Below are 55,727 nucleotides of genomic sequence, written 5' to 3'. Positions count from 1 at the left end.
CCCGAGCGGCTGGCCGAACTCAACACCCTTTCTTCCGACGCGCCATGAACACCACCGTGCCTGCCTCCGTCTATGCCCAGCGCCGCGCGCACCTGGCTGCCCAGCTGGGCCCCGGGGGCATTGCCATCATCCCCACGGCGCTGGAGCGTCCGCGCAACCGGGACAGCGACTTTCTGTTCCGCCACGACAGCTACTTCTATTACCTGACCGGTTTCACCGAGCCCGGCGCCTGCCTGGTACTGGCCCACGATGGTCGCAGCACGCTGTTCTGCCAGCCCAAGGACCTGGAGCGCGAAATCTGGGACGGCTACCGCCTGGGCCCGGCCGCTGCGCCCGCAGCCTTGGGCGTGGAGGCTGCACATTCGATGGCGGAGCTGGACAGCAAGCTGCCGCGCCTACTCGAAAACACGGCCTGCGTCTGGTACCCGTTTGCTACGCACAGCGGTCTGGCTGCACGCGTGGAGGGCTGGCTCAACGTGGTACGCGGACGGGTGCGCTACGGCGCCATCTGCCCTGCCGAGCAGAACGACCTGTGCACCTTGCTCGACGAGATGCGCCTGTTCAAGGACGCGCATGAGCAGGACATCATGCGCCGCGCCAGCGCCATCAGCGCGCAGGCCCACATCCGCGCCATGCAGCGCTCGGCCCGCATGTTGCGCGCCGGGCAGGATGTGCGCGAATACCACCTGGATGCCGAGCTGCTGCATGCGTTCCGCGACGCGGGCTCGCAGTATCCGGCCTACAGCTCCATCGTGGCCGCGGGGGCCAACGCCTGCGTGCTGCACTACCGCGCCGATGCAGCGCCTGTGCGCGACGGCGAGCTGGTGCTGATCGACGCAGGCTGCGAGCTGGACAGCTACGCCAGCGACATCACCCGCACCTTCCCGGCCAACGGCAAGTTCACCGGACCGCAGCGCGCGCTGTACGACCTGGTGCTGGCCAGCCAGGATGCGGCCGTGGCAGCGACCAAGGCGGGCGCGCGTTTCAACGACCCGCACGACGCCACAGTGGCCGTGCTGGCCCAGGGCATGCTGGACCTGGGCCTGCTCGACAAGAACAAGGTGGGCACCGCACAGGACGTGATCGACCAACGTGCCTACTTCCAGTTCTACATGCACCGCACCAGCCACTGGCTGGGCATGGACGTGCACGACTGCGGCAGCTACGTGGAGCCCGGCGAGGTGGGCCAGACCAGCGAACGCAAGGACCCGCTGTCGGGCGAAACCATCACCAACCGCCCCAGCCGCATCCTGCGGCCCGGCATGGTGCTGACCATCGAGCCCGGCATCTACGTGCGCCCCGCCGAAGGGGTGCCCGAGCAGTTCCACAACATCGGCATCCGTATCGAAGACGACGCCATCGTCACCGAGACGAGTTGTGAGCTGATCACGCGCGGCGTGCCGGTGAAGGCCGACGAGATCGAAGCGCTGATGCGCGCCTGAGCGTGGGCAAAACCATGGCCGTGGACACCGCTGCCGGAGCCGATGCGGCGCATGCTCCGGCTCAGCCCGGCAAGTGGCGGCTGGGCGGCGCGCTGTGGCTGCTGGGCATGCCCGGCGTGGTGGCGGTGGTCTGGACGCTGCTGCCCACCTTGAAGGCCAACGAAGCCCTGCTGCCGCTGCCGCCAGAGGCCGTGCTGTTGCTCAGCGGGTTGCAAACGGCGGCGCTCCTGGCGCTGGCCGTGGCGCTGGGGGTGTGGCTGGCGCCCCGCGTGGGTTTGCAGGCGCCTGCAGTGTCTGCCTGGCTGGCCGGTCGACCCGCAGGGCCTGCACTGCGGGCCCAACTCCTGCCTGGCATCGTGGGCGGTGTGGCTGGCGCAGCGTGGGTGTGGGTGCTGTCCCGGCTGGCGCCCACGGCGCTCCAGCCCTCCGATCCTGCCAGTGCCATGCCGTTGGTGGTCAAGCTGCTCTACGGCGGCATTACCGAAGAGCTGATGGTGCGCTGGGGTGTGATGACCCTGCTGCTGTGGCTGGGCTGGCGCCTGTTGCAGCGCGGGCAGGGGCGGCCGGGCAAGGGATTGGTGGCTGCGGCGGTGCTGCTCAGTGCCGTGTTGTTTGCCGTGGGGCATCTGCCTGCCGCGCAGGCGCTGGCCGGCGTGTTGACCGTGCCGGTGGTGGCGTTCGTCTTGGTGGGCAACACGGTTTTTGGCCTGGTCGCGGGCTGGCTGTTTGCGCGCTACGGCCTGGAGGCCGCGATCATTGCGCATGTGCTGGCGCATTGGTTGTCGTCCCCGCTGCTCTGACGCGCTGAGCCCTGTTGCTGCGGAACGGGTAACTCGCATGTAACCGCTTCGTGTGAGAATTGAAACTCGATTACATCCCCAACGACCGAGAGAAAAGAGACATGTCCATGCCTACCCGCCGCGCCACCAAGATTGTTGCCACCCTGGGTCCTGCGTCGAGCGACCCGGCGCTGCTGGAGGCGATGATCCGAGCGGGGGTGAACGTGGTGCGGCTGAACTTCAGCCACGGCAAGGCGCAGGACCACATCGACCGTGCCGCCACCGTGCGCGCTGCCGCCCAGCGTGCGGGCCGCGAGGTGGCCATCATGGCCGACCTGCAGGGCCCCAAGATCCGCGTGGGCAAGTTTGCCGAGGGCAAGGTGCAGCTGGAGCCGGGCGCCAAGTTCGTGCTGGATGCCTCGCGCACCGAGCTGGGCGACATCGATGGCGTGGGGCTGGACTACAAGGAGCTGCCGCGAGATGTGAAGGCGGGCGACCTGTTGCTGCTCAACGATGGCCTGATCGTGCTCACCGTGGATGCGGTGCGCGGCGAAGAAGTGCACACCACCGTCAAGGTGGGTGGCGAGCTGTCCAACAACAAGGGCATCAACAAGAAGGGCGGCGGCCTCACGGCGCCAGCCCTTACGGCCAAGGACATGGAAGACATCCGCACGGCGATGAGCTTCCAGGCCGACTATGTGGCCGTGAGCTTTCCCAAGAACGCGACCGACATGGAAATGGCCCGCCAGCTGTGCAACGTGGCAGCCTCCGAGTTCCGCCACAAGCCCGGCCTGATCGCCAAGATCGAACGCGCCGAGGCCATCCCGCACCTGGAGGCCATCCTACGCGTGAGCGACGGCATCATGGTGGCGCGTGGCGATCTGGCGGTGGAAGTGGGCAACGCGGCCGTGCCCGCACTGCAAAAGAAGATGATCCGCATGGCGCGAGACCTGGACAAGGTCGTCATCACCGCCACGCAGATGATGGAGAGCATGATCACCAACCCCGTGCCCACGCGCGCCGAGGTGAGTGACGTGGCCAACGCCGTGCTGGACGGCACCGACGCCGTGATGCTGAGCGCCGAAACGGCCGCTGGCCGCTACCCGCTCGAAACCGTGGAAGAGATGGCCACCATCTGCGCTGCCGCCGAGGCAGCGGAAGACCACCAGCTCGATGCCGACTTCACCGGCCAGACCTTTGGCCGCATCGACCAGTCCATCGCCATGGGCGCGCTGTTCACAGCCCACCACCTGGGCGCCAAGGCCATCGTGGCCATGACCGACAGCGGCGCTACGGCCCTGTGGATGAGCCGCCACAGCATCCGCATCCCTATCTACGCGCTCACCCCCAAGGTGGCCACGCAACGCAAGATGGCCATGTACCGCAACGTGCGCCCCTTGCTCATGGACACCAGTGCCGACCGTGACACCGCGCTGGACCAGGCCGAGCGCCACCTCAAGAGCCGCAACATCGTGCAAAAGGGCGACGTGTACGCCATCACCTGCGGCGAGCCCATGGGGGCACCCGGCGGCACGAACATGCTGAAGATCTGCGTGGCCAGCTGATTGGCAGAGGGGCGCTCCCTCACCGCTCCTGCGCTACGCCCTCGAGGCGATTACGCCGGACGGCGGTCAGTGTGCGTTGCCTTGTGGCGACTTGTGCAGCAGCGCTGCCTGCCAGCGGTGCGCCCGCGCGGCCAGGGCATGAATGGCCGCTGCGGCCAGCCCCCCGGTGAGCAGGCCCGCCAGCACATCGGACGGAAAGTGCACGCCCAGGCAGACGCGGCTCCACACCATCGCAGCCGTGACCGCAGCGGCCAGCCAGGTCAGCCCGCGGACCGGCAGCAGTGCGAGGCTGGCCGCCAGTGCGGCGGCGCCTGCCACATGCATGCTGGGAAAGCCTGCGCGCGCCGCGTGCTCGATCCACTGCACGCCAATGCCCAGTTGCGCAGGTCGCGGCGCCGGTACGGCCAGCCGCAGCAATTGCACTCCCAGCCAGGCGAGGGCCATCGACGCGAGCGCCAGGGCCAGGGCGCGCCGCTGCGCCGCGTTGCCCAGCACCAAGCTGCCGAGCAGCAGGCCGCCCATGGCGGTGGGCAGTTGCTGCGACACCCACCGTGCCACCGCTACCACGGCAGGCAAGGTGGCGGCGTCGGCATTGAGGGCCTGAAACAGGACCAGATCGATTTCAAGCATGGGAGCCGTCCGCTGGCGTGGTGGTGTTGGCGAAATGCGGAAAGCGGGGCCTCAATGCGGTGGCGGCCAGGTCGCAGAGCCAGCCGGTGGTCCAGCACAGCCAGCCTGTCCACAGCGTATGGCTCATGAAATGGGCGCCGCGCACCTGCTGGGCGGCACCCAATACAAACCCGGCCAGCAATGCGCCAGCCAGCCACCAGCGCGCGGCCGTCGGCGCCTTGTGGCGCAGCGCGAAGTAGCCGCCCAGAAAGGCGAATCCCGCCGATGCATGGCCCGCCGGAAAGCAGCGGCCGCTGCCGCCATCGAGCACGCCCAGCGCCCAGTGCGACACATGGCGCGCCACGCCGCCAAACTGCGCCAAGTCCCAGGGGCAACTGGTGGCGCTGAGGTTCTTGGTGATGCTGACCACAGCCAGCGAGAGCAGGGCGCTCACGGCCATTTGCAGGCGCTCGCTGGCGTCCAACTTGCGCAAAAAACCTCGCGGCCACCACACGCTCAACGCCAGCAGCAGCACCAGCAGCCATCCCAGGCGGCGGGCACCTTCATGCAGCACCTGCACAAAAAACCACTGGTCCCGCATCGGAAACCCGTTGGAGGACCCGAACACCTGCGCAAAGGCCAGGTCTTGGCCCGCCGCATCCCAGGCCACGACACAGGCCAGTGCCCCCAGGGTCCAGAAAAGCAGTGTGTGGCGGTGTAAGGGGACCTGGGGCGCGGTGGACGGCGGGACGGACGAAGGCTGCATGCGCCGGAAGATAGGCTGCCGTACTTAACGCCGTCTTAAAGTTGGCATCGCCACTGTCACTCCCCTGTCTGATGGGCTGCGACAATGCCCGCATGCGAATACTCGTGGTCGAAGACGATGCGGGCATAGCCAGTGGCCTGCGCAGTAACCTGCAGCAGCGCGGCTATGCGGTGGATGTCAGTGATGGCGTCGCCAGCGCCTGGAGCGCCCTGCGCGCCGAGCGTTTTGACGCGGTTCTGCTGGACCTGGGGCTGGTGGACGGTGACGGCAGCGAACTGCTCAGGCGCCTGCGCCTGAGCCCTCCCGCCACCGGCGCCGCATCAGCAACCTTGCCGGACCCCGCCACGCCCGTCCTCATCGTCACCGCGCGCGACCAGGTGCACCAGCGCATTGCGGGGCTGGACCAGGGGGCTGACGACTATCTGACCAAGCCGTTTGATGTGGATGAGCTGGACGCGCGCCTGCGCGCCCTGTTGCGGCGCGCGGCGGGGCGGGCGTCGCCCACCATCCGCCTGGGCGACATCGAGCTGGACCCTGCGACCCGCACGGTGCGCCAGCAAGGCAAGCCGGTGGAAATGTCTCCGCGCGAGTTTTCGGTGCTGCTGGTGCTGCTGGAGGCGCGCGGCCGGGTCCTGTCGCGCCAGCAGATCGAGGAGCGCCTATACAGCTGGGATGCTGCCGTGGAGAGCAATGCCGTTGAGGTGCACATCCACCACCTGCGCCGCAAGCTGGGCAGTGCCTCGATCCAGACCATGCGCGGAGTGGGCTATTTCATGCCGCAGGAAAAGCCTGCATGAACGCGCCCCCTGTTTCTCGTCCCGCATCGGGGCGCCGCCCCTCGCTCACCCGGCAGCTGTTGCTGTGGTCCCTGGGGGCGCTGGCCATTGTCTGGGGTAGCTTCGTCTTCATTGGCTACCAGACCGGTGTGCATGAGGCCGACGAGCTGACCGACGGGCACCTGGCCAGCGTGGCCGCGCTGCTGCTTAACCTGCGGGCCACCGAGGCCATGGAGGGCCCGCAACGGACCGAGCGCACCCCCACGCCCTGGCTCAAGTCGCACGACTACCAGCAGACCATCAGCGTGGTGCAGTGGGATGCGCAGGGGCGGGTGCTGTCCATCACAGGCTCGGTGCCCGAGCCACCTTTCAGCGATGCCGAGGGGTTTGCCGACCTCACGCTGGGCCCCGACAATGTGGCCTGGCGCAGCTTTTCGCAATGGGATGCGGGGCGCACCCGCAAGATCATGGTGATGCTGGAGCTGCGCGAGCGGGACGAGCTGGCGGATGACATCGCGGGGCAGCTCATCGAGCCCGGTCTGTGGTTGCTGCCTGTGGTGTCTTTGGCCCTGGGGCTCGCGCTGTGGCGGGGCTTGCGGCCCTTGTACGCGCTGTCGGCCGATGTGGCGGCGTTGGACCCGGCTAGCGCACAGCGCCTGGCATCGCGCCATGCCTGGAGCGAGTTCGAGTCGGTGGTGGCGTCGATCAACACTTTGCTGGACCGCCAGCAGGTCGCCATGGTGCGCGAGCGCCGGCTGGCCAACGAGGTGGCGCACGAGCTGCGCACGCCGCTGTCCTCCATCGCCCTGCAGGCCAGTGCCCTGGCGGGGGAGCTGACGGAAGAGGCCCGGGCCCAGGCGCTGGCGCGCATCGGCCAGGATGCCCTGCGCGCAGGGCATGTGCTCAACCAGCTGCTGGCCCTGGCCCGCGCCAGCCGGGCAGAGCTGCACGAAGCCAAGGCGCCCGTGGACCTGAGCGCCCTGGCGCGGTCGGTGTGCGCCGACTATGCCCAGGCGGCGTGGAAGCGGGGCGACGACCTCGGCCTGTCGGCGCCGACCGCACTGATCGTGCCGGGCCATGCGGTGCTGCTGGACATTGCGGTGCGCAATCTGGTGGAAAACGCGCTCAAGCACACGCCCGAGGGCACCCAGATCGCCGTCCAGCTGGGCATGGCGGACGCTGGTGGCGCGTGGTTGCAGGTGTGTGACGACGGGGCGCGCCCGCAGGCCGGCGGTGCACCGGGCAGCGCGGCGGCGGTGCCGGTGGACAGCTTGCATCTGGGGCATGAAATCCTGCGCCGCGTGGCGGACATTCACGGGGGGCGCTTTGGCGCAGCCCCTGCGCCCGCGCCCTTTACCACCTGCTACCGGTTGGATTTGCCATCGCCCTCCGTACCGGCCCCCGGTTAAAATTGCGAGTTACCAAGCGGTTACCACCGCATTGCCGGGTGCTACAGCGCCTCGCCCCCTCCTTCATCAACCCACCACGGACCCCACGACCATGCCCCTCGTTTCGATGCGCGAACTGCTCGACCATGCCGCTGCCAACAGCTATGGCATCCCTGCCTTCAACGTCAACAACCTGGAGCAGGTGCAGGCCGTGATGGCGGCTGCGGACGAAGTGGGCGCTCCCGTCATCCTGCAGGCCAGCGCTGGCGCACGCAAGTACGCGGGCGAGCCCTTCATCAAGCACCTGATCCAGGCGGCGGTCGAGGCCTTCCCTCACATCCCGCTGGTCATGCACCAGGACCACGGCACTTCGCCCAAGGTGTGCCAGGGCGCCATCGACCTGGGCTTCGGCTCGGTGATGATGGACGGCTCGCTGATGGAAGACGGCAAGACCCCGTCGTCCTTCGACTACAACGTCGAAGTGACGCGCAAGGTGGTGGACATGGCGCACAAGGTGGGCGTGACGGTCGAAGGTGAACTGGGCTGTCTGGGCAACCTCGAAACCGGGGATGCGGGCGAAGAAGACGGCATTGGTGCCGTCGGCAAGCTCGACCACAGCCAGATGCTGACCGACCCCGAAGAAGCCGCCACCTTCGTGAAGGCCACCCAGCTGGACGCCCTGGCCATTGCCATCGGCACTAGCCACGGCGCCTACAAGTTCAGCCGCAAGCCCACGGGCGATATCCTGGCGATCAGCCGCGTGAAGGAAATCCACAAGCGCATTCCCAACACCCACCTGGTGATGCACGGCTCGTCGTCGGTGCCTGCCGAACTGCTGGCCATCATCAACCAGTACGGCGGCAAGATGAAGGAAACCTACGGCGTGCCCGTCGAGGAAATCCAGGAAGCCATCAAGCACGGCGTGCGCAAGATCAACATCGACACCGACATTCGCCTGGCCATGACGGGCGCGGTGCGCAAGTTCCTGTTTGAGAACCCCGACAAGTTCGACGCCCGCGAATGGCTCAAGCCCGCCCGCGAAGCGGCCAAGCAGGTTTGCAAGCAGCGCTACCTGGAGTTCGGCTGCGAAGGTCAGGGCAGCAAGATCAAGGGCCTGAGCCTGCAGGCCGTGGCGGCCCAGTACGCCTCGGGTGCGCTGGCGCAAGTGGTGAACTGATCGTTGGCACCAGGCCCTCAGGGGCCGCTGCCCAGCCTGGCTGCGTTGTGCTGCCAGGCTTTTTTTTGCCTGTGTGCGGGTGGAGACTGGGGAGTTCTCTCTACAGCAGACAAAGGCGACAGCGCAAAGATTTTCTTCATGTAAGCTCGCGGTCAGCTTGCCCACCGGCAGCGCCGCAAGAAGTGTCCGATACCAGGGCGCTTTCAACACATTTTTCACCAGCGACACCGAGCTGGTTGTTGCATGGCAGGAGCCGTCGAAAGACGGACTCGGGTGCCGTGGGATGATTGAAGGCGAATTCGTATGAACCTTTCTCTATGACTCTGACCATTTCAAAGTTCCGGCGGCTGCTGCCTCTCTTGCCCGTGTTGGCTGTGACGGTGTTCACGGCGGCCTGCGCGCCCCTCACTGTTCCTCCCCAATCCGAATATCCCGTGGGCCGCGCCCGCCTGGTGTTGCCACCGGGGGCGTGGCAGGATCTGGGCACCTCCGAGGAAGCCATTGCAGGCTCCGGGGGACGTATTGCGCTCCAGACCCGCGATGTGGGCTTGCGGAATGCCCAGGGAGACTGGCTGGCCGTATTGCGCGTGCAGACCAACCGCGCCGGAGACCTGAGTGGTTCTCCGCAAGGCATCGGTTATTGCCCCACCCAGCAGGACGTCACCGTGGAGGATGGCGCTGCAAGCAGTCCTGTACGCGCAGACTGTCTGCGGCTCAAGCGATGGGGAAGCAGTTCCCAGTGGCTGGACAAGAACCGGCCAGACCTTGTCGAGTGGCTCCGCACCAGCAAGATCACTCTGACCCAGCCTTACACCTATCTGAGCTATCGCTATGTCACGGAGGCGGGTGCCTGGGTGAAGGTCGATGCGCTGGTGGACCAGCGACTGTTGCGTCCGACCACGCGCAACAACGAGGAATTCCTGGTGGCCGGACGACCCGCACTCCAGTGGGGGCGTGACCTGGCCCAGGCCGTGCGCCTGAGCACCGGTATGGTGGACGGTCATCTGGCCATCCCGCCCTTCCCCTTCCCAACACCCACCTCCAGGCCTTAGCGCTCAAGACCTCCCTGTCTGGCGGCCTGGCATAACGATTACGAAACTTGAGGAGACCTCTGATGCAGACAAGCCCCGTCCCGCAGCCGCAGCGTATCGGCGTGCCCAGGGAAACCTTCCCTGGCGAAAAGCGCGTGGCCACCGTGCCCGATGTGGTGGAGAAGCTGATCAAGCTGGGCTTTGCCGTCACGGTCGAGTCCGGGGCTGGGGATGCCGCCAACTTCAGTGACGATGCCTACCGCGCTGCAGGCGCCGAGATCGTCAGCGACGCTGCGGCACTGTGGGCGGCATCCGACATCGTCTTCAAGGTGCGCCCGCCCAGCAGCGATGAAGTGGCGCGGATGCGCGAGGGCACCACCCTCATCGACTTCATCTGGCCCGCCCAGAACCCCGATCTGATGCAGCAGCTGGCCGCCAAGAAGGCCACGGTGCTGGCTATCGACTGCCTGCCCCGCACCCTGTCACGCGCCCAGAAGATGGACGCGCTCACCTCCACCGCCGGGGTCAGCGGCTACCGTGCCGTGATCGAAGCCGCCAACGCTTTCGGCCGCTTCTTCAACGGCCAGATCACGGCCGCAGGCAAAGTGCCGCCCGCCAAGGTGTTCATTGCAGGCGCTGGCGTGGCGGGTCTTGCCGCCATCGGCACCGCTGCCAACCTGGGCGCCATCGTGCGCGCCAACGACACGCGTGCCGAGGTGGCCGACCAGGTCAAGTCGCTGGGCGGCGAGTTCGTCAAGGTGGACTACGAAGAAGAAGGCTCGGGTGGCGGCGGCTATGCGAAGGTCATGAGCGAAGGCTTCCAGGCCGCGCAGCGCAAGATGTACGCCGAGCAGGCCAAGGACGCCGACATCATCATCACCACAGCACTGATCCCCGGCAAGCCCGCGCCCAAGCTCATCACCGCCGAGATGGTGCAGAGTATGAAGCCCGGCAGCGTGATCGTGGACATGGCCGCCGAGCAAGGCGGCAACTGCGAGCTGACCGTGCCCGGCGAGGCCGTGGTGCGCCATGGCGTGACCATCGTCGGCTATACCGACCTGGCCTCGCGCCTGGCCAAGCAGTCGTCCACGCTGTATGCCACCAACTTGCTGCGCCTGACCGAAGAGCTGTGCAAGGCCAAGGACGGCGTGGCGGTGGTCAACATGGAAGACGACGCGATCCGGGGCCTCACCGTGGTCAAGGACGGCGCCATCACCTGGCCCGCCCCCCCGCTCAAGCAGGCACCGGCACCCGCGCCCAAGGCAGCGGCCCCGGTGGTCGAAAAGAAATCGGGCCATGGCCACGGCACGGGTGCACCCATGTCCGCCAAGACGCTGACCATCGTTTTTGCCGTGATGGCCGTGCTGTTCTGGGCCGTCGGCGCCTACGCGCCCGTGGCCTTCCTGGGGCACTTCACGGTGTTCGTGCTGGCCTGCTTCATCGGCTACATGGTGGTGTGGAACGTGACGCCCGCGCTGCACACGCCGCTGATGAGCGTGACCAACGCCATCTCCAGCATCATCGCCATCGGCGCGCTGGTGCAGATCGCGCCGCCCGGTGCGGGCGTGAACGGGCGGCCTGACGGGCTCATCCTGTGGCTGGCGTTTGCGGCCCTGGTGCTCACGGCCGTCAACATGTTTGGCGGCTTCGCGGTCACGCGCCGCATGCTGGCGATGTTCCGCAAGTAATCCGATAACGACAAGAACAACGAGGAGCACCCAACATGTCCCAAAGTCTCGCTACCGTCGCCTATCTGGGCGCGGCCATTCTGTTCATCCTGAGCCTGGGTGGGCTGTCCAATCCTGAAACCTCGCGCCGGGGCAACCTGTTCGGCATGGTCGGCATGGCGCTGGCCGTGCTGGCCACCGTGTTTGGCCCCCGTGTCAGCCCGGCGGGCGTGGCCTGGATCATCGGTGCGCTGGTCATCGGAGGCGGCATTGGCCTCTATGCGGCCAAGGTCGTCAAGATGACGCAGATGCCCGAGCTGGTTGCGCTCATGCACAGCCTGGTGGGCCTGGCCGCCTGCCTGGTGGGGTTTGCCAGCTATGTCGATACCTCCATCCAGCTGCAGGGCGCGGAAAAGATCATCCACGAGGTGGAGATCTACGTCGGCATCCTGATCGGCGCGGTCACCTTCAGTGGCTCGCTGATCGCCTTTGGCAAGCTCAACGGCAAGATCGGCGGCAAGCCGCTGTTGCTGCCCGGCCGCCACTGGCTCAACCTCGTGGCGCTGCTGGTGGTGATCTGGTTCGGCCGCGAGTTCCTGCGCGCCGAGACCGTCGAGCAAGGCATGGTGCCTCTGATGGTGATGACGGTGATTGCGCTGCTGTTCGGCATCCACATGGTCATGGCCATTGGCGGGGCCGACATGCCGGTGGTGGTGTCCATGCTCAACAGCTACTCGGGCTGGGCGGCGGCGGCCACGGGCTTCATGCTCAGCAATGACCTGCTGATCGTGACCGGCGCGCTCGTGGGCTCCTCGGGCGCCATCCTGTCCTACATCATGTGCAACGCGATGAACCGCAACTTCATCAGCGTGATCGCCGGGGGTTTTGGCTCCGGTGCTGGTGCGCCCGCCAAGAAGGGCCAGACTGGTGAAAGCGCCGAGCCGCAGGGCGAAGTGGTGCCCGTGGCCGCCGCCGAGACGGCCGAGCTGCTGCGCGATGCCAAGAGCGTGATCATCGTGCCCGGCTACGGCATGGCGGTGGCCCAGGCGCAGCACACGGTCAACGACATCGTGAAGACCCTGCGCGACAAGGGCGTGCAGGTGCGCTTTGCCATCCACCCGGTGGCGGGCCGCATGCCGGGCCACATGAACGTGCTGCTGGCCGAAGCCAAGGTGCCCTACGACATCGTGATGGAGATGGACGAGATCAACGAGGACTTCCCGGACACCGACGTGGCCATCGTCATCGGCGCCAACGACATCGTGAACCCCGCCGCGCAGGATGACCCCACCAGCCCCATCGCTGGCATGCCGGTGCTGGAGGTGTGGAAGGCCAAGACCTCCATCGTGATGAAGCGCTCGATGGCCTCGGGCTATGCCGGGGTGGACAACCCCTTGTTCTACAAGGACAACAACCGCATGCTGTTCGGCGATGCCAAGAAAATGCTGGACGAGGTACTGGCCGCGCTCAAGAGCTGACGGGCATAATTCCTCCACAATAAAAGCACGACCGTGCTGAAAAAATCGGCGTGCTTGCAGGACCCCCATAAAACCTACCAGGAGACAATCACAATGACCGACCGCCCGTGGCTGGCCGCCTATCCACAAGGTGTTCCCGCAGACATCGACACCACGCAGTACAGCTCCCTTGTGGCGCTGATGGACGAGGCGTTCAAGAAGTACGCCAACCGCGTGGCCTACAGCTTCATGGGCAAGGACGTGACCTACGCCCAGACCGACTCGCTCTCCAGCGCGTTTGCGGCCTATCTGCAGGGCCTGGGGCTGGTCAAGGGCGACCGCGTGGCCATCATGATGCCCAACGTGCCCCAGTACCCGGTGACCGTGGCGGCCGTGCTGCGCGCGGGCTTTGTGGTCGTCAACGTGAACCCCCTGTACACGCCGCGCGAGCTGGAGCACCAGCTCAAGGACTCGGGCGCCAAGGCCATCGTCATCATCGAGAACTTCGCCACCACGCTGGAGCAGTGCATTGCGCACACGCCCGTCAAGCACGTGGTGCTTTGCGCCATGGGCGACCAGCTCGGCCTGCTCAAAGGGACCCTGGTCAACTACGTGGTGCGCAACGTCAAGAAGATGGTGCCCGCCTACAACCTGCCGGGTGCGGTGCGCTTCAATGACGCCGTGGCCCAGGGCACGCGCGGGACGCTCAAGAAGCCTGACATCAAGCCCGACGACATCGCGCTGCTGCAGTACACCGGCGGCACTACGGGCGTGAGCAAGGGCGCGGTGCTGCTGCACCGTAACGTGATTGCCAACGTGCTGCAGTCCGAGGCCTGGAACGAGCCCGTGATGAAGAAGGTGCCAGCGGGCGAGCAGCCCACCAGCATCTGTGCGCTGCCGCTGTATCACATCTTCGCGTTCACCGTGAACATGATGCTGAGCATGCGCACGGGCGGCAAGACCATCCTCATCCCCAACCCGCGCGACCTGCCTGCGGTGCTCAAGGAGCTGTCCAAGCACACCTTCCACAGCTTCCCGGCGGTCAACACGCTGTTCAACGGCCTGGCCAACCACCCGGACTTCAACACCGTCAACTGGAAGAATCTCAAGGTTTCAGTGGGCGGCGGCATGGCGGTGCAGGGCGCCGTGGCCAAGCTCTGGCTCGAAAAGACAGGCTGCCCCATCTGCGAAGGCTATGGCCTGTCGGAGACCAGCCCTTCGGCCAGCTGCAACCCCACCACCAGCACCGAGTACACCGGCACCATCGGCGTGCCGCTGCCCAGCACCTCCATGAAGCTGCTGGACGATGAGGGCTGCGAGGTCACCACGCTGGGCGAACCGGGCGAAATCGCTATCAAGGGCCCGCAGGTGATGGCCGGCTACTGGCAGCGCCCCGATGAAACTGCCAAGGTCATGACCGAGGACGGCTACTTCAAGTCCGGCGACATCGGCGTGATGGATGCGCGCGGCTTCTTCAAGATCGTGGACCGCAAGAAGGACATGGTGCTGGTCAGCGGCTTCAACGTGTACCCCAACGAGGTCGAAGAAGTGGTGGCCAACTGCCCGGGCGTGCTCGAATGCGCCGTGGTGGGCGTGCCTGATGAGAAGACCGGCGAGGCCGTGAAGCTCGTGATCGTGAAGAAGGACCCGGCGCTCACCGAAGCGCAGGTCAAGGAGTTCTGCCGCCACGAGCTCACGGGTTACAAGCAGCCCAAGGTGATCGAGTTCCGCACCGAGCTGCCCAAGACCCCCGTGGGCAAGATCCTGCGCCGCGAACTGCGCGACAAGAAGTGACGCGGCCTGCCGGCACGTCACAATCCCCAGGCGGCCTCGGCCGCCTTTTTTGCGACCGCGCGGCCCCGGGTGGCGCGGGTGTTTTGTGGCCCCATGACATGACCCCAAGGACCTTTGCATGAGCACTGCCATCCTGAGTGCACTGCCCGAAGAACAAAGCTCGCTGGTGCAACACCTGGCGCACCCGCAGCGGCTGATGCACGCAGGCCGCGCGTTTTGGCGCGGAGAGCTGCACGACCGCCCGGTGGTGCTGGCGCTGTCGGGCATCGGCAAGGTGGCTGCTGCCACCACGGCCACGGCCTTGATCGAACACTTTGGCGTGGCGCGCATCGTCTTCACGGGCGTCGCGGGCGGGGTCGGCGATGGGGTGCACCGGGGGGATGTGGTGGTGGCCCAAGACTATGTGCAGCACGACATGGATGCCTCGCCGCTGTTCCCTCGGTGGGAGCTGCCGGGCTACGCGCGCACCCGGCTGGCGTGTGACCCGGTGCTGACTGCTATGCTTTTAGAAGCTGCCAGCCTATGCGTCACTAGCGCAAGCAGCCTCTGGGGCTTGAAAAACATCCATGGTGGTGCCCACAGGGCACACCACGGCCTGGTGGCCAGCGGCGACCGTTTTGTCTCCACCGCCCAAGAGTCCGAGCGCCTGCGCTCCGCCTTGCGCGCGGCCGGGCACGACGTGCTGGCGGTGGAAATGGAGGGCGCTGCCGTCGCCCAGGTGTGCCATGACTACGGCCTGCCCTTTGCCGCCGTGCGCACCATCTCCGACCGCGCCGACGATGCCGCCCATGGCGACTTTGCCCAGTTCGTGCAGACCGTGGCCAGCCGGTACGCCGAGCACATGGTGCTGTCGTTTCTACAAAAACTATGAAATTGATAGCAGCCAGAGCATATTGCACTAGCGCTTGCGGCAGATTTTTCCTCTAAAGAGGACTTCGCCGCATCCCATTTGCTGTTCGCCGCGCCACGCCACGCTGCGCTGCAACCGGCGCTATGTATCCACCAGCGCCACCGCGGAACCGGCTTTGCCGGGCCGCTGGAGGCGTCCCCCGTCGGGGGGAAGGCGCGCAGCGCCACAGGGGGGGCTACTTCAACCAGCCCCGCTTGCGGAAGTACCACATGGGCCCGAGCGCGCTCGCCAGCATCAGGCCCAGCGCATACGGGTAGCCCAGCGACCAGTCCAGTTCGGGCATGAACTTGAAGTTCATGCCGTACACGCTGGCGATCAGCGTGGGCGGCAGCAAGGCGACGCTGGCCACCGAGAAGATCTTGATGATCTTGTTCTGGTTGATGTTGATGAAACCGACCGTGGCGTCCATCAAGAAGTTGATCTTGTCGAACAGGAACGCCGTGTGGTTGTCCAGCGACTCGATGTCGCGCAGGATCTGGCGGGCTTCCTCGAACTGCTCGGAGTTGAGCATCTTGGAGCGCATCATGAAGCTCACGGCGCGGCGCGTGTCCATCACGTTGCGGCGGATGCGGCCGTTCAAGTCTTCCTGGCGCGCGATGGCGGCCAGCACCTCGCCGGCGCGGGTGTCGGTCACATCGCCCGCCAGCACCTGCTTGCTCACGGCCTCCAGCTCGTCATAGATGTTCTCCAGCGTGTCGGCCGAGTATTCGGCGTCGGCGTCGAACAGCTTGAGCAGCACTTCCTTGGCATCTTCGATGAGCCCGGGCGCGCGGCGCGCGCGCATGCGCAGCAGGCGGAACACGGGCACGTCTTCATCGTGGATGGAGAACAGCACGCCCCTGCTTTTCAGGTTGGTGTTGTGCTGGTTCAGGATGAAGGCCACGCGCACCGAACGAGGGTCTTCGTCGTCATCGATCAAGAAGTCGCTGCGGATGTGCAGCTCGCCGTTGTCTTCCTCGTAGAAGCGGGCGGATTCCTCGATGTCCTCGTCCATCGCATCCTCGGGGATGGACAGGCCGTAGTGCTGCTTGATCCAGCGCTTTTCTTCGAGCGTGGGGGCTTCCAGGTCCACCCAGATCGGCTGGAACTTGGTCAGCTCTTCCAGGGACTCGATTTCTTCCTGGAACAGCCGGCCATTGGCGAGCGTAAAGATGTTGAGCATGGGCTCACTCCCTTGTTTTTTGGCGTCTGCGGTGTGGGGGTAGGGGTGCTTTCAACCCCACAGCAGTCAAATGCGCCGGGAGCTGAAAGCTACCAACTCGGGTAGGTTTCCAAGGAGCTGTCTCCGTAAAAATTAGGCAAGCGGCGGATTATGGCACCGGGCGACGGTCTCGCCGGTCCGGCGGGGGGCATGGAAGGGGCTCGGACCCTGCCAACAGGCTCTCAGCCCTCGGCCTCGGCACTGCGCACCATGGCCAGCGCCCGGCACAGGTCGGCCCAGGCGGCGGCCTTGTTGTCTTGCGAGCGCAGCAAAAAGGCGGGGTCGTAGGTCACCACCGCCGGGCAACCGGCCAGCTCATGCGGGCCCGCGCGCAGGCGGCCCAGGGGCTCGGTGCGGCCCAGCGCCGCGCGTGCCGCCACATGGCCCAGCACCAGCACCATGGCGGGCTGCAGCTGGGCCACAGCGTCGGCCAGGGTGGCCGGGATGTCGGCGCTGGCTTCCGTGCCGGGCGCAGACCGTTCCAGTGCCGCCAGGAACACGCGCGGGTGCCGGTGCAATTGCATGGCCCGCAGCATGTTGTCGAGCAGGCGGCCCGCATCGCCACCCAGGGGCTCGGCGGGCGTCATGCTTTCGGCCACGATCAGCCAGCCCCGGCCCAATACCGCAGGTGTCTGCGCCGGGTCGGCGGCGGGGTAGAGCGCCTGCGCCGGGTGCAGGCGCAGGGCGGGCGCGGCGGGGCCTGTGGTGGCAGGTGCAGGAGCGGGCGGTGCGCTGCGGCTGGTGGTGTGGGCCAGGGGCGCTGGGGGGCGCTCGGCAGGCGCAGGAGACGGCGCGGGAGAGGGCGCCTGGGGTTGTGCGCGCGGCGGCGCAACGGCAGATGCCGCCACGGCCGCAAGGGCTGAGGGAGCGCTTGCCGCGGGCTGCGCCGTGGTCTCCTGGGTGGGGGAGGGGCCCCACACGGTGACACCCATTTCTTGCAGCATGGCGCGCTGTCGCGCATCGAGGTGGAGGCTCATACAGAAAGAAAACAGGCCATCGGTGGTTCAGCAGGGTCGGGTCAGAGCGCCAGGCTCATGACCACAGCGTCTTCGCGTTGGCCGTGCGCGGCGGGGTAGTAGCGCTTACGGTCGCCCACGCGGCGGAATCCGTGGGTCTGGTAGATCTGCTGGGCGCGCAGGTTGCTCGCCCGCACCTCCAGCCACAGCCATTGTGCCCCTCGCCCGCGTGACCACAGGGCCAGGGCGTCTAGCAGCACGCGGGCCCAGCCCTGGCGCTGGTATTCGGGGGTGACGGTGATGTTGAGCAGGTGCACTTCATCCACCCCCATCATGGCCACAAAGTAGCCCAGCAGGTGGTCGTCCGCCATCAGCAGCTGCGCCTCGTAGCCAGATGCCAGCGCGTCGGTGAAGTTGCCACGGGTCCAGGGGTGCGAATAGGCGCGCTGTTCCACCGCCAGCACGGCATCCAGCCGGGCCAAGGTCAGCGTCTCGAAGCGCGCCTCGGGGCGGGCGGTGCTGGCGCCGGGCGGCAATGCAGAAGAAGTAGGCAGTGCGCTCATGGGGGATTCATTCACCACATCTCAGGGAGTGGCCGCCGCCTGGGCGGCGCGCAGCGCGGCCCGTTCGGCGGTGGTTTGCGCCACTTTATCGCGGATGTAGCGCGGCAGGGCATCGCCCGCGGCCACGGCTTGGCCCGCAGCGATCAGGGCGGGGGCCAGGCGCAGCAGGGCCGTGGCGGTGGGCAAGGCCGTGACGTGTGAGGCGGCTGGCGCCAACCGGTCGCCATAGGGCGCGCGGGCATTGCCTGCCACCGTCCAGCCTGTTGGGGGCTGCACCGACTCGGGGGCGCCCAGGCCGAAGTCCTCGTCCGCCTGCCAGCGGGCTTCTCCCGGCAACCATTCGCAGCGCGCGTGGTAGACCTCGTCCATGCGTGCATCCAGCACCGCCACCACCTGGGTGCAGCCGTTTTGCAGGCGGGCCTCCTCGGCAACGGCCAGCAGGGTGTCCACCGGCAGCACGGGCACTCCCTGCCCGCCCTTGGCGCCAAAGGCCAGGCCCTGGGCCACGGCGCAGGCGGTGCGCAGCCCGGTGAACGAGCCCGGGCCGCGCCCGAACACCACCGCATCCAAGGTGTCGAACGTCAGGCCCGCCTGCGCCATCAGCGCGCGCACCGCAGGGATCAGCGCCGCCGAGGCCTGCGCGCCCCCGGGCCCCTGGTGTTGCCAGACCCCATCGCCATGCTGCACAGCGATGGAGAGGGTGTCGGTACTGGTGTCAAAGGCAAGCAGATTCATGGGCAGGGTCGGGAGGTATGGGGTGGCGCGGCGGGGACAAAGGCGCTCAGGACGCCGCTTTGGCAGCGGCTGCGGGTGCCTGGCTTTTGCGCAGCACCCCCACGAGGATACCGGCGGTGACCAGCAGCAGGCCGGCCACCAGGTTCCAGTGCATCGGCTCATCCAGAAAAACAACTGCGCCTACGGCCGACAGGCCGGGCACCAAGGCCGTGATCATGGTGGAGCGCACGGGGCCATAGTGCTGGATCATGCGCGTGAAGCCAATGCCCGAGACCACCACGGAGCCCCCGCCCTGGAACAGCATCTGGAACGCGATCTCGCTCCACGGCGCCTGGGCCAGATGGCTGGTGACTGCCCCCAACCAGACCAGCATTGCATAGCTGGGCAGGTACACCATGCAGGCAAACGCGGTGATGGCGATGGTGGCCTGCACCGCATCGACCGCGTGGCGCCGCGCCAGCACGCTGTAGGTGGCCCAGGACGAAGCGGCCAGCATGAACAGCAGGTCGCCCTTCCACACGTCCCCGCCTGAAAACGCCGCCAGCAGGCTGCGTCCGCCCACCAGCAGGTCGCCCGCCACGATCAGCGCCAGGCCGGCGGCGCGCAACGGGGTGATGTGGTCGCGCAGCAACCAGGCGGCCAGCAGCGCCGTCCACAGTGGCAGGCTGCCCGGCATGAGCACCGCCGCGTGGGTGGCCGGTGCATGGAAGAACCCTGAATAGGCCAGCAGCGCGTACAGCAGCCCGCCAAAGCTGCCCAGAAGCGCCGCGGTGCGCAAGGGCAGGGGCGAGATGCCCGCCAGGCTGGACGCCGGTGCCGAGGCCCCCAGTGCCGCCTGGCGCCGTCGCACCATCCACCAGCCCCAGGGCAGCAACACCAGGCTGGCGCCCACGATGCGCAGCAGCGCGATGTCGAACGGGGTGAGCGTGCGCTGGGCTGAGGCGCGGGCGATGATGATGAAGCCCGTCCAGATGGTGACGGTGACCACGGCCGCCAGCAGGCCGATGGTGCGGGGAGAAAAACGCATCGGGCGATTATCGGCGCCCGCCGCAGGCCGTGCTGGCGCTGGGGGCAGAGCGGCGCTTGATGCAGGTGCGCGGGCGATAGACTCCCCGCCATGTTGTCTGTTTCTGCTTTTTGGCGCCGCCGTGTGCTGCGTGGTGTGGTGGGTTGGGGTGCTGCGTGGCTGGTGGTTGCGGGCGGGGTGGGCTCGGCCGGGGCGCTGACGGCGGCGCCCGCCGCAGGCACTCTGCCGCCCGAGGTGGAGGCCGTCCTGGCACGCACCAAATTGCCGCGCGAGTCGCTGTCGGTGATGGTGGTGGACGCGCAAGCTGCCGGCAAGGCCAGCCCGCGCCTTGCGCACCGTGCCCAGGTGCCGGTGAACCCCGCGTCGGTGATGAAGCTGGTGACCACCTATGCAGCGCTGGAACAGCTGGGCCCCGCCTATGTCTGGAACACGCCGGTGTATGTGCAAGGTACGGTGCAGGACGGCAGCCTGCGCGGCAATGTGTACATCCAGGGCCAAGGCGATCCCAAGCTGGTCATGGAGCGGCTGTGGCTGCTCATGCGGCGGCTGCAGGGCCAGGGCATCCAGGTCATCGTGGGCGACATCGTGCTGGACCGCACGGCGTTCGATGTGCCCGACCAGGACCCGGCGCGGTTTGATGGCGAGCCGCTGCGGCCCTATAACGCATCCCCCGAGGCCCTGCTGCTGAATTACAAGTCGTCGGTGATGACCTTTGTGCCCGATGCGGCTGCTGGCTTGGCGCGCATCCAGTACGACCCGCCACTGGCCGGAGTGCAGCGCCAGCCCACCGTGGCGCTGGCGGCGCCGGGTGCGGATTGTGGGGACTGGCGTACCGCCCTGCGTGCTGAGTTGTCGGACCCCTCGAAGGTGTCGTTCCAGGGCGTGTACCCCGCTGCCTGTGGCGAACGCGTGTGGCCGGTGGCGGCGGCCGACCCGCGCGGCTTTGCGGCGCGGGCGGTGGAGGGCATGTGGCGCGATCTGGGCGGCAAGCTCACGGGCAGCGTGCGCGACGGTAAGGCGCCCCCGGGCCTCAAGCCCGCGTTTGTGGTCACATCCCCCGCACTGGCCGAGGTGGTGCGCGACGTGAACAAGTACAGCAACAACGTGATGGCGCAGCAGGTCTTTCTGACCCTGGCGCTGCAAAAAAACGGCGTGGCCACGTTCGACGGCGCCCGCGAGGTGCTGCGCCAGTGGTGGCAGGCCCGCGTGGGCGATGCGGACTTGCCGCAAGTAGACAACGGCGCCGGGCTTAGCCGCGACGCGCGCCTGACTGCGCAGGCCCTGGCCCGCATGCTCCAGGTGGCCTGGGTATCGCCCGTGATGCCGGAACTGGTGGCGTCGCTGCCGATCACGGGGGTGGATGGCACGCTGCGCCGCAGCCAGAGCCGGGCGGGCACCGCCCACCTCAAGACGGGCAGCCTGCGCGACGTGATGGCTGTGGCAGGCTATGTGCATGCCGCCAGCGGGCGCCGCTATGTGCTGGTGGCCGTCGTCAATCACCCCAATGCGGGGGCCGCGCGGCCCGTGCTCGACAGCCTCATCGACTGGACGGCACGCGAGCAGTGAATAATCGCTGCTGCCCCGCGTTTTCCCCACCATGCAACTCCATGAACTGATCGGCTATCTGGCCGCCTGCCTGACCACCTGCAGCTTTGTGCCGCAGGCCCTGCACACCTTTCGCACGCGGGACGTGAGCGGTATCTCGCTGGGCATGTACAGCGTTTTCACGGTGGGGGTGGCACTGTGGCTGGCCTACGGCCTGGCGCTGGCGGCCTGGCCCATCGTGGTGGCCAATGCCATCACCCTGGCCCTGGCCGGCACCATCCTGGGTATGAAGCTGGTGTACAGCGCACGCCGTCCTGACTGACCCGGCGGGGCTACCCTGGCGCGCTGTCGCCTAGGTGTCTGGCGATGCATAGCCTCCCGCGTTATCCCCTATGGATGCTGCAGCGCAGGTGCGCGCACGATGCGTCGTTCTTCACTGACCGAGGTATCCATCCATGACCTATTTCCGCCTTACCTGTGTGGCCGCTGCGGCGGTCCTGCTTGTCGCCTGCGGTGGCTCTGACGACCCGGCGCGCGGCGCACTGATCGACCCCCCTGCCACGCTCACCACGCTCACCGTGGCGCAGATTGACGCGGCCACGGCCAGCAGCGGCCTGCAGGCGATCAGCGGCAAGGCCAAGTGCGATGTGAAGGTGGTGTCGCTGAACTATGCGACCGTGGGTGCCAAGAGCGGCGAAAACACCAATGCCTCGGGCGTGATGCTCGTGCCAGCCGGCAGCTGCACCACCGCAGCTCCGCTGGTGGCCTATGCCAAGGGCACCGATGTGCAAAAGCCCCGCACCCTGGCCAACCCGCAGGACAGCGAAACCTTCCTGCTGGCCGCCATGTATGCCGCGCAGGGCTATGCCGTGGTGGCCACCGACTACCTGGGCTTTGCCAAGTCGGGCTACAGCTACCACCCCTACCTGCATGCGGACTCAGAAGCCACATCGGTCATCGACTCGGTGCGCGCAGCACGCAATGCGGCAGGCACGGTGGGGGCTACGCTGTCGGGCAAGGTGATGTTCACCGGTTACTCGCAGGGCGGCCACTCGTCCATGGCGGCGCAGCGCGCGGCCGAGCGGGACTACGGCAACGAATTCAACGTGGTCGCGGGCGCCCACCTGGCGGGCCCCTACAACCTGTCGGGTTCGCTGCGCATTCCCGACGCGATCGCGGGCGTGCAGTTCTTCGTGCCCTACCTCGTCACCGCCTGGCAGAAGGTCTATGGCAACGTCTATACCGACGTGAAGGACGTGTTCAAGGCGCCGTACTCCGGCTACATCGAGAACCTGCTGCCCAACCCCACGCTCAACTACACCACCCTGGTGACCACGGGCACGCTGCCCTCGGGCACACCCAACCAGGCGCGTGACGCGCTGTTCCAGTCGGCGTTCATCACCGGCTCGCAGACCAGCACCACCCACCCGCTGTACCTGGCCGCCAAAAAGAACGACTTGCTGGGCTGGACCCCCAAGGCGCGTGTGATGCTGTGCGGCGGCGCGGGCGACCCCACGGTGCCCCCAGCGGTCCACATGGCCGTCATGAAAGCCGACTTTGACAGCCGGGGCGTGACGAACGTCAGCACAGTCGATGTGGACGCCGCCATCCAGGCCACCTACGGCCCCGGCGGCAAGGCGCCCACCGACCCCACCTCGGCAGCATTTGCCACCTACTACGGCAGCTACCACGGCACCTACGAGCCACCTTTCTGCCACGCGCAGGCCAAGGCGGTGTTCGACACCGTCAAGTGACGGCTGTGATGCCCGTGTGAAGCCCCCAAAGGGTTCGCAGGCTTTTAGAACCCCACCCCTAAGCCCCACCGGTGTTTACCCGGTGGGGCTTTTTTGCGTTGGCGAATATGATTCTTGAGGAATAGCACGGTCGTTCTATTTTTACGATAACAGGAGTGATACCGATGGTTTTTCAGCGCAAGGCTTTGTGGGTTTCTCTGGCGGCAGCGTCGCTGCTGGTGGCGTGCGGGGGCGGCGGTGCCGACACCTCGCCGGTGGCGCCCATCAAGACCGTCAAGGTCATGGGCGACAGCATCGCCGACAGCGGCACGTTCGGCTTCAAGTTCACGGTGCAAGGCAGCGCCCCCACAGGCCCGGCGTCCACGCCCATCTGGCCCGAACTGGTGGCCAGCAACTACGGCAGCACGCTCTGCCCACGTTATGTGTCCACCGGCAGCGCGTTCAACAACGCGGCGGGATGCACCAACTACGCCATTGGTGGCGGTCGCATCAACAACTTCACGGCGCCTGCATCGCCTGTCTCCATCGTCAAGCAGCTGACCGACGCAGGGGCTGACGGCTTCAGCGCGGGGGACCTGTTGCTGATCGATGGCGGCGGTAACGATGCTGCGGACCTCATCGGTGCCTACCTGTCGGCCTCCAAGGATGGCGGCAAGGCTTTCGGCGCGCTGCTCTCCACCCTGCTGCCTGCGGCCACGGTGAACGCCGGCCTTGCGGGCGGTGCCACGGGCCAAGCCCAGGCGGGTGGCGCCTACATGGTGGCGCTGGCCGACAAGTTCCACGACGCGATCGAAGCCAATGCCTTGAACAAGGGCGCGCAGCGTGTGGCGGTGCTCAACATGCCCGCCATCGACAAGACGCCGCGTCTGCAACAGGTGCTCGGTGGCATCACGGCGTCGGCCGGCGCCGCCGCCAGCGCGCAAGTGCAGGGGCTGCTCAAGGCCTGGCTTGAAGCCTTCAACGCCCAACTGGCCAAACGTTTTGCGGGCAACAGCAAGGTGGTGGTGGTGGACTTCTACACCTCGTTCAACGACCAGGTGGCCAACCCCGCGCAGTTCGGGCTGACCAATGCCAAGAACACCGCGTGCCCCATCACCGGCCAAGGTGCTGACGGCCTGCCCACCTATACCTTCCCCACGTGCACAGCGGCAGCTTTGTCGGCACAGACGCCGCCCGCAGGCGCCACGGGCGGCGCGGACTGGTGGAAGACCTATGCGTTCTCCGACAGTTTCCACCCCACGCCGTATGGCCACCAGCTGGTCAGCCAGTTGGTCTCGCGTTCGCTGGCCCGTGCGGGTTGGCTGTAATCGGCTGTTGAAGGGTTCAAACACCATGCAAAACAAAACCATCACCCCTTCCCTGGCTGGCGCTGTGGCTGCACTGGCGCTCACCTTGTCCGGCGGCGCGCAGGCCCAGACCGCTGGCAGCTGGCTGGTGCGCGCGGGCGCCACGCAAATCGCGCCCCAAGTCACCAGTGGCGACCTGTCCGCGCCCAGCTTCACGGGCACCAAGGTGGACGTGCATGCCGACACGCAGCTGGCTGGCGGTATCACCTACATGCTCACCGACCACTGGGCGGTGGACGTGCCCCTGGCACTGCCGTTCAAGCACAACATCATGGGCGCCGGAGCCATCGGCGGCGTGGGCAAGATCGGCGAGGTCAAGGTGCTGCCCATGACCGTGTTCGCGCAGTACCGCTTTCTGGAGGCCAATGCGCGGGTGCGCCCCTACGTGGGCCTGGGCGTGACCTACGCCAAGTTCTTCAAGGAGCGCGGCACCGCAGCGCTGACGGGGCTCACCGGCGGCAACCCCTCGCGTCCTACCACGCTGAGCGCTGAATCCCGGTTTGGCCTCACGCCGCAGGTGGGTGTGAGCATTGCGCTCAACGACCAATGGTCGCTGGACGTGGCGTATTACAAGACCTTTGTGAAGACCCGCAACACCCTGTCCACGGGCCAGACCATCGACGTCAAGCTCAACCCCAACGTGGTGGCGCTGGGCGTGGTCTATCGGTTCTGACCTTCATTCGGGGTAGATCGATGGCCCACAAAAAAAGCCGCCCAGTGGGCGGCTTTTTGCTGGGCGGAGCGCGCCGGCTTACCAGCGTGCGCGCAGGCGGTCGTAGGCGTAGGTGCCAAACTGGCGCTGGGCCGATGGCGTGAGGTACACGCTGTCGGCAAACACGAACGAGGTGGCATTGGCACCCGACAGCAGCGTGGACGACGTGCACAGGGCCGAATTGACCTGGCCCGCGCCGATGCCGATACCGTTGTTCGCGTCCACCGACGTGCACACTGCAGCCGTGGAGTTGTTGAAGCCATAGTTGCCCGGCACGCTGGTATACAGGTTCACGTAGTAGGCCGAGTCCACGTACAGCACGTTGGCGCCCAGGTCCACGATGCCAACCAGCAGGCCTTCGTTGAAACGGCTGCTGGCGTTGCTCAGCAGGGCTTCGCGGCCGATGGTCTTGGCCCAGGGGGTCTTGCTCAGGTCGTAGGTGCCGGTCACCACCACGTACTTGGCGCCCGCCGTCACCAGGCGGCGCACCTGGGCCGCGAGGTCCTCACCGGCCTTGCGGGCGGCGGCCACCATGGCGTCCTGGGTCAGGGTGCCTGCGTTCACAGCGGCCATGCCAGCGATCACGTCGCTGACACCGCCGCTCACCATCACCACATCAGTGGCTGCAAAGCTACCGCTGGCCAGGAAGGCGTCGATCTGTTCGGTGACTGTGCGGGTGCTGGCGTTGCCGGCCGCATCGGGCTTGGCGCTGACGCGGGCATTGCCGGTGGCGTAGCTCAGGCCGCCTGCAGAGACCGGGGTGAGCGACTTGCCGTAGTTGGCCACCACCTGCAGGGTCCAGTTGTTGACGCTGCCGTCATTGACGGTGTAGCGCGAGCCGTTTTGCCCCACATCGTTCATGGCGTCGCCGAACGCAATGAAGCGCTGGGGCGTGATGGCCGATTCGGTGGTGCTGGAACCGCAGGCCGCGAGCAACGCGGCCGACGCACATGCGGCGACCATGAGGGTGCGGCGCATCCAATTTGCTGCCATGTATTTCTCCAGAAAAGTGGGGGGTAGTTTAACGACGCAAAGTCAACGGATGTAAAGCGGCGCCATCGCGCAGGCTCAGGCGGCGGATGCGCGCTGCAGGCGGTCGCGCACGCCTTCCCAATCGGGGCTGGCGGGCGGGGTCTCGATCCAGATCAGCTTCACGCCTTCGTCGTCAAAACTGCGCAGCACGGCGAAGAGCTGCTGCGCCGTAGCGGCTGCGTCATCGGGCATGCGCCGCATGACCAGTTTGGACGACTGGGTGCGCAAGGCGGTGCGGGCGTAGACCGCGATGTGAGCGGCATCTGCGCCCAGCACATCCAGGCTGGTCTGCAGCGCCTTGGCGTCCATCAGCCTCACTTTGGCGCTGGGCGCGTAGTGGGCTTCCAGCGTGCCCGAGGCGCGGGGCGTGGCTGTGGGAAGGTCTTCCTTGGACAGGGGGGCGATGCCGCAGGCTGCTGCAATCTGCGCCCGGGTGATCGCGCCCGGCCGCAGCAGCACTGGCACACCACGCGTGCAGTCCACGATGGTGCTTTCAATGCCCACGCCGCAGGGCCCGCCGTCCAGCACCAGCAGGTCGTTGCCCAGCTCGTCCTGCACATGCTGGGCGGTGGTGGGGCTCACGCGGCCAAAACGGTTGGCGCTGGGGGCCGCCACGCCCCAGACGGGCGGACCACCGGCTTCGTCGCCATCGCTGGGGGCCGCGCAGGCCAGCAGCAGGGCGTGGGCTACGGGGTGTGCGGGGCAGCGCAGCCCCACGCTGTCCTGCCCGCCGGTGGCGGCGGTGGCCACGCCGGGCAGGCGCGGCAGGATGAGCGTGAGCGGGCCGGGCCAGAAGGCATCGACCAGCTTTTGTGCAAAGTCGGGCACTCGGCTGGCGAAGTGCGCAATGCCCTCGGCATTGGCCACATGCACGATCAGCGGGTGGTCGCTGGGCCGCCCCTTGGCAGCAAAGATCTGCGCCACGGCGGCATCACTGCTGGCATCGGCCGCGAGGCCATACACCGTTTCGGTGGGTAGGCCCAGCAAGGCGCCGCTGCGCACCGCGCGTGCCGCAGCGGCGATGGCCTGGGGGGCGTTGCCGTCAAGGATCATGGAAACAGCCTGGCTCAGAAGGGCTCGATGCCCAGCAGCGCTGCGGCCTGCAGGGCCGTGGCGCGCGCCGCCTCAGGGGAGGCGGCGGTGATGTTCAGGTGTCCCATCTTGCGGCCGCGCTTGGCGTCGCGCTTGCCGTACAGGTGCAGGTGGGTGCCGGGCAGGGCCAATACCTGGGCCCAGGGCGGGGTCTGCGCCGCCTCGCCGTGGGCAAACCACAAGTCGCCCAGCAGGTTCAGCATGACGGCGGCGCTGTGCTGGCGCGGCTGCGTCAGCGGCAGGCGGGCCATGGTGCGCACCTGCAACTCGAACTGCGACACGTCGCAGGCGTTCTGGCTGTAGTGGCCGCTGTTGTGCGGGCGCGGGGCGATCTCGTTGACCACGAGGCTGCCGTCTTGCAGCACGAAGAACTCCACGCACAGCACGCCCACGTACTGTAGGCCTTCTGCTACAGATTTCGCAGCATTCACCGCTTGATCCACTAGCGCTTGCGGCAGATTTCCTTCATAAACCTCGGTCACGGCCAGGATCCCGTCGCGGTGCAGGTTGCGCTGCACGGGCAGGTGCACCATCGCCCCATCGGCACCGCGCGCCACGATCACGGAGCATTCCAGCTGCAGCGGCAGCATCTTCTCCAGCACGCAAGGCACTTTGCCGACAGACTCCCACGCGGCGGCCATTTCGGCGGGCGCCTTCACGCGCACCTGGCCCTTGCCGTCGTAGCCCATGCGGGCCGTTTTCAGAATGCCCGGCAGCAGGTCGGGCGACACAGCCGCCAGTTGCTCTGCCGTTTCGATCACCGCATACGGCGCGCAAGGCACGCCGCAGGCCACAAAGTGCGCCTTCTCGCGCGCACGGTCTTGCGCCACCGACACGGCGCCGGCGGCGGGCGACACGGGGCGTTGCGTGGCCAGGGTGGCCAATGCAGCGGCTGGGACGTTCTCGAACTCGGTGGTCACCGCATCGGACAGACGGGCCAGCTCGGCCAGGCCCTGCGGGTCTTCGTAGCCCGTCTGGATGTGGTGGTGGCTCACCAGCCCGGCGGGGCTGGTCGGGTCGGCATCGAGCACGGCGGTGAAGTAGCCCATGGCCTGGGCCTGGTGCACGAACATGCGGCCCAGCTGGCCGCCGCCCAGCACGCCCAAGGTCGCACCGGGGAGCAAAGGCTTCAGGTCACTGGCGGTCATGCGGCGGGCGGCAGGGTCATGTTGCGGGCCACTTCCGTCTGCTCGGCGCGGAAGGCTTCCAGGCGCTGGCGCAGCTCGGGGCTTTCGTTGGCCAGCAGGGCCACGGCAAACAGGGCCGCGTTGGCCGCACCAGCGGTGCCGATGGCAAACGTCGCCACCGGGATGCCCTTGGGCATTTGCACAATGCTGTGCAGCGAGTCCACACCCTGCAGGTGGCGGCTGGCCACGGGCACGCCCAGCACGGGCACAGGGGTCTTGGCGGCAATCATGCCGGGCAGGTGGGCGGCGCCGCCGGCCCCCGCGATGATGGCTTTCAGCCCCCGGCTGGCGGCGGCCTCGGCGTAGGCAAACATGTCATCGGGCATGCGGTGTGCCGACACCACGCGGGCCTCGTGCGCGATGCCGAACTGTTCAAGGATTTGCACTGCATGCTGCATGGTGTCCCAGTCGCTGCTGGAACCCATGACCACGCCGATCTGGATGGGTTTCATGGTGTGGAAGGTGCTGGCGGGCAGGCTTTGTCTGCCCAGCCGCTGTAGGTGGAACCCGCGATTTTACTTTTTGCGCCCCCCTGGCGGGTGTGGGGCTGTTTCGATGGGCCAAAATAGCGCGCAAACCGCTCCACTCTAAGCCCCACACATCATGATTGACGTCACCGTAGAGAACTTTGAAGCCGAGGTGGTTGCCGCCTCGATGAATGTGCCCGTGCTGGTGGACTTCTGGGCGCCCTGGTGCGGCCCCTGCAAGTCCCTGGGGCCGGTGCTGGAGAAGCTGGAGACGGAATACGCGGGCCGCTTCAAGCTCGCCAAGATCGACTCCGACCAGGAGCAGCAGCTGGCGGGCATGTTCGGCATCCGCAGCATCCCCACCTGCGTGCTGCTGATGAACGGCCAGCCTGTGGACGGCTTCATGGGCGCCTTGCCCGAAGGCCAGGTGCGTGCCTTCCTCGACAAGCACGTGCCCACCGCCGAAGAAATGGTGGCCGAGGCCGAGGAAGAAGAGGCGCAGGAAGCCCTGGCAGAAGGTGACACCGACACTGCGCTGGAGAAGCTGCAGCATGCCGTTGTGACCGACCCCGCCAACGATGACGCGCGCTTTGACTACGTCAAGCTGCTGCTGCAGCTGGGGCGCGAGGACGATGCCAAGGTGGCGTTTGCGCCCGTGATCGCCAAGGCCTCGATGTCGCGCAAGCTGGGCGCCCTCAAGGTCTGGATGGATGCTCTGGATTTTGTAGCGTCTGGCGCATACGACGCCTCCGCTGAGGCTGGATTCGAAGCAAAAATCGCGGCCAACAAACGGGATTTCGACACCCGCTATGCCCGCGCCCGCTGGCTCATCACCCAGCAGCGCTGGACCGACGCCATGGACGAGTTGCTCGAAATCCTCATGCGCGACAAGGCTTGGAGCGAAGAGATCGCCCGCAAGACTTATGTTGCCATCCTCGAACTGATCGAGGCCCCCAAGCCCAAGGTCGCCGAGGGCCAGATCCCGCCCGAAGACCCGGTGGTGGCCACGTACCGCCGACGGTTGTCGAGTGTGGTGCTGAGCTGAGGGCTGCCAAGGGTTGAAGTGGTGAACTGCGAGACGCAGGCGCCCTCCATTCGACTACCGCCCCGGCGCAATGGGCCCCGTTTCGGCCACATGCGCTGCGGGCTCTACTGCGGCGTCATGGTTGGGATACTGAGTGTGGCTGGCTGCGTGACGCGCCCCCCTGAACCAGATGCCGTGGTCACGGGTGTGGCGTTGTCGAGAGAGCGCGTGATGCTGCCGCCGGAGGCTGTTTTTGAGGCCACTTTGCTGGATGTGACCCAGCCAGATCAGCCACCCATCGTTTTGGGGCGCCAGCGTCGCCAACCGGCGGGTCAGCCCCCTTACGCGCTGTGGATCCCTTACCCCTCTGCGCGGTTTGCGCCCAAGGGGCGCTATGAGGTGCGAACCAAAGTCACCTTGGAGGGGCGGTTGCTGCTGGCCAGCGACAAACGCTATCCCGTGCCGCAGGACGCAGCCTACCGCCATGTTGACGTTCAAATGCAGCGGTTGCTGCCGCTGGCCGCCACCGTAGAAGCGTCCGTGCCGCTGCTGCTGACCCATTGGCGGCTCGTCGAAATGGCGGGGGAGGCTCTGTCCCGCACTGCCGATGGTGCGGCGGTGCCCCATCTCGTCTTCCAGGCGGAAGAGGCTCGGGTGACAGGCTCGGGCGGCTGCAACCGCTTTCTCGCTGACTACGACTGGCAACCGCAGAGCGGACGCCTGCGCACGGCGCAGCTCGTTTCCAATATCAGCTTGTGCCTGCAAAGCAGCGGATTGGAGGCCCAGTATTTTGAGTCGCTGCTGGCGGTACGGGGCTTTCGCCAGGTCGGCACGCAGCTCTTGCTGCAGGGGGCCGAAGGCGAGCCCTTGCTGCGTTTCGAAGCCATTGAGACGCCGCTGAGCTAGGCATCCGGCGGGCTTTTGGCGGGAGGGCTCTCCAGTCCGCAGGGCTTTATGCGGATGTCAGCCGCTCCAGCGCTTCGCGGTACTTGGCGGCTGTCTTCTCGATCACTGCCTGGGGCAGGCGGGGCGAGGGCGCTGTCTTGTCCCAGGGCTTGCCGTTGACCTGGGCCTGCTCCAGCCAATCCCGCACAAACTGCTTGTCGTAGCTAGGGGGGTTCTCGCCCTTGGCCAGGGCTTCGGCATAGCCTTCCACCGGCCAGTAGCGGGAGCTGTCGGGCGTAAGCACTTCGTCCATCAGCACCAGCATGCCGTCAGGGGCCAGGCCGAATTCAAATTTGGTGTCGGCAATGATCATGCCCTTGGCCAGGGCGATCTCGGCAGCCGCCTTGTAGATGGCAATGCTCAGGTCGCGGATGCGCGTGGCCAAGTCCAGGCCAATCATCTCCACCGTGCGCTCGAACGTGATGTTCTCGTCGTGCTCGCCCATGGCCGCCTTGGCGGCGGGCGTGTAGATGGGCTCGGGCAGCTTGGCGGCGTTGGTCAGGCCTTCGGGGAGGGGCACGCCGCAGACCGAGCGAGACTCCTGGTATTCCTTCCAGCCGCTGCCGGCCAGGTAGCCGCGCACCACGGCTTCGACCGGGATGGGCTGCAAGCGCTTCACCAGCATCGAGCGGCCACGGATCTGAGGGGCTTCTTCGGGGCTCACCACGCTCTCGGGGGCGTCGCCAGTGAGGTGGTTGGGGCAGATGTGGCCGAGCTTGTCGAACCAGAACAGGGCCATCTGGGTGAGCAGTTCGCCCTTGCCAGGAATGGGTTCGCCCATGATCACGTCGAAGGCCGACAGGCGGTCGCTGGCCACCATCAGGATGCGGTCGTCGCCCACGGCGTAGTTGTCACGCACCTTGCCGCGTGCCAGCAGGGGCAGCGAAGTCAGGGCCGAAGTGTGCAGGGCGGTGGAGCTGGGCTGGGTCATGGTGTCGGTGTGGGCGGTGGGTGTCCGCTGCGGGCAATCCGAAGAACGTGGGGGGAGGTGCATGCGGCAGGCAGGGCCTAGGCGCAGCCGATAGATTTTACGCGCCGGTCTGGGGCGCGGCGGTTTTCGCGGGCCCACAGTGAGGAGTTGGTCACGCGCCCCACGCAGGCTTGCGGCACACTGGGCGGCCCTGAACCTGACCAGGCCTTGATGGCCGCTTGCTGTGTCTTCTTATACCCCTGAGCTTTCTCCCCGACGTGAACTGTGGTTGCTGCTGACGCTGGCCGGCATCCAGTTCACCCACATTCTGGACTTCATGATCATGATGCCGTTGGGCCCGCAGCTCACGCAGCTATTTGCGATAACGGATGCGCAGTTTGGCTTGCTGGTGTCGGCCTACACGCTGTCGGCGGGGGCGTCCGGCCTGCTGGCTTCGACCTACATCGACCGCTTTGGGCGCAAGCGGCTGCTGCTGGTGCTCTATGGCCTGTTTGGTCTGGCGACGCTGGCCTGTGGCCTTGCGCCTACCTATGGCACGCTGATGGTGGCACGCATTCTTGCGGGCACTTTTGGCGGCGTGCTGTCGGCTCTGTCGCAGACCATCGTGGCAGACGTGGTGCCCTTTGAGCGGCGCGGGCGTGCCATGGGTATTGTGATGACGTCGTTTTCCGTCTCCACGGTGGCGGGCGTGCCCCTGGGGCTGATTCTGGCGCAGTACGGGGGCTGGCACCTGCCGTTCATCGGCATTGCCGCCATGGTGGGTATGCTGGCTGTGCAGGCGGCCCGCACGTTGCCGACCATGGCGGGGCATGTTCAGGCCGCCAGCGGTCGGTCGGTGCTGGGCGGTATCCTGCAGGTGCTGGCGGATGGCAACCACCGGTGGGCGTTCCTGTTCTCGGCGTTGCTGATGTTTACGGGTTTTACCGTCATCCCTTACATCACCATCTACATGCAGACCAATGCCGGTGTGCGTGCCGATCAGGTGCCGCTGGTGTACCTGTGCGGCGGGGTGGTGACGTTGTTCACTGCGCGCCTGTTCGGACGCATGACCGACCGGCATGGCAAGGTGCCCACCTTCCGGTGGCTGGCCATCGCGGGGCTGCCGTGCATTCTCGGCATCACGCTGGTACAGGGCTTGCCGCTGTGGGGGGTGTTGGTGGTGTCCACCCTGATGTTCACCTTTGTCAGTGGCCGCATGATTCCTGGCATGGCCATCATCGCCTCAGCGGCACATGCGCCCTTGCGGGGAACCTTCATGACGCTGAACGCCTCGGTGCAATCGGCGGCGATGGGGGTGGCGTCTTTTGTGGGCGGGGTCCTCATCAGCCGCGATGCGCAGGGGCTGGTGCAGAACTACTGGGTGGCGGCGCTGGTGGGCATCAGTGCCAGCCTGCTGTCGATGCTGGTGGTGGGGCGTCTCACGCTGCATGGCGCGACGCCGTCGGCTCGGTGAAGAGGCTCGTGCTGACGTCGGCCTGCCCCTTCAATCCGCCCATTGTGCGCGCTTTTCGGGCGCTTGGCACCTTGCCGGGCATAACCCAGCGGCCTGCGGCGGTATGGGATTGCATTTCGGGGAGGGCGGGGGCATAGTGAACCCACGACGTCAACAACAGATGCATCCAAGTTCGCCGAGCCGCTCCTCTGATCCAGGACGGCGTTTTTCCACCGAGAGCCACAGGAGACTTATTTATGAACTTGACGATCAGCGGTCACCACCTCGAAGTTACTCCCGCCTTGCGCAACTACGTCACCACTAAGCTGGACCGGATCACCCGCCATTTTGACCAAGTTGTCGATGTCAAGGTACTGCTGACGGTAGAGAAGCAAAAGGAAAAGGAAAAGAGACAGCGAGCGGAATGCAACATTCACGTCAAGGGCAGCGACCTGTTTGCCGAAAGCTCCCACGCCGACCTGTACGCGGCCGTGGACGAACTGGTCGACAAGATGGACCGTCAGGTCGTGCGCCACAAGGACCGTTTGCAAGACCATCACCACGAAGCCGCCAAGCGCGAACTGCACGCTTGATGCGCCAGCCCTGAGCCTGGCACAGCAGCCGCCCCTACCCGGGCGGTTTTTTTGTTGCCTGACGCGCCGTGCTCAGGGTTTTCGCCAATATGTGCATAATTGTTACCCTTGACCATGAACCGACTCGCCTCCATCCTGCCCTCCGCTCAAGTGCTTGTGAGCGTGGACGCCACCAGCAAGAAGCGTGCTTTTGAAGAAGCGGGTCTGCTGTTCGAGAGCCAGCACGGCCTCTCCCGGGCGCTGATCACCGACAGTCTGTTTGCCCGTGAACGCCTGGGCTCCACTGGGCTCGGCCATGGCGTGGCCATTCCCCACGGACGCATCAAGGGCCTCAAGGCGCCGATGGCGGCTGTGTTCCAGCTGCTCAACCCCATCGGATTCGATGCGCCGGACGAGCTGCCGGTGGGCCTGCTGATCTTTCTGCTGGTGCCCGAGGCGGCCACCCAGAAGCACCTGGAAATCCTGTCCGAAATCGCCGAGCTGCTCAGTGACTCGGCCTTGCGCGAGAAGCTCAAGGCCTGCACTGACGCCACGGAACTGCACGGCATGATTGCAGGCTGGCAGTCCACGCAGGCTGCCTGAGCCCTGGCACACACCTCCCCCACACCGCCTTTGCACTGACTGAACCGCCGTGAAGCCCAATGTTGTCAGTGCCGACGTCCTTTTCGAAGAATTTCGTGGCCTGCTGAAATGGGAGTGGGTGGCCGGGCTCGGTGCCTCGGAGCGGCGTTTTGACGAAGTGGCCGTGCGGTCGGCCCGCTCGGGCGCGGATCTCGTCGGCTACCTCAACTACATCCACCCCTACCGGGTCCAGATCCTGGGCGAGCGCGAGATTGCGTACTTGAGCAACGCCTCCCCCGACGATTGCAAGCGCCGCATTGCCCGCATCGTGACGCTGGAACCACCGGTGCTCGTGCTGGCCGACAACCAGACCGCACCCGATGCGCTGGTGTCGATGTGCGAGCGCGCGCAGATACCGATGTTCTCCACGCACGAGTCGTCGGCGTTTGTCATCGACGTGCTGCGCGCTTACCTGTCCAAGCACTTTGCCGACCGCACCACCATGCACGGCGTGTTCATGGATATTCTGGGCCTGGGCGTGATGATCACCGGCGAGTCGGGCCTGGGCAAGAGCGAGCTGGGCCTGGAGCTTATCTCGCGTGGCAACGGCCTGGTGGCCGACGATGCCGTGGACCTGTTCCGCATCAACCAGACCACCATTGAGGGCAAGTGCCCCGAGTTGCTGCAGAACCTGCTGGAAGTGCGCGGCATCGGTCTGCTCGATATCCGTGCCATCTTTGGCGAGACTGCGGTGCGCCGCAAGATGCGCCTCAAGCTGATCGTGCACCTGGTGCGCAAGGAGACGCTGGAGCGCGACTACGAGCGTCTGCCCTACGAGCCCCTCACGCAGGACGTGCTGGGCGTGCCAGTGCTGAAAGTGGTGATCCAGGTGGTCGCCGGCCGCAACATCGCCGTGCTGGTCGAGGCCGCCGTGCGCAACACCATCCTGCAACTGCGCGGCATCGACACCTACCAAGAGTTTGTCGAACGCCATCGCCGCGCCATGGAGCGCGATACAGGCGGCTAGTCCGCTCTGTATTTGATAGCTATTCGCGCTTGAAGGACGGGCGCAACTGGCCTCAGAGAGTTACCCTTTTTTTGCGCAGTCCGCGCACTGTCCATACAGCGCCATGGTGTGGTCCTGCACCAGCCAGCCCTTGGCCTTGGCCACGGCGTGCTGCCGCTTCTCGATCTCGGGGTCGTAGAACTCTTCCACCTTGCCACACGATGTGCAGATGAAGTGGTCATGGTGCTGCCCCTCGTTGAGCTCGTACACCGCCTTGCCGCTCTCGAAGTTGCTGCGGATCAGGATGCCGGCCTGCTCGAACTGCGTGAGCACCCGGTACACGGTGGCCAGACCGATGTCCGACCGCTCTTCGAGCAGCACGCGGAACACGTCTTCGGCCGTCATGTGGCGCTGCGCGCCCTTCTGGAAAATCTCCAGAATCTTCAGGCGGGGCAGTGTGGCCTTGAGTCCCGTGCTTTTGAGTTCGTCGATATTGGTCATGGCTGGCTCTTTCGGGGGCGGGCAACCGGCCCAGAGTCTGGAGGGGCTGCCGCTACAATGGGACGATCATATCCTTTGGCCTTTTACCCATGCCCGTCCAAGCCCGTTACAGCGCCCGTCTGGGCCTGGTTGTGTTGATCGGTGCCAGCATGGCCGCCCTGACCGGTTGCGGCAGTCTGGATGGCGCCAGCAGCCGCATCGCCAACATCGTCAAACCCTACCGGGTGGACGTGGTGCAGGGCAATTTCGTGTCCCGCGAACAGGTCGAAGCCCTGCAGCCCGGCATGAGCCGCCAGCAGGTGCGCGAGATTCTCGGGACGCCGCTGGTCACCAGCCTGTTCCATGCGGACCGCTGGGAGTACGTGTTCACGCTCAAACGCCCTGGCGAAGAGATTCAGACCCGCAAGCTGACCGTGTTCTTCAAGGGTGATGCCCTGGAGCGCTCCGAAGGCGATGAAATGCCGACCGAGACCGAATTCGTCGCCACTCTGGGGGCGCGCGACAACGCCAAGGGCAAGGTGCCGGTGCTGGAAGCCACGCCGGAGCAACTGGCCAAATACCCGGTCAAGGAGCGCCCCGCGCCCGCCGCCACCACGACCCCGGCATCGCCCGCCACCACCAGTTACCCGCCGCTCGAAGCGCCTGCGCGCTGACCCTTGCGGCTCTGGCAGTGAGCCCGGTGCGCTGGCTGCCCTTTCATTGAACAGGACTTCTTCATGACCGCGACTTCCTCGCCTGCGGCTCCCGCGGCATCTCCCCTTCGTGTAGCAGTTGCAGGGGCTTCAGGCCGCATGGGCCGCATGTTGATCGAAGCCATCCGCGCCAGCGACGACTGCGTGCTGGCTGGTGCGCTGGACGTGGCCGCCAGCCCCGCCGTCGGCTCTGACGCCACCGCCTTTCTGGGCTATGCCAGCGGCGTGGCCATCACGGCCGATGTGGCGGCAGGCCTCAAGAACGCCGAGGTGCTCATCGACTTCACCCGCCCCGAAGGCACGCTGGCCCACCTGGCCGTGTGCAGCCAGCTGGGCGTGAAGTCCGTCATCGGCACCACCGGCTTCACCGATGCGCAAAAGGCCGAACTCGACGCCTACGCACAGCGCACCGCCATCATGTTCTCCCCCAACATGAGCGTGGGTGTGAACGTCACGCTCAAGCTGCTGCAAATGGCCGCCAAGGCCATGGCCACGGGGTACGACATCGAAATCATCGAAGCCCACCACCGCCACAAGGTCGATGCACCCTCGGGCACCGCGCTCAAGATGGGCGAGGTGATTGCCGAGGCCCTGGGCCGCGACCTCAAGGACTGCGCCGTGTACGCCCGCGAAGGCGTGACGGGCGAGCGCGACCCCTCCAGCATCGGCTTTGCGGCCATCCGTGGTGGCGACATCGTGGGCGACCACACCGTGCTGTTTGCGGGCATCGGCGAGCGCATCGAGGTCACGCACAAGTCCTCCAGCCGCGCCACGTACGCGCAGGGCGCCTTGCGCGCTGTGCGCTTCCTGGCGGCCCACAAGACTGGCATGTTCGACATGTTCGACGTGCTGGGCTTGCACTGATCCGCCGACTCCCATGGACGCGCTCCACTGGTGGCGCCAGGGCGATGCCGTGACGCAAAGCGCGGCACTGGTCTTGCTGGCCATGTCGGTGGCAAGCTGGGTGGTCATTGTGTGGAAGCTGCGGCTCATGCGCCGCGCCAGTGCCGACGTGGCCCGCTGCACGGCCGCGTTCTGGCAGGCGCCCTCGCTGGCCCTCGCGCAGCAACGTTTGCAGTCTTTTGACCGGGATGCGCTAGTGCTTCCTTTGGTGGCTGCTGCAAATTCAATAGCAAATCACGATGGTGTCGTCCCACCCACGCTGGCCACGGCCGGCAGCCTGTCCCAGCGGCTCACCCGCGTGCTGCGCGATGCCCTGCACGATGTGCTGGGGCGCCTGCAGTTTGGCCAGGTGCTGCTGGCCACGGTGGGCTCCACGGCGCCCTTTGTGGGGCTGCTGGGCACCGTGTGGGGCATCTACCATGCGCTCACCGCCATGGCAGGCGCGGGGCAGATCACCATTGACCGCGTCTCCGGTCCCGTGGGCGAGGCCCTGGTCATGACGGCGGCCGGGCTGGCCGTGGCGATCCCTGCCGTGTTGGCCTACAACGTGTTTGGCCGCCTGCTCGGGCGCATTGAGGCGGACCTGGAAGGGTTTGCGCGCGATCTGCGGGAGCTGCTCATAGACACGGCGCCCGTCCACAGTGTGACTGGCACCACAGCAGGCCTGAGCAATGCGAGTCGACCCGCCGCCGGGCCGCCCCAAGGCGGGTCAGCCCCCCTGGGGGGCAGCGAACCACCCGCAGCGGGGAGCGTGGGGGCATGAGTTTCGGAAGACTCGAACGCACCACCGGGCCGCAGCCCATGAGCGACATCAACATGACGCCGCTGGTGGACGTGATGCTGGTGCTGGTGGTGATCTTCATCCTCACGGCGCCGCTGCTGGCCAGCTCCATCCGGCTGGACCTGCCGCGCACCGAAGGCGCCACGCCCGGCACGGCCCCGCAATTCGTCACGCTGGTGGTCGACGCCTCGGGCCAGGCCTTTCTGGATGATCAGCCCCTGTCGCAGGCTGCGCTGGCCGAGCGCCTGCGCCGCATTGGTGCTGAGCGGCCCGACACAGAGGTGCAACTGCGCGCCGACGCTGCCGTGCCCTATGGCCGCGTGGTCGAAGTCATGGGCGCGGCCCACCTGGCCGGGCTGCAGCGCATCGGATTTGTGGCCGAACCTGCGGCGAACCCGGTGTCGCCTGCACCCCTCGCTCCGTCCCGCTGACGCGCCCGGACGGCTGGGCCGCCAGCGCCAGCCCCTGACCGCCTAAAATCCCTGCAGCGCGGCCCTGCGGCTGCACTCTTCTCTCACCCCCGAGCCCCCATGCAAGACAAATACTCTCCCCAAGACGTCGAACGCGCGGCGCACGACCACTGGACCGCCACCGACGCCTACCGCGTGACGGAAGACACGAGCAAGAAGAAGTTTTACGCCTGCTCCATGCTGCCCTACCCCAGCGGCAAGCTGCACATGGGCCACGTGCGCAACTACACCATCAACGACATGCTCACGCGCTATCTGCGCATGAACGGCTACAACGTGTTGATGCCCATGGGCTGGGACGCTTTCGGCCTGCCCGCCGAAAACGCGGCGCTCAAGAACGGTGTGCCCCCGGCCCAATGGACGTACGAAAACATCGCGTACATGAAAAAGCAGATGCAGGCCATGGGCCTGGCCATCGACTGGAGCCGCGAGGTGGCCACCTGCGACCCCGAGTACTACAAGTGGAACCAGTGGCTGTTCCTGAAGATGCTGGAAAAGGGCATCGCCTACCGCAAGACCCAGGTGGTGAACTGGGACCCGGTGGACCAGACCGTGCTGGCCAACGAGCAGGTGATTGACGGCAAGGGCTGGCGCACCGGTGCCCTGGTCGAAAAGCGCGAGATCCCCGGTTACTACCTCAAGATCACCGACTACGCCGAAGAGCTGCTGGGCTTTGTGACCGGCGACCAGCTGCCCGGCTGGCCCGAGCGCGTCAAGCTGATGCAGGAGAACTGGATCGGCAAGAGCGAAGGCGTGCGCTTTGCGTTCAAGCACGACATCGCTGGCGAAGACGGTGCGCTGATCGGCGACGGCAAGATGTACGTGTTCACCACGCGCGCCGACACCATCATGGGCGTGACCTTCTGCGCCGTGGCGCCCGAGCACCCGCTGGCCACCCACGCCGCCAAGAGCAACCCGGCGCTTGCAGCGTTCATTGAAGAATGCAAGACCGGCGGCACCACCGAGGCAGAGCTCGCCACGCAAGAGAAGAAGGGCGTGCCCACGGGCCTGTATGTCACCCATCCGCTGACCGATGAAAAGGTGCAGGTCTGGGTTGGTAACTATGTGCTGATGGGCTATGGCGACGGTGCCGTGATGGGCGTGCCTGCGCACGACGAGCGCGACTTTGCGTTTGCCCTCAAGTACGGCATCGAGATCAAGCAGGTGGTGCTGGTGGACGGCGAGACGTTCAACTACCACCAGTGGCAGGACTGGTATGGCGACAAGCAGCGCGGCGTGACCATCAACTCCGACAGCTTCAGCGGTCTGAACTACAAGGACGCCGTGAACGCCGTGGCCCACGCGCTGGAGCAAAAGGGCCTGGGCGAGAAGAAGACCACCTGGCGCCTGCGCGACTGGGGCGTGAGCCGCCAGCGCTACTGGGGCACTCCGATCCCCATCATCCACTGCGATGAACACGGCGCCGTGCCCGTGCCCGAAAAAGACCTGCCCGTGGTGCTGCCGCAAGACTGCATCCCCGATGGCTCCGGCAACCCGCTGCACAAGCACGAAGGCTTCCACGCGGGCGTGACCTGCCCCGTGTGCGGCAAGCCTGCCCGCCGCGAGACGGACACCATGGACACCTTCGTGGACAGCTCGTGGTACTTCATGCGGTACTGCGACCCCAAGAATGCCGACGCGATGGTGGCGGGCGGTGCCGACTACTGGATGCCGATGGACCAGTACATCGGCGGTATTGAGCACGCCATCCTGCACTTGCTGTACGCCCGCTTCTGGACCAAGGTCATGCGCGACCTGGGCCTGGTCAAGGTCGATGAGCCCTTTACCAAGCTGCTCACGCAGGGCATGGTGCTCAACCACATCTACAGCCGCCGCACCGCCAAGGGCGGCAAGGACTACTTCTGGCCGCACGATGTGGAGCACGTGCTGGACGAAGGCGGCAAGATCATCGGCGCCAAGCTGAAGAACGAAGCCACCAGCGGCGACGGCCTGCTGCCCGTGGGCACGCCCATCGACTACGAGGGCGTGGGCACCATGTCCAAGTCCAAGAACAACGGCGTGGACCCGCAGGACCTGATCGAGAAGTACGGCGCCGACACGGCCCGCCTGTACACCATGTTCACCGCGCCGCCCGAAGCCACGCTGGAGTGGAACGACGCTGCGGTGGAAGGCAGCTACCGCTTCCTGCGCCGGGTGTGGAACTTCGGCCTCAAGCTCGCCGCCATCGACCGCGATGCCGCCATGGCCAGCGTGGCCGGTGCCAGCAGCCTGCAGGACGTGCAGTTTGGCAAGGAGGCCAAGGCCCTGCGCCTGGAGATCCACAACGTGCTCAAGCAGGTGGACTACGACTACCAGCGCATGCAGTACAACACCGTGGTCTCCGGCGCGATGAAGATGATCAACGCGCTCGAAGATTTCAAGGCCATGGACTCGGCCGGTGCCCAGGTGGCGCTGATCGAAGGCTTTGGCATCCTGCTGCGCTGCCTCTACCCCGCCACGCCCCACATCGCCCACAGCCTGTGGACGGGCCTGGGCTACGCCGGTGCGCTGGGCGACCTGCTCGATGCGCCCTGGCCGCAGGTGGATGCTGGCGCCCTGGTGCAGGACGAGATCGAGCTCATGCTGCAGGTCAACGGCAAGCTGCGTGGCTCCATCCACGTGCCCGCCCAGGCCGACAAGGCCGAGATCGAGCGCATTGCGCTGGCCAGCGAGGCCTTTGTGGCCCAGGCCGCCGGTGCGGCGCCGAAGCGCGTGATCGTGGTGCCGGGCCGTCTGGTGAACGTGGTGGTCTGACCCCATGAACAAACGCACCCTGCTCAGCCTGGCCCCGGTGGCCCTGTTGTCGGCCTGCGGATTCCGGCTGCGTGGCGTGCCGGAGTTCGGGTTTGGTTCGCTCTATATCGTGGCCCCAGCCAGTTCGCCGCTGGCGCGGGAGCTGCAGCGCACGCTCGACGGATCGGGCAGCCAGCTCAAGGTGCTGCGCGACCCGGCCAGCATGCCGACGGCAGAGGCCATCTTCGACCTGCTGCAGGAGCAGCAGGAGCGCGTGGTGGTGGGCCTCAACGCGTCGGGCCAGGTGCGCGAGCTGCAGCTGCGCCTGCGCATCAAGTTCCGCCTGCGCACGCCCACGGGCGTGGAGCTGATCCCGGACACCGAGCTGCTGCAGCAGCGCGACATCAGCTACAACGAAACGATTGCGCTGGCCAAGGAGGCCGAAGAGGCGCTGCTCTACCGCGACATGCGGACCGATCTGGTGCAGCAGCTCATGCGCCGTCTGGCCGCAGCCAAGCGCTAGGAGCGGCTCTGAGCGTCTGTGCGCTCAGGCGCTCAGGCGCTCAGGCGCTCAGCGTTGGCCCCTGGCCATGCGAGGGCACGCGCATCAGCGTGCTCTTGCCAAACAGCGACTCCACCAGGTCCACCGCCAGCACGGCAGTGCGGTTGCGCACATCCAGCGCGGGGTTGAGCTCCACAATGTCCAGCGAGGCCAGGCGCCCGCTGTCGGCAATCATCTCCATGCACAGCTGTGCTTCGCGGTAGGTGGGGCCGCCGGGCACCGTGGTGCCCACGCCAGGGGCAATGTCGGGGTCCAGAAAATCCACATCAAAGCTCACATGCAGGTGGGTGTGGGCGTCCAGCCCGGCCAGCGCCTGCTGCATGGTCTGGCGCATGCCCACCTCGTCGATGTAGCGCATGTCGAACACCTCCAGGCCCTGCTCGTGCACAAAGCGCTTTTCGCCTGCGTCCACACTGCGGATGCCAATCTGCCGGATCTGCGACGGGTGCAGTGCCGGGCCACCACCCGGCATGCGGGCCAGCCCGGTCAGCGCCTCGGGGCCAAACCCGCACAGGCAGGCCACGGGCATGCCATGCACATTGCCGCTGGGCGTCAGGGCACTGGTGTTGAAGTCGGCATGGGCGTCCAGCCATAGCACCCGCAGCTTCTTGCCCACCTCTGCGCAGTGGCGGGCCACGGCGCTGATGCTGCCCAGGCCCAGGCAGTGGTCACCCCCCAGCAGAATGGGCAGGTGGCCCAGCTGCAGCTCGGCATACACCGCGTCGAACACACGCTGGTTCCACTCCACCACCTCGGGCAGGTGGCGGTAGCCGTCCATCGGTGGCTGCCACGGGTTGGCCGGGCCGCTGAGGTTGCCCCGGTCAAACACCTGCAGCCCGTGCGACTCCAGCGCTGCCTGCAGGCCTGCCACACGCAAGGCCTCGGGCCCCATGGAGGCGCCACGCGCACCCGCGCCGATGTCGGTAGGGGCGCCGATCAGGCTGGTGGGCTGGGCGCTGCGCAGGGTGGTGGGAGGCATGGCAATCTGACTTTCTGGGGTGTGGCTGTGAGTGGTCGGGGCGTGGGCGCCCCGGGGAATTCTCAGAGCTTTGGGCGCCAATGAACAGCGCCGCAGCTGATCGGTTCGTGGCCTCCCTTGTGCACTGTGAGGGCATCCGCTGGCAATTTGCACAATGCCGGGTCTGCCCAGGCGATAAACTTTGCCGCATGCAAGTCGCCCTGGCCCAACTCTCTCAGCATCTTCAACGGGGCCTGTCGCCGCTGTATGTCCTGCATGGCGACGAGCCTTTGCTGCAGCAGGAGGCGGCCGACGCCATCCGCGCCACAGCCCGTGCCCAGGGCTATACCGAGCGCAGCAGCTACACCGTGGCAGGAGCCCACTTTGACTGGAGTGCGGTGCTGGCAGCTGGTGGCTCGCTCAGCCTGTTTGCCGACAAGCAGATCGTCGAGATCCGCATCCCCTCGGGCAAGCCCGGCAAGGACGGCAGCGTGGCGCTGCAGCAGATCGCTGAATCGGCCCGGGGCAACGACAGCACCCTCACCATGGTCATGCTACCGCGCCTCGATAAAGCCACCAAGACCGGCGCTTGGTTTGCCGCACTGGAGGGCAACGGCACCTCCATTCAGATCGACCCCATCGAGCGCGGCCAGCTGCCGCAGTGGATTGCCCAGCGCCTGGCCGCGCAGGGCCAGCGCGTGGTGGCGGGCGAAGAAGGCCAGCGCACCCTGCAGTTCTTTGCCGACCGCGTGGAAGGCAACCTGCTGGCCGCGCACCAGGAGATTCAAAAGCTGGCCCTGCTGCACCCGGCGGGTGAACTAACGCAAGCCCAGGTCGAAGCCGCCGTGCTCAACGTAGCGCGCTACGACGTGTTCAAGCTGTCCGAATCGGTGCTGGCCGGGCAGACGGCCCGCGTGCAGCGCATGCTCGATGGCCTGCAGGCCGAGGGCGAGGCCGAAGTGCTGGTGCACTGGGCGCTGGCCGAAGACATCCGCGCCTTGAAGCGCGTGAAAGACGCCATGAACGCCGGCCGCCCCCTGCCCATGGCCCTGCGGGAGAACCGCATCTGGGGCCCCAAGGAGAGGCTGTTTGAACGCATCCTGCCCAAGGCCAGCGACGCCGCCCTGGCGCGCCTGCTGCAGTCGGCCCACACGGTGGACGGCATTGTCAAAGGCCTCAAGCAGCCCGACTGGCCGCAGGACGGCTGGCAGGCCCTGCAGCGGCTGGCGCTGCAACTGTGCCGCCTGACCAGCGCGGCCCGGTGATGGCGGCCGCCGCTGCCCCGCTGCCTTTGCGCCTGCCCCACGACGACGCCACCAACGGTTGGTCCGCCATCCTGCCCCCGCGCACACCACGCGCTGCGCTGCAGGGTGATGTGGCAGCCGACTGGCTGGTGCTGGGCGCGGGCTTTGCAGGCCTGGCCGCCGCACGCCGCCTGGCCGAGCTGCGCCCGCACGCCCACATCGTGGTGGTGGACGCAGGCACCGTGGGCAACAACGCCTCGGGCCGCAACTCGGGCTTTGCCATCGATGTGCCCCACAACATTGGCAGCTCGCTCGAAGAACTGCGCCAGGCCGCGCACTACCAGGCCTTGCTCACAGCGGGCATGAACGACCTGGAGGGGCTGGTGGCGCAGTACCGCATCGACTGCCAGTGGCGCCGCGCAGGCAAGTACCACTGCGCCGTATCGCCCGCCGCCGAGCGCACGCTGCAGCACCATGTGGATGAGCTGCGCGCCCTGGGTGCGCCGCACGAATTGCTGGACCGCAATGCTCTGGCCGCACGCCTGGGCACCCGCTACTTTGCCGCCGGACTCTACACGCCGGGCACCGTGCTCCTCAACCCCGCCGCGCTGTGCCGGGGCCTGGCCGATGCGCTGCCCGCCAATGTCACCCTGCACGAGCAAACGCCGGTGCAGCGGCTGGATTTGTCGGGCGGTAAGGTGGTGGCGCACACCCCGGACGGCAGCGTCCGAGCGCCGCAGCTTCTGCTGGCGGCCAATGGCTTTGCGCAGCAGCTGGGCCTGTCTGGCAGTGCCTGGGGCGCAGAGACGTTTCCGCTGGTCACCTTTGGCTCGCTCACGGCGCCGCTCACGCCCAAGCAGCGCAGCCGCCTGGGCGCGCCCGAGGGCTGGGGCGTGACGCCTGCAAGTGCTGTGACCGGGGCCACGCTGCGCTACACGGACGACCACCGCATTCTGGTGCGCCAGGGCTTTGAATATGCGCCGCATTTCCGCGTCAGCCCTGCGGTGCGCGAGCGGGTGCGGCGTGAGCATGCGGCCGTGTTTGCCGCGCGTTTTCCGCAGCTGGGCGATGTGGCGCTGGAGCATTTCTGGGAAGGCTCGATTGCCATCACCCGCAATGGCGCGCCGCGCTGGGGGCGGCTGGCCCCGCAGGTGCATGGGGTGGCGGGGTGCAATGGGGCGGGGGTGGTGAAGTTCACGGCCCTGGGGGCGTTGGCGGCGGATTTGGCGCTGGGGCAGGACCATCCGTTGTTGGCGCATGCCTTGGCCTTGGGTGGGCCGACGCGGATGCCGCCCGAGCCGTTCATGGGGCTGGGGGTGCGGGCTTATATTGCGCGGGAGAAGTGGTTGGGGCGGGCGGAGGTTTGATTATTTTTGGCTTCTAGTGCTTGTGAGATAAGCGCTGGCAGCTATTAAATTGGTAGTGGTTGTCGGGGCTTGCTCGCTGATTTGGTGGCATGCCTGTGCGCGCGGCGGGAGCCGGGTTGTCGCCCCGGCGGGCGAGGTACTTTTCTTTGCTTCGCCAAAGAAAAGTACCCAAAAGAAAGGCGACCCCACTGTCTGCGTCCCTGCGCTTCGCTTCGGGCAACCTGCGGTGCTCGCGTCCAGCGGGGTCTCGCTCGAACTCGCTGCGCTCAGACAATCGCGAGCCCTGATCCGCTGGCCGCTGCGCTCCTCGGCGCCTACAGAGGGGAGGGGAAACCAACAGCCACTCGGGCCATCGCTGCGCTCGGCCCTTGGGCGTGTCAGAGGGCGTTCAATATGCCCTGTGCTTTTTCTGCCCACATCGTCAGGTTCGCTACCAAATCCTTCTGGCTGAACGAGCAGCTTTCTTCCGAGAACAACGCGCTCGATTCCAGTCGGTCCAGCAGGTTCAGCAGCACCTCGCTGTAGCGCGGGGGCAGGGCGGCGAGCAGGGTGGTTTGCTGGCGGGCCAGGGTGCTGAGGGTGGCGGCGGTGTGGTCGCCGCGTTCAAAGGCTTGCAGGGCCTGGGTGAAGGTGGTGAGCTGGGTGTGTGCGGTGTCGGTCATGGCGTAGCCGGGCGGATCGATGGTGGGTGACAGGCCCGAGGGTAAAGCAGCCATGGGCCCGCGCCCACCGGGCCGATACCAAGTGCGGCAAAATCGCCGGATGAACGCCCTCAACGTCGCTGAATACACGCACTCTCTCGGTCTCCAGGCAAAAACGGCCTCTGCGCTGATGGCCAAAGCGCCGGCAGCTATCAAAAACAAAGCGCTCAAAGCGCTCGCCCGGTTGCTGCGCGAGAACGTGGCCCAGCTCCAGATCGACAATGCCAAAGACCTGGAGCGCGCCGTGGCCAATGGGCTGGCGGGCCCGATGGTGGACCGGCTCAAGCTCACCCCCAAGGTGCTGGAGACTTGTGCCGAGGGCTGTGAACAGCTGGCTGCCATGCCCGACATCATTGGCGAGATCCTCGGCATGAAGCAGCAGCCCAGCGGCATCCGCGTGGGGCAGATGCGCGTGCCGATTGGGGTGTTCGGCATGATTTACGAGAGCCGTCCCAACGTCACCATCGAGGCGGCCAGCCTCAGCATCAAGAGCGGCAATGCCTGCATCCTGCGCGGCGGCTCGGAGGCCATTGATTCGAACAAGGCGCTGGCCAAGCTGGTGCAGCAGGCGCTGGCCGAGGCGGGCCTGCCACAGGACGCGGTGCAACTGGTGCAGACCACCGACCGCGAGGCCGTGGGCCAGCTCATCACCATGCCGCAGTTTGTGGACGTGATCATCCCGCGCGGCGGCAAGGGCCTGATCGAGCGCATCAGCCGCGATGCCAAGGTGCCCGTGATCAAACACCTGGACGGCAACTGCCACACCTATGTGGACGATCCCTGCGACATCGCCATGGCCGTCAAGGTGGCCGACAACGCCAAGACCAACAAGTACAGCCCTTGCAACGCGAGCGAAGGCCTGTTGGTGGCGCGCGGTGTGGCGGCTGAGTTTTTGCCAAAGATCGGCGCGGTGTATGCCGCCAAGGGCGTGGAGATGCGTGGCTGCCCTGAATCGCTGGCCATCTTGCAATCGGTGGCGGGTGCCAAATTGGTAGCCGCGACCGAGCAGGACTGGAGCGAGGAATACCTGGCCCCCATCATCAGCGTGAAGATTGTGGCGGGGGTGGATGAAGCCATTGCGCACATCAACCGCTACAGCAGCCACCACACCGACGCCATCCTGACGCGCGATCACATGCATGCCCAGCAGTTCCTGCGCGAGGTGGATTCGGCCAGCGTGATGGTGAACGCGAGCACGCGGTTTGCCGACGGCTTCGAGTACGGGCTGGGCGCCGAAATCGGCATCAGCACCGACAAGTTCCACGCGCGCGGCCCGGTGGGCATTGAAGGCCTTACTTCGCTCAAGTACGTGGTGCTGGGCGAGGGCGAGGTGCGGGCCTGATGTGCTCCTGAAATAATAGCTAATGGCGCATGTTCGACTAGCGCTTGCCGCCAATTTCATATGAAAATCATCATCCTCGGCGCCGGCCGCGTGGGCCAGAGCGTGGCAGACAGCCTGGTGTCCGAGCGCAACGACATCACCGTCATCGACACCGATGCCGCACGCCTGCGCGACCTGGAATCGCGGTTTGACCTGCGCGGAGTGGTGGGCAACGGCATCGAGCCCGCCGTGCTGGCCGAGGCGGGGGCCGAGGACACCGACCTGCTGATCGCCTGCGCCGCGCAGGACGAGACCAACCTGGTGTGCTGCAAGATCGCGCAGCTGTTGTTCAACATCCCCAAGCGCATTGCGCGGGTGCGGACCACAGGCTTCGAGGCCCATGAACGGCTGGTCGGCCCCGAGGGGTTTGCGGTGGACCGCATCATCTGCCCTGAAGAATCGCTGACCCGCTACATCGGCAAGCTCATCGAGTACCCCGAGGCCATGCAGGTGCGCGAATTTGCCGGGGGGCGCGCTTGCCTGGTGTCGGTGCGGGCGCGTGTAGGGGCTCCCATGGTCGGCCACTCCATCGGCGCGCTGCGCGAGAGTGCGCCAGAGCTGGCGATGCGCATGGTGGCCATCTACCGGCGGTTTCCGGACGAGCCTGACCGTTTCATCGCCTGCGACGGCAGCACGCGCATCGAGCCGGGGGACGAAGTGTTCGTGCTGGCCGCGCACGAGCACATTGCCAACGTACTGGCCGCCCTGCACCGCCCGGCATCCCAGCAGCTCCAGCCTGTGCGCCGCATCATGATTGCGGGCGGCGGCCGGCTGGGTCTGCGGCTGGCGCGGCAGCTCAGCCAGGCGGGCGGGCGTTTTCACATCAAGATCATCGAGGACCACGCGGACCGCTGCGTGGAGCTGGCGTCGGCCCTGCCGCCTGAGGTGCTGGTGCTGCAGGGCGACACCACCGACGAAGACCTGCTGGGTGACGAAGGCATCGAGGAGGTGGACCTGTTCCTCGCGCTCACCGACGACGACGAGGACAACATCATGTCGTGCCTGCTGGCCAAGCGCATGGGCGCGAGCCGCGTGCTGGCCCTCATCAACCGGCGCAGCTATGCCGACCTGATGCACGGCACGCAGATCGACATTGCGCTGTCGCCCGCGCAGGCCATGCTGGGCGAGCTGCTGGCCTATGTGCGCCAGGGCGACGTGCAGGCGGTACACAGCCTGCGCCGGGGCGTGGCCGAGGCGCTGGAGATCGTGGCGCGCGGCGACCGCAAGAGTTCGCGTGTGGTCGGCCGCAAGGTCAGTGACCTGCAGCTGCCGCGCGATGTGCACATTGGCCTGATCGTGCGCGGTCTGCCCGACGCGCCGGAAACGGCGGGGGCAGCGGCTGCCGATCTGCGCGAGCCCGAGGTCATCATTCCGCGCAGCGCCACGGTGATCGAGAGCAACGACCATGTGGTGTTTTTCCTGCCCAACAAGCGGCTGGTGCGCGACGTGGAAAAGCTCTTCCGCGTGAGCGCAACTTTTTTCTGACCCGGCACCGAGCTGCGCGAGACCTCCATGACGGACATGTTTCCCGTTCTGCGTGTGCTGGGCATTCTGTTGATGATCTTCTCGCTGTCCATGGGCCTGCCGCTGGCGGTGTCGCTGTGGACGCGTGATGGCGTCTGGTTTGTGTACCCGCTGTCCATCGCAGCCACGATGCTGGCCGGCGCGTGGCTGTGGTGGCGGCTGCGGCTCTTTCGGCAGGAGCTGCAACCGCGCCACGGCGTGATGCTTGTCTCGCTGGTGTGGGCGCTGTTGCCCCTGTCGGCCGCGCTGCCGCTGATGCTGGCGGGGCACCACACCGGGCACCCGCTGTCGTTCACGCATGCCTACTTCGAAGCGGTGTCGGGCCTGACGACCACGGGCTCCACCGTGCTGGCGGGCCTGGATGCGCTGCCGGTGTCGGTGAATGTGTGGCGCACCTTTTTGCAGTGGATGGGCGGCATGGGCATCCTGATCCTGGCGGTGGCCGTGCTGCCGCTGCTGGGCGTGGGCGGCAGCCAGTTGTTCAAGGCCGAGGCGGCGGGGCCGCTGAAAGACACCAAGCTCACGCCCCGCATGACCGGCACGGCCAAGGGGCTGTGGGGGGTGTATGCGCTGTTTTCCACACTGTGCGGCCTGGCCTACTGGGCGGGGGGCATGGCGCCGCTCGATGCGTTGATGCACATGTTCACCACCGTGAGCCTGGGCGGGCTGTCATCGCACGACCTGAGCTTTGGCTACTTCCAGTCGCCGCTGCTGGAGGCGATCTGCATCTTCTTCATGTTGGTGGCCAGCTGCAATTTTGCGCTGTACTTCGTCGCCATTCGCAAGGGCCAGTGGGGCGGCTTCTGGCGCGACCCGGAGCTGCGGGCCACGCTGGTGACGCTGATTGGCGGCGGTCTGCTGGTGGCGCTGCTGCTGTGGGCCAAGGGCGTCTATGCGCCACTCGATGCCTTGCGCCATGGCATGTTCAACTTGGTGTCGATGGCCACCACTACCGGCTACGCCACGGTGGACTACCTGGCCTGGCCCGTGTTTGCGCCGGTGTTCATGCTGCTGTTGTCGGGCGTGGCCACCAGTGCGGGTTCGACGGGCGGGGGCATCAAGATGGTCCGCATGCTTATCCTCGTCAAGCAGGCGCGCCGCGAGATGAACCGCCTGGTGCACCCGCGCGCGGTGCAGCCGGTGCAGCTGGGCGATGCCGTGGTGGACAACCGGGTGATCTTCTCGGTGCTGGCCTTCATGCTGGTTTACGGTGGCACGGTCTTTGGGCTGAGCATGGTCATGCTGCTGACGGACCTGGACCCGGTGACGGCGTTCTCGGTGGTGCTGGCCAGCGTCAACTGCGCGGGACCAGGGCTGGGCAGCGTAGGGCCGGCGTCCAACTACGCGGTGCTCACCGATTTCCAGATCTGGGTGTGCACCCTGGCCATGCTGCTGGGGCGGCTGGAGATACTGAGCTTCATGGCCTTGCTGACCCCTGCGTTCTGGCGCCGGTAGGCGGCAGGGCCGTGGCATCACCCAGGGGTGGCTTGCGAAAACCCGGCCTGACCCCACATCCTACAATTCACTGCAATCGCTTCCCGAGGGCTTTCCATGGTTCCGCATCTCATCACGGCCCTCACCGGGCCGATCAACGAACTCGAACAGCGCATTCTCGACTCGATGCCCGCCATCGAACGCTGGTTCCGGCTGGAGTGGATGGAGCACACGCCGCCGTTCTATACGTCGGTAGACATCCGCAATGCAGGCTTCAAGCTGGCGCCGGTTGACACCAACCTCTTCCCGGGCGGCTGGAACAACCTGACCAAGGAGATGCTGCCGCTGGCTGTGCAGGCTGCGATGGCCGCCATCGAGAAGATCTGCCCCGAAGCGCGCAACCTGCTGATCATCCCGGAGAACCACACGCGCAACACGTTCTACCTGTCCAACGTGGTGCAGCTGCAGCGCATCTTCAACATGGCGGGCCTGAACGTCCGGGTAGGCTCCATCAGCCCTGAGATCAAGAAGTCCACGCTGATCGAGTTGCCCAATGGCGACACCGTGACCCTGGAGCCAGTGGTGCGCACAAAGCGCCGGCTGGGACTCAAGGACTTTGATCCCTGCACCATCCTGCTGAACAACGACCTGACCGCAGGCGCCCCCGGCATTCTGGAAGACATCCACGAGCAGTACCTGCTGCCCCCGCTGCACGCCGGCTGGAGCGTGCGCAAGAAGAGCACCCACTTCAAGAACTACGAAGAGGTGGCCAAGCGTTTTGGCAAGATGCTGGGCATCGACCCCTGGCTGGTCAACCCCATGTACAGCCAATGCGGCGAGGTGGACTTTGCCGAAGGCACGGGCATGGACCAGCTGCAGACCAGTGTGGATGCGCTGCTGACCAAGGTGCGCCGCAAGTACAAGGAATACGGCATCAACGAAAAGCCCTTCGTGATCGTCAAGGCCAACAACGGCACCTACGGCATGGGCATCATGACCGTGCGCGACGCCAAGGAGCTGGACGCCGTCAACCGCAAGACGCGCAACAAGATGGCCGTGATCAAGGACGGCCAGCCGGTGAGCGAGGTCATCATCCAGGAAGGCGTGCTGACGCAGGAGCGCGTGAATGACGCCGTGGCCGAGCCCGTGGTCTACATGATGGACCGCTACGTGGTGGGCGGCTTCTACCGCATGCACGCCGAGCGCGGTGTGGACGAAAACCTGAACGCCCCCGGCGCGAGCTTTGTGCCCCTGGCCTTTGAGCACAGCACCCACATGCCCCAGCCTGGCGTGCGCCCGGGCGTGAGCGCACCCAACCGCTTCTATATGTATGGCGTGGTGGCCCGGCTGGCGATGCTGGCGGCCAGCTATGAGCTGGAGGCCACCAACCCGGACGCCGAGGTGTACGACTAAAAGCCAGGGTCTTTGGGGCCCTTTGCGGGCCCGTAGGCATCGGGTTTTAGCGCCTTTGCCGCCTGGGCGGAGGCTGTACAGCGGGCGCGGGGGAGAGCGGCGGCCCCGCATGCCATGCCCGCGCCCGGTTGCCAAGGGCGAGTTGCTGCGTTGCAACATGGGGTTTCGCCTCCAATCGCTTGATCTGGCTCAGGCGCACAATAGCGTTCCCAAAAGTAACGGAACCCCGTCTGGCCGAGCGCCCGGGGGTGGTCAGTGCAAAGCTCCAAGTCATCGCTCGCAGCGCTCACGCTGGGCGCCATCGGTGTTGTGTATGGCGATATCGGCACCAGTGTGCTGTATGCCGTCAAGGAGGTGTTCGGGTCCGGCCATGTGCCTTTCACGCCCACGAACGTCTACGGCATCCTCTCCATCTTTTTCTGGACCCTCACGGTCATCGTCTCCCTGAAGTACGTGGTGCTGGTGCTGCGCGCCGACAACCACGGCGAGGGCGGCCTCATTGCCATGCTGGCCCTGGCCTCCCAGGCCGTCAAAGACAAGCCCCAGTTGCGCAGCGTGCTACTGGGCGTGGGTATTTTTGGCACCTCGCTGTTCTATGGCGATGGCGTCATCACCCCGGCCATCTCGGTGCTGTCGGCGGTGGAGGGGCTGGAGGTGGTGTCCGAGCACTTTAAGCACTACGTGATTCCGATCACGCTGGTGGTGCTGTTTTGCCTGTTTGCCGTGCAAAAGCGCGGCACAGGCGGCATTGGCAAGTTTTTTGGCCCCATCACGCTGGTGTGGTTCGTCACCATCGCGTTGCTGGGCGTGTCGCACATCGTGGGGCACCCGGAGATCTTGTGGGCGCTGAGCCCGCACCACGCGCTGGGCTTCATGTGGGCCAACCCGGGCACCAGCTTCATCATTCTGGGCGCGGTGGTGCTGTGCGTGACGGGCGCCGAGGCCTTGTATGCCGACCTGGGCCACTTTGGCAAGCGCCCGATCCGCATGGCCTGGTTTGGTGTGGCTATGCCCTCCCTCACCCTCAATTATTTTGGCCAAGGCGCGCTGCTGCTGGCCGAGCCCGAGGCCGTCAAGAACCCCTTCTATCTGATGGCTCCCGATTGGGCGCTGGTGCCTTTGGTGATCCTGGCCACCATGGCCACCGTGATTGCTTCGCAGGCGCTGATCACCGGCGCGTTCAGCGTGACCAAGCAGGTCATCCAGCTGGGCTACCTGCCGCGCCTGAACATCCAGCACACCAGCGTGCGCGATACGGGCCAGATCTACATGCCGCTGGTCAACTGGGGGCTGTTCGTGGCCATCGTGCTGGCGGTGGTGATGTTCCGCTCGTCGAGCAATTTGGCCGCAGCCTACGGCATCGCGGTGACGCTGGACATGCTGATCACCACCACGCTGACCTTCTTCGTCATCCGCTACGGCTGGCGGTATCCGCTGGCGCTGTGCATTGCGGCCACGGGCTGCTTCTTTGTGGTGGACCTGGCGTTCTTCGCCTCCAACCTGCTCAAGCTGTTCCAGGGCGGCTGGTTCCCGTTGATGATCGGCGGCATCGTGTTCTCGCTCATGATGACCTGGAAGGAAGGACGCCGCTTGCTCAACGACAAGCTGCGCGCCGATGCCATCGACCTCAAGGACTTTCTGGAATCGATCTTCATCAGCCCCCCCACCAGGGTGGATGGCACGGCCGTCTTCCTGACGGCCGAAACCGGCGCGGTACCCAATGCCTTGCTGCACAACCTCAAGCACAACAAGGTGCTGCACCAGCAGAACCTGTTTGTCACCGTGCATAACCATGAGACACCCTGGATTGGCCTGGACAAGCGGCTGCAGGTCGAGTCGCTGGGGCACGACTGCTGGCAGGTGGTGGTGCACTATGGCTTCAAGAACGACCCCGACCTGCCCCGCGCGCTGGAGCTGCTGCGCGGGCGAGGCTGTGAGCTGGAGCCCATGACCACCAGTTATTTCCTGTCGCGCGACACCGTCATCCCCACCATCGGCAGCGGCATGGCGCCCTGGCGCGAAAAGCTGTTCGCTCAGATGCACCACAACGCCAGCGGTGCGGCCGACTTCCTGCACCTGCCCAATAACGCGGTGGTCGAGCTGGGTTCCAAGATCGAGATCTGACCGCCGGGACTCTCCAGGCACCCTGCAGGTACTGCGAGGCAGTTTGAGGCGGTTTTGCTTGGTGGCGCTAGTGCTAATTGCCTGGAATGCTATCAATAATGTAGTGATCGGGGCGAACCGCCCGTCTGTCTCATTGCCCGGTGCGCGCGGTGACAGAATCGCGCCCATGCAATTTTTCAAAGACCTGAGCCTTTCCACGGCAGTGGCGGGCTTCGTGGCGGTGCTGGTGGGCTTTACCAGTTCGGTGGCCATCGTGTTCCAGGCCGCGCAGGCGTTTGGCGCCACGCCTGCGCAGATCACGTCCTGGATGTGGGCGCTGGGTCTGGGCATGGGGCTGTGTTCGCTGGTGCCCTCGCTGATCCTGCGCCAGCCCGTCATGGTGGCCTGGTCCACACCGGGCGCCGCCGTGCTGGCCACGGCCGGGTTGGCGGGCGGCTTCAGCATGGGCGAGGCCATTGGCGCCTTCATGCTCAGCGCCTTGCTCATCACCCTGGCGGGTATCACCGGCTGGTTTGAACGCGTGATGAACCGCATCCCCATGGAAATCGCCGCTGCCTTGCTGGCTGGCGTGCTGACCCGCTTCGGCCTGCAGGCGTTTGCGGCAGCCCAGACGGCGCTGCCTTTGGTGCTGCTGATGTTGATGGTCTATCTGGTGAGCCGCCGTCTGGCTGCGCGGTATGCGGTGGTCATCACCCTCGCAGCGGCCGTGGTGTTTGTGGCCGCCCAAGGGCAGATGGCCTGGTCGGCGGTACAGCTGGAGTTGGCCCTGCCGGTTTTCACCGCGCCCCAGTTCAGCGTGGCTGCCGCCGTCAGCCTGGCGATTCCTTTGTTTGTGGTGACCATGGCTTCGCAAAACCTGCCCGGTGTGGCGGTCATCCGAGCGTCGGGCTACGACCTGCCCATTTCGCGGCTCATCACGCTCACGGGTCTGGCCACCCTGGTGCTGGCGCCTTTTGGCGCGTTTGCGCTCAACTTCAGTGCCATCACCGCTGCAATGTGCATGGGCCCCGAGGCGCACGCCGATCGCAACCGGCGCTACACGGCCGCAGTGGCATGCGGCGCCATCTATGTGGCGATCGGCCTGTTTGGTGCGGTCATCACGGGGCTGCTTACCGCCTTTCCCAAAGAGCTGGTCGTGGCCATCGCGGGTTTGGCCTTGCTGGGCACTATCGGCAACGGTCTGGCGGCGGCGCTGCGGGACGAGTCTCACCGCGAGGCGGCGCTCATCACCTTCCTCGTCACCTTCAGCGGCGTGGTCATTGTTGGGGTGGGCTCGGCCTTCTGGGGCGTGGTGGCCGGCAGCATTGCGCTATTTGTGCAACAGTACAGGCGTTCGCAGCCCAGCGGCGCGTGAGCCGCCTTGGCTGCTTGGGCCCCTGGCCTCCTCCCTTTCTTGACCCGACACCATGAAACTGCTCTTCATCGCCGACCCGCTGCAAAGCTTCAAGATCTACAAGGACACCACCTTC

The 55,727-nt window shown here is 66.3% G+C and carries 53 protein-coding genes (2 of these 53 only partly in view); 38 read left to right on the top strand and 15 right to left on the bottom strand.

All coding sequences use genetic code 11. The annotated features are described in order from the left end of the window. The 4 genes from ACOYR4_RS21790 to pyk form a co-directional block, all read left to right on the top strand. A protein-coding gene (locus ACOYR4_RS21790; protein WP_422848024.1) for a nucleotidyltransferase family protein crosses the window boundary here: on the top strand, nucleotides 1–48 show its final stretch. The gene continues 729 nt to the left of window position 1, outside the view; the window shows 48 of its 777 coding nt (coding positions 730–777); its start codon lies off the left edge, out of view; it ends in the stop codon at nucleotides 46–48. After that, nucleotides 45–1,442: an aminopeptidase P N-terminal domain-containing protein gene (locus ACOYR4_RS21785; protein WP_422848023.1), complete on the top strand. Its 1,398-nt coding sequence runs from the start codon at nucleotides 45–47 to the stop codon at nucleotides 1,440–1,442. The genes ACOYR4_RS21790 and ACOYR4_RS21785 overlap by 4 nt, the downstream gene beginning before the upstream one ends. A 14-nt stretch (nucleotides 1,443–1,456) precedes the next feature. Next, a complete protein-coding gene (locus ACOYR4_RS21780; protein WP_422848022.1) occupies nucleotides 1,457–2,242 on the top strand; it encodes a CPBP family intramembrane glutamic endopeptidase in 786 nt (261 codons plus the stop codon). Between the two features lie 107 nt (nucleotides 2,243–2,349). Further along, nucleotides 2,350–3,786, top strand: coding sequence for a pyruvate kinase (gene pyk / locus ACOYR4_RS21775; RefSeq protein WP_110960957.1), 1,437 nt, complete (start codon nucleotides 2,350–2,352; stop codon nucleotides 3,784–3,786). A gap of 66 nt (nucleotides 3,787–3,852) precedes the next feature. Here pyk and ACOYR4_RS21770 read toward each other — a convergent pair whose 3' ends face one another. Together ACOYR4_RS21770 and ACOYR4_RS21765 are read right to left on the bottom strand one after the other, a co-directional pair. Beyond that, nucleotides 3,853–4,416 carry a phosphatase PAP2 family protein gene (locus ACOYR4_RS21770; protein WP_422848021.1) on the bottom strand — a complete coding sequence of 188 codons (564 nt, stop codon included), beginning with the start codon at nucleotides 4,414–4,416 and terminating at the stop codon, nucleotides 3,853–3,855. Next, nucleotides 4,409–5,161, bottom strand: a complete 753-nt coding sequence (locus tag ACOYR4_RS21765) for a phosphatase PAP2 family protein (RefSeq protein WP_060986142.1) — start codon at nucleotides 5,159–5,161, stop codon at nucleotides 4,409–4,411. Before ACOYR4_RS21765 ends, ACOYR4_RS21770 begins: the two co-directional genes overlap by 8 nt. A 92-nt stretch (nucleotides 5,162–5,253) precedes the next feature. Between ACOYR4_RS21765 and ACOYR4_RS21760 the strand changes: the two genes are divergently transcribed. The 8 genes from ACOYR4_RS21760 to ACOYR4_RS21725 all read left to right on the top strand — a co-directional run bounded on the left by ACOYR4_RS21760 (nucleotide 5,254) and on the right by ACOYR4_RS21725 (nucleotide 15,322). Beyond that, entirely contained in the window at nucleotides 5,254–5,958 is a 705-nt protein-coding gene (locus ACOYR4_RS21760; protein ID WP_110960958.1) for a response regulator transcription factor, read from the top strand. Next, on the top strand, nucleotides 5,955–7,346 hold the full coding sequence (locus ACOYR4_RS21755; protein ID WP_422848020.1) for a histidine kinase dimerization/phospho-acceptor domain-containing protein: 1,392 nt from the start codon (nucleotides 5,955–5,957) through the stop codon (nucleotides 7,344–7,346). The genes ACOYR4_RS21760 and ACOYR4_RS21755 overlap by 4 nt, the downstream gene beginning before the upstream one ends. 91 nt (nucleotides 7,347–7,437) lie before the next feature. Further along, complete coding sequence (gene fba / locus ACOYR4_RS21750; RefSeq protein WP_015016154.1) at nucleotides 7,438–8,502, top strand: class II fructose-bisphosphate aldolase; 1,065 nt, start codon at nucleotides 7,438–7,440, stop codon at nucleotides 8,500–8,502. Between the two features lie 317 nt (nucleotides 8,503–8,819). Continuing rightward, nucleotides 8,820–9,554: a hypothetical protein gene (locus ACOYR4_RS21745; RefSeq protein ID WP_291441916.1), complete on the top strand. Its 735-nt coding sequence runs from the start codon at nucleotides 8,820–8,822 to the stop codon at nucleotides 9,552–9,554. Between the two features lie 62 nt (nucleotides 9,555–9,616). After that, complete coding sequence (locus tag ACOYR4_RS21740) at nucleotides 9,617–11,221, top strand: Re/Si-specific NAD(P)(+) transhydrogenase subunit alpha (protein ID WP_422848019.1); 1,605 nt, start codon at nucleotides 9,617–9,619, stop codon at nucleotides 11,219–11,221. A 35-nt stretch (nucleotides 11,222–11,256) separates the two neighbouring features. Beyond that, the gene (pntB, locus tag ACOYR4_RS21735; RefSeq protein WP_209816925.1) at nucleotides 11,257–12,678 is read left to right on the top strand and encodes a Re/Si-specific NAD(P)(+) transhydrogenase subunit beta; all 1,422 of its coding nucleotides are present in this window, start codon (nucleotides 11,257–11,259) and stop codon (nucleotides 12,676–12,678) included. A 93-nt stretch (nucleotides 12,679–12,771) separates the two neighbouring features. Next, nucleotides 12,772–14,451: a long-chain-fatty-acid--CoA ligase gene (locus tag ACOYR4_RS21730; RefSeq protein WP_422848018.1), complete on the top strand. Its 1,680-nt coding sequence runs from the start codon at nucleotides 12,772–12,774 to the stop codon at nucleotides 14,449–14,451. 118 nt (nucleotides 14,452–14,569) lie between these two features. Then, complete coding sequence (locus tag ACOYR4_RS21725) at nucleotides 14,570–15,322, top strand: 5'-methylthioadenosine/adenosylhomocysteine nucleosidase (protein ID WP_422848017.1); 753 nt, start codon at nucleotides 14,570–14,572, stop codon at nucleotides 15,320–15,322. A gap of 214 nt (nucleotides 15,323–15,536) precedes the next feature. Here the strand turns inward: ACOYR4_RS21725 and corA are convergent, their stop codons facing one another. The 5 genes from corA to ACOYR4_RS21700 form a co-directional block, all read right to left on the bottom strand. Further along, nucleotides 15,537–16,523: a magnesium/cobalt transporter CorA gene (gene corA / locus ACOYR4_RS21720; protein WP_015016148.1), complete on the bottom strand. Its 987-nt coding sequence runs from the start codon at nucleotides 16,521–16,523 to the stop codon at nucleotides 15,537–15,539. 221 nt (nucleotides 16,524–16,744) lie between these two features. Next, a complete protein-coding gene (locus tag ACOYR4_RS21715; RefSeq protein ID WP_422848016.1) occupies nucleotides 16,745–17,539 on the bottom strand; it encodes a uracil-DNA glycosylase family protein in 795 nt (264 codons plus the stop codon). Between the two features lie 41 nt (nucleotides 17,540–17,580). Then, nucleotides 17,581–18,081, bottom strand: a complete 501-nt coding sequence (rimI, locus tag ACOYR4_RS21710) for a ribosomal protein S18-alanine N-acetyltransferase (protein ID WP_015016146.1) — start codon at nucleotides 18,079–18,081, stop codon at nucleotides 17,581–17,583. A gap of 21 nt (nucleotides 18,082–18,102) precedes the next feature. Continuing rightward, nucleotides 18,103–18,816 carry a tRNA (adenosine(37)-N6)-threonylcarbamoyltransferase complex dimerization subunit type 1 TsaB gene (gene tsaB / locus ACOYR4_RS21705; RefSeq protein ID WP_422848015.1) on the bottom strand — a complete coding sequence of 238 codons (714 nt, stop codon included), beginning with the start codon at nucleotides 18,814–18,816 and terminating at the stop codon, nucleotides 18,103–18,105. 46 nt (nucleotides 18,817–18,862) lie between these two features. Further along, nucleotides 18,863–19,843 carry a DMT family transporter gene (locus ACOYR4_RS21700; protein WP_422848014.1) on the bottom strand — a complete coding sequence of 327 codons (981 nt, stop codon included), beginning with the start codon at nucleotides 19,841–19,843 and terminating at the stop codon, nucleotides 18,863–18,865. Nucleotides 19,844–19,933: 90 nt separating this feature from the next. On the opposite strand from ACOYR4_RS21700, the gene dacB reads away from it, so the two are divergent. The 5 genes from dacB to ACOYR4_RS21675 all read left to right on the top strand — a co-directional run bounded on the left by dacB (nucleotide 19,934) and on the right by ACOYR4_RS21675 (nucleotide 25,161). Beyond that, complete coding sequence (gene dacB / locus ACOYR4_RS21695) at nucleotides 19,934–21,409, top strand: D-alanyl-D-alanine carboxypeptidase/D-alanyl-D-alanine endopeptidase (RefSeq protein WP_422848013.1); 1,476 nt, start codon at nucleotides 19,934–19,936, stop codon at nucleotides 21,407–21,409. Nucleotides 21,410–21,440: 31 nt separating this feature from the next. Next, nucleotides 21,441–21,710, top strand: a complete 270-nt coding sequence (locus tag ACOYR4_RS21690) for a SemiSWEET transporter (protein WP_056743054.1) — start codon at nucleotides 21,441–21,443, stop codon at nucleotides 21,708–21,710. A 133-nt stretch (nucleotides 21,711–21,843) separates the two neighbouring features. Next, nucleotides 21,844–23,142, top strand: coding sequence for a lipase family protein (locus ACOYR4_RS21685; RefSeq protein ID WP_015016141.1), 1,299 nt, complete (start codon nucleotides 21,844–21,846; stop codon nucleotides 23,140–23,142). A gap of 164 nt (nucleotides 23,143–23,306) precedes the next feature. Beyond that, entirely contained in the window at nucleotides 23,307–24,449 is a 1,143-nt protein-coding gene (locus tag ACOYR4_RS21680) for an SGNH/GDSL hydrolase family protein (RefSeq protein WP_422848012.1), read from the top strand. A 25-nt stretch (nucleotides 24,450–24,474) separates the two neighbouring features. Continuing rightward, complete coding sequence (locus tag ACOYR4_RS21675; RefSeq protein ID WP_422848011.1) at nucleotides 24,475–25,161, top strand: OmpW/AlkL family protein; 687 nt, start codon at nucleotides 24,475–24,477, stop codon at nucleotides 25,159–25,161. Between the two features lie 78 nt (nucleotides 25,162–25,239). Here the strand turns inward: ACOYR4_RS21675 and ACOYR4_RS21670 are convergent, their stop codons facing one another. The 4 genes from ACOYR4_RS21670 to purE all read right to left on the bottom strand — a co-directional run bounded on the left by ACOYR4_RS21670 (nucleotide 25,240) and on the right by purE (nucleotide 28,963). Next, nucleotides 25,240–26,193: an SGNH/GDSL hydrolase family protein gene (locus ACOYR4_RS21670; protein WP_060986234.1), complete on the bottom strand. Its 954-nt coding sequence runs from the start codon at nucleotides 26,191–26,193 to the stop codon at nucleotides 25,240–25,242. Nucleotides 26,194–26,268: 75 nt separating this feature from the next. Further along, entirely contained in the window at nucleotides 26,269–27,285 is a 1,017-nt protein-coding gene (locus ACOYR4_RS21665) for an L-threonylcarbamoyladenylate synthase (RefSeq protein WP_422848010.1), read from the bottom strand. Between the two features lie 14 nt (nucleotides 27,286–27,299). Beyond that, a complete protein-coding gene (locus ACOYR4_RS21660) occupies nucleotides 27,300–28,472 on the bottom strand; it encodes a 5-(carboxyamino)imidazole ribonucleotide synthase (RefSeq protein ID WP_422848009.1) in 1,173 nt (390 codons plus the stop codon). Next, nucleotides 28,469–28,963 carry a 5-(carboxyamino)imidazole ribonucleotide mutase gene (gene purE, locus ACOYR4_RS21655; protein ID WP_015016135.1) on the bottom strand — a complete coding sequence of 165 codons (495 nt, stop codon included), beginning with the start codon at nucleotides 28,961–28,963 and terminating at the stop codon, nucleotides 28,469–28,471. Before purE ends, ACOYR4_RS21660 begins: the two co-directional genes overlap by 4 nt. 151 nt (nucleotides 28,964–29,114) lie before the next feature. Here purE and trxA point away from each other — a divergent pair, with 151 nt between their 5' ends. Then, entirely contained in the window at nucleotides 29,115–30,023 is a 909-nt protein-coding gene (gene trxA / locus ACOYR4_RS21650) for a thioredoxin (protein ID WP_422848008.1), read from the top strand. A 147-nt stretch (nucleotides 30,024–30,170) separates the two neighbouring features. Further along, a complete protein-coding gene (locus ACOYR4_RS21645; RefSeq protein WP_422848007.1) occupies nucleotides 30,171–30,908 on the top strand; it encodes a YbaY family lipoprotein in 738 nt (245 codons plus the stop codon). 46 nt (nucleotides 30,909–30,954) lie between these two features. Here ACOYR4_RS21645 and ACOYR4_RS21640 read toward each other — a convergent pair whose 3' ends face one another. Further along, nucleotides 30,955–31,878, bottom strand: coding sequence for a phosphoribosylaminoimidazolesuccinocarboxamide synthase (locus ACOYR4_RS21640; RefSeq protein WP_422848006.1), 924 nt, complete (start codon nucleotides 31,876–31,878; stop codon nucleotides 30,955–30,957). Between the two features lie 223 nt (nucleotides 31,879–32,101). Between ACOYR4_RS21640 and ACOYR4_RS21635 the strand changes: the two genes are divergently transcribed. The 4 genes from ACOYR4_RS21635 (at nucleotide 32,102) to hprK (ending at nucleotide 35,491) form a co-directional block, all read left to right on the top strand. Continuing rightward, on the top strand, nucleotides 32,102–33,331 hold the full coding sequence (locus ACOYR4_RS21635; RefSeq protein WP_422848005.1) for an MFS transporter: 1,230 nt from the start codon (nucleotides 32,102–32,104) through the stop codon (nucleotides 33,329–33,331). A gap of 236 nt (nucleotides 33,332–33,567) precedes the next feature. Beyond that, nucleotides 33,568–33,903 carry a ribosome hibernation-promoting factor, HPF/YfiA family gene (gene hpf, locus ACOYR4_RS21630; RefSeq protein ID WP_015016131.1) on the top strand — a complete coding sequence of 112 codons (336 nt, stop codon included), beginning with the start codon at nucleotides 33,568–33,570 and terminating at the stop codon, nucleotides 33,901–33,903. A gap of 114 nt (nucleotides 33,904–34,017) precedes the next feature. Then, a complete protein-coding gene (locus ACOYR4_RS21625; protein WP_015016130.1) occupies nucleotides 34,018–34,485 on the top strand; it encodes a PTS sugar transporter subunit IIA in 468 nt (155 codons plus the stop codon). A gap of 49 nt (nucleotides 34,486–34,534) precedes the next feature. Then, the gene (hprK, locus tag ACOYR4_RS21620; protein ID WP_015016129.1) at nucleotides 34,535–35,491 is read left to right on the top strand and encodes an HPr(Ser) kinase/phosphatase; all 957 of its coding nucleotides are present in this window, start codon (nucleotides 34,535–34,537) and stop codon (nucleotides 35,489–35,491) included. Between the two features lie 60 nt (nucleotides 35,492–35,551). Here the strand turns inward: hprK and fur are convergent, their stop codons facing one another. Next, nucleotides 35,552–35,971, bottom strand: coding sequence for a ferric iron uptake transcriptional regulator (gene fur / locus ACOYR4_RS21615; RefSeq protein ID WP_015016128.1), 420 nt, complete (start codon nucleotides 35,969–35,971; stop codon nucleotides 35,552–35,554). 89 nt (nucleotides 35,972–36,060) lie between these two features. On the opposite strand from fur, the gene ACOYR4_RS21610 reads away from it, so the two are divergent. From ACOYR4_RS21610 to lptE, 6 genes are all read left to right on the top strand, one after another. Continuing rightward, nucleotides 36,061–36,624: an outer membrane protein assembly factor BamE gene (locus ACOYR4_RS21610; protein ID WP_422848004.1), complete on the top strand. Its 564-nt coding sequence runs from the start codon at nucleotides 36,061–36,063 to the stop codon at nucleotides 36,622–36,624. Nucleotides 36,625–36,687: 63 nt separating this feature from the next. Continuing rightward, nucleotides 36,688–37,527: a 4-hydroxy-tetrahydrodipicolinate reductase gene (gene dapB, locus ACOYR4_RS21605; protein WP_422848003.1), complete on the top strand. Its 840-nt coding sequence runs from the start codon at nucleotides 36,688–36,690 to the stop codon at nucleotides 37,525–37,527. Nucleotides 37,528–37,540: 13 nt separating this feature from the next. Beyond that, nucleotides 37,541–38,329, top strand: coding sequence for a MotA/TolQ/ExbB proton channel family protein (locus tag ACOYR4_RS21600; RefSeq protein ID WP_422848002.1), 789 nt, complete (start codon nucleotides 37,541–37,543; stop codon nucleotides 38,327–38,329). Beyond that, nucleotides 38,326–38,778, top strand: coding sequence for a biopolymer transporter ExbD (locus ACOYR4_RS21595; RefSeq protein ID WP_343735448.1), 453 nt, complete (start codon nucleotides 38,326–38,328; stop codon nucleotides 38,776–38,778). The genes ACOYR4_RS21600 and ACOYR4_RS21595 overlap by 4 nt, the downstream gene beginning before the upstream one ends. Nucleotides 38,779–38,877: 99 nt before the next feature. Then, nucleotides 38,878–41,571 (top strand): leucine--tRNA ligase, encoded by a 2,694-nt coding sequence (leuS, locus tag ACOYR4_RS21590; protein WP_422848001.1) that lies wholly within the window; start codon nucleotides 38,878–38,880, stop codon nucleotides 41,569–41,571. 4 nt (nucleotides 41,572–41,575) lie between these two features. Further along, on the top strand, nucleotides 41,576–42,073 hold the full coding sequence (gene lptE, locus ACOYR4_RS21585) for an LPS assembly lipoprotein LptE (protein ID WP_015016122.1): 498 nt from the start codon (nucleotides 41,576–41,578) through the stop codon (nucleotides 42,071–42,073). A gap of 40 nt (nucleotides 42,074–42,113) precedes the next feature. On the opposite strand, the gene rocF is transcribed toward lptE, so the two are convergent. Then, nucleotides 42,114–43,091, bottom strand: a complete 978-nt coding sequence (gene rocF, locus ACOYR4_RS21580) for an arginase (protein ID WP_422848000.1) — start codon at nucleotides 43,089–43,091, stop codon at nucleotides 42,114–42,116. Nucleotides 43,092–43,279: 188 nt separating this feature from the next. Between rocF and holA the strand changes: the two genes are divergently transcribed. After that, complete coding sequence (holA, locus tag ACOYR4_RS21575; RefSeq protein ID WP_422847999.1) at nucleotides 43,280–44,335, top strand: DNA polymerase III subunit delta; 1,056 nt, start codon at nucleotides 43,280–43,282, stop codon at nucleotides 44,333–44,335. Beyond that, entirely contained in the window at nucleotides 44,308–45,681 is a 1,374-nt protein-coding gene (locus ACOYR4_RS21570) for an NAD(P)/FAD-dependent oxidoreductase (RefSeq protein WP_422847998.1), read from the top strand. The genes holA and ACOYR4_RS21570 overlap by 28 nt, the downstream gene beginning before the upstream one ends. A gap of 377 nt (nucleotides 45,682–46,058) precedes the next feature. Here ACOYR4_RS21570 and ACOYR4_RS21565 read toward each other — a convergent pair whose 3' ends face one another. After that, nucleotides 46,059–46,397, bottom strand: coding sequence for a hypothetical protein (locus ACOYR4_RS21565; protein ID WP_422847997.1), 339 nt, complete (start codon nucleotides 46,395–46,397; stop codon nucleotides 46,059–46,061). 46 nt (nucleotides 46,398–46,443) lie between these two features. Between ACOYR4_RS21565 and ACOYR4_RS21560 the strand changes: the two genes are divergently transcribed. The 7 genes from ACOYR4_RS21560 to gshB form a co-directional block, all read left to right on the top strand. Then, a complete protein-coding gene (locus ACOYR4_RS21560) occupies nucleotides 46,444–47,724 on the top strand; it encodes a glutamate-5-semialdehyde dehydrogenase (protein WP_422847996.1) in 1,281 nt (426 codons plus the stop codon). Between the two features lie 60 nt (nucleotides 47,725–47,784). Then, nucleotides 47,785–49,248 carry a Trk system potassium transporter TrkA gene (gene trkA / locus ACOYR4_RS21555; protein ID WP_422847995.1) on the top strand — a complete coding sequence of 488 codons (1,464 nt, stop codon included), beginning with the start codon at nucleotides 47,785–47,787 and terminating at the stop codon, nucleotides 49,246–49,248. Nucleotides 49,249–49,275: 27 nt separating this feature from the next. Next, nucleotides 49,276–50,742 (top strand): TrkH family potassium uptake protein, encoded by a 1,467-nt coding sequence (locus tag ACOYR4_RS21550; protein ID WP_422847994.1) that lies wholly within the window; start codon nucleotides 49,276–49,278, stop codon nucleotides 50,740–50,742. 96 nt (nucleotides 50,743–50,838) lie between these two features. Further along, complete coding sequence (gshA, locus tag ACOYR4_RS21545; RefSeq protein WP_015016114.1) at nucleotides 50,839–52,134, top strand: glutamate--cysteine ligase; 1,296 nt, start codon at nucleotides 50,839–50,841, stop codon at nucleotides 52,132–52,134. Between the two features lie 255 nt (nucleotides 52,135–52,389). After that, nucleotides 52,390–54,258 carry a potassium transporter Kup gene (locus ACOYR4_RS21540; protein ID WP_291441942.1) on the top strand — a complete coding sequence of 623 codons (1,869 nt, stop codon included), beginning with the start codon at nucleotides 52,390–52,392 and terminating at the stop codon, nucleotides 54,256–54,258. Nucleotides 54,259–54,424: 166 nt separating this feature from the next. Further along, nucleotides 54,425–55,612, top strand: a complete 1,188-nt coding sequence (locus tag ACOYR4_RS21535) for a benzoate/H(+) symporter BenE family transporter (protein WP_422847993.1) — start codon at nucleotides 54,425–54,427, stop codon at nucleotides 55,610–55,612. Between the two features lie 52 nt (nucleotides 55,613–55,664). Then, nucleotides 55,665–55,727 carry the start of a glutathione synthase gene (gshB, locus tag ACOYR4_RS21530; protein WP_422847992.1) on the top strand. The gene runs 894 nt beyond the window's last position, so the window shows 63 of its 957 coding nt (coding positions 1–63); its start codon is at nucleotides 55,665–55,667; its stop codon lies beyond the right edge, outside the window.

Source organism: Acidovorax sp. M14 (assembly GCF_049331375.1).
GTDB lineage: Bacteria > Pseudomonadota > Gammaproteobacteria > Burkholderiales > Burkholderiaceae_C > Acidovorax.
This window is presented reverse-complemented; position numbering and strand designations above follow the sequence as displayed.

Bases quoted from the DNA above. Each gene is read 5' to 3' on its own strand.
- ACOYR4_RS21640 (WP_422848006.1), bottom strand. From the start codon at position 31,878: ATGACCCAGCCCAGCTCCACCGCCCTGCACACTTCGGCCCTGACTTCG.
- ACOYR4_RS21675 (WP_422848011.1), top strand. From the start codon at position 24,475: ATGCAAAACAAAACCATCACCCCTTCCCTGGCTGGCGCTGTGGCTGCA.
- ACOYR4_RS21550 (WP_422847994.1), top strand. From the start codon at position 49,276: ATGACGGACATGTTTCCCGTTCTGCGTGTGCTGGGCATTCTGTTGATG.
- corA (WP_015016148.1), bottom strand. From the start codon at position 16,523: ATGCTCAACATCTTTACGCTCGCCAATGGCCGGCTGTTCCAGGAAGAA.
- ACOYR4_RS21665 (WP_422848010.1), bottom strand. From the start codon at position 27,285: ATGATCCTTGACGGCAACGCCCCCCAGGCCATCGCCGCTGCGGCACGC.
- hpf (WP_015016131.1), top strand. From the start codon at position 33,568: ATGAACTTGACGATCAGCGGTCACCACCTCGAAGTTACTCCCGCCTTG.
- ACOYR4_RS21770 (WP_422848021.1), bottom strand. From the start codon at position 4,416: ATGCTTGAAATCGATCTGGTCCTGTTTCAGGCCCTCAATGCCGACGCC.
- tsaB (WP_422848015.1), bottom strand. From the start codon at position 18,816: ATGAATCTGCTTGCCTTTGACACCAGTACCGACACCCTCTCCATCGCT.
- ACOYR4_RS21690 (WP_056743054.1), top strand. From the start codon at position 21,441: ATGCAACTCCATGAACTGATCGGCTATCTGGCCGCCTGCCTGACCACC.
- ACOYR4_RS21565 (WP_422847997.1), bottom strand. From the start codon at position 46,397: ATGGCTGCTTTACCCTCGGGCCTGTCACCCACCATCGATCCGCCCGGC.
- lptE (WP_015016122.1), top strand. From the start codon at position 41,576: ATGAACAAACGCACCCTGCTCAGCCTGGCCCCGGTGGCCCTGTTGTCG.
- ACOYR4_RS21765 (WP_060986142.1), bottom strand. From the start codon at position 5,161: ATGCAGCCTTCGTCCGTCCCGCCGTCCACCGCGCCCCAGGTCCCCTTA.
- pyk (WP_110960957.1), top strand. From the start codon at position 2,350: ATGCCTACCCGCCGCGCCACCAAGATTGTTGCCACCCTGGGTCCTGCG.
- gshA (WP_015016114.1), top strand. From the start codon at position 50,839: ATGGTTCCGCATCTCATCACGGCCCTCACCGGGCCGATCAACGAACTC.
- ACOYR4_RS21785 (WP_422848023.1), top strand. From the start codon at position 45: ATGAACACCACCGTGCCTGCCTCCGTCTATGCCCAGCGCCGCGCGCAC.
- ACOYR4_RS21715 (WP_422848016.1), bottom strand. From the start codon at position 17,539: ATGAGCCTCCACCTCGATGCGCGACAGCGCGCCATGCTGCAAGAAATG.
- fur (WP_015016128.1), bottom strand. From the start codon at position 35,971: ATGACCAATATCGACGAACTCAAAAGCACGGGACTCAAGGCCACACTG.
- ACOYR4_RS21685 (WP_015016141.1), top strand. From the start codon at position 21,844: ATGACCTATTTCCGCCTTACCTGTGTGGCCGCTGCGGCGGTCCTGCTT.
- dacB (WP_422848013.1), top strand. From the start codon at position 19,934: ATGTTGTCTGTTTCTGCTTTTTGGCGCCGCCGTGTGCTGCGTGGTGTG.
- leuS (WP_422848001.1), top strand. From the start codon at position 38,878: ATGCAAGACAAATACTCTCCCCAAGACGTCGAACGCGCGGCGCACGAC.
- ACOYR4_RS21745 (WP_291441916.1), top strand. From the start codon at position 8,820: ATGACTCTGACCATTTCAAAGTTCCGGCGGCTGCTGCCTCTCTTGCCC.
- ACOYR4_RS21600 (WP_422848002.1), top strand. From the start codon at position 37,541: ATGGACGCGCTCCACTGGTGGCGCCAGGGCGATGCCGTGACGCAAAGC.
- ACOYR4_RS21680 (WP_422848012.1), top strand. From the start codon at position 23,307: ATGGTTTTTCAGCGCAAGGCTTTGTGGGTTTCTCTGGCGGCAGCGTCG.
- ACOYR4_RS21725 (WP_422848017.1), top strand. From the start codon at position 14,570: ATGAGCACTGCCATCCTGAGTGCACTGCCCGAAGAACAAAGCTCGCTG.
- trxA (WP_422848008.1), top strand. From the start codon at position 29,115: ATGATTGACGTCACCGTAGAGAACTTTGAAGCCGAGGTGGTTGCCGCC.
- rimI (WP_015016146.1), bottom strand. From the start codon at position 18,081: ATGAGCGCACTGCCTACTTCTTCTGCATTGCCGCCCGGCGCCAGCACC.
- ACOYR4_RS21625 (WP_015016130.1), top strand. From the start codon at position 34,018: ATGAACCGACTCGCCTCCATCCTGCCCTCCGCTCAAGTGCTTGTGAGC.
- holA (WP_422847999.1), top strand. From the start codon at position 43,280: ATGCAAGTCGCCCTGGCCCAACTCTCTCAGCATCTTCAACGGGGCCTG.
- purE (WP_015016135.1), bottom strand. From the start codon at position 28,963: ATGAAACCCATCCAGATCGGCGTGGTCATGGGTTCCAGCAGCGACTGG.
- dapB (WP_422848003.1), top strand. From the start codon at position 36,688: ATGACCGCGACTTCCTCGCCTGCGGCTCCCGCGGCATCTCCCCTTCGT.
- ACOYR4_RS21670 (WP_060986234.1), bottom strand. From the start codon at position 26,193: ATGGCAGCAAATTGGATGCGCCGCACCCTCATGGTCGCCGCATGTGCG.
- ACOYR4_RS21760 (WP_110960958.1), top strand. From the start codon at position 5,254: ATGCGAATACTCGTGGTCGAAGACGATGCGGGCATAGCCAGTGGCCTG.
- ACOYR4_RS21560 (WP_422847996.1), top strand. From the start codon at position 46,444: ATGAACGCCCTCAACGTCGCTGAATACACGCACTCTCTCGGTCTCCAG.
- ACOYR4_RS21755 (WP_422848020.1), top strand. From the start codon at position 5,955: ATGAACGCGCCCCCTGTTTCTCGTCCCGCATCGGGGCGCCGCCCCTCG.
- ACOYR4_RS21730 (WP_422848018.1), top strand. From the start codon at position 12,772: ATGACCGACCGCCCGTGGCTGGCCGCCTATCCACAAGGTGTTCCCGCA.
- rocF (WP_422848000.1), bottom strand. From the start codon at position 43,091: ATGCCTCCCACCACCCTGCGCAGCGCCCAGCCCACCAGCCTGATCGGC.
- ACOYR4_RS21595 (WP_343735448.1), top strand. From the start codon at position 38,326: ATGAGTTTCGGAAGACTCGAACGCACCACCGGGCCGCAGCCCATGAGC.
- ACOYR4_RS21740 (WP_422848019.1), top strand. From the start codon at position 9,617: ATGCAGACAAGCCCCGTCCCGCAGCCGCAGCGTATCGGCGTGCCCAGG.
- ACOYR4_RS21780 (WP_422848022.1), top strand. From the start codon at position 1,457: ATGGCCGTGGACACCGCTGCCGGAGCCGATGCGGCGCATGCTCCGGCT.
- ACOYR4_RS21610 (WP_422848004.1), top strand. From the start codon at position 36,061: ATGCCCGTCCAAGCCCGTTACAGCGCCCGTCTGGGCCTGGTTGTGTTG.
- ACOYR4_RS21535 (WP_422847993.1), top strand. From the start codon at position 54,425: ATGCAATTTTTCAAAGACCTGAGCCTTTCCACGGCAGTGGCGGGCTTC.
- trkA (WP_422847995.1), top strand. From the start codon at position 47,785: ATGAAAATCATCATCCTCGGCGCCGGCCGCGTGGGCCAGAGCGTGGCA.
- fba (WP_015016154.1), top strand. From the start codon at position 7,438: ATGCCCCTCGTTTCGATGCGCGAACTGCTCGACCATGCCGCTGCCAAC.
- pntB (WP_209816925.1), top strand. From the start codon at position 11,257: ATGTCCCAAAGTCTCGCTACCGTCGCCTATCTGGGCGCGGCCATTCTG.
- ACOYR4_RS21700 (WP_422848014.1), bottom strand. From the start codon at position 19,843: ATGCGTTTTTCTCCCCGCACCATCGGCCTGCTGGCGGCCGTGGTCACC.
- ACOYR4_RS21660 (WP_422848009.1), bottom strand. From the start codon at position 28,472: ATGACCGCCAGTGACCTGAAGCCTTTGCTCCCCGGTGCGACCTTGGGC.